Consider the following 57,671-nt stretch of genomic DNA (forward strand, 5'->3'; position numbering starts at 1 on the left):
CTTGTTCGCGGTGCTCGCCTACGGCGAGATCTCGGCGTTCTATCGTCTGGCCGAGGATGCCCGGATGGCACCGTCCATGGAGGGACGTGTGGCGCTGGCCAGCATGGCGGCGGCAGAGATGAGCCATTTCGAGACACTGGAGCGCGCTCTGTCCGATCGCGGCCTCGACGTCTACGCCTCGATGGCCCCGTTCGTGCGTGCCCTGGACGAGTACCACGCGTCGACAACCCCGTCGACGTGGTTGGAATCCCTGGTCAAAGCCTATGTGGGCGACGGTATCGCAGCCGACTTCTACCGGCAGATCGCGCACAGCCTCGATCCCGACGTCGCGGACATCGTGCGCGACGTGCTCGCCGAGACCGGCCATTCGGAGTTCGTCGTGCACGAAGTGTCCGAGCGCGTTCGGGCGAGCTCGCAGGACAAGGCGCGGCTGATGCTGTGGGGTCGCCGCCTACTCGGCGAGGCGATCACCCAGGCGCAATTCGTCCTCGCTCAACGGGAGTCGTTGACCGATCTCGTCATCACCGCCTCGGGTGATCTCAACGGAGTGGTCGCTCTGTTCGATCGCATGCAGGAACAGCACTCGGAACGGATGTCGTCGCTCGGGCTGGATTGACGCTCCCGATTCCGGTGTTCCCTGATAGCGCAGGGCGGTGTTCGCTGACAGCACAGGGCGTCGGGCGGCTGGGGCGACCCGGCTGCACTAGCCTGGCGTGAGCAGAGTTGTCGAGAGTTCGGAGGTTGACCGTGGAGGTCAAGATCGGTGTTTCGGAGAGTTCCCGTGAGCTCGTCGTGAACAGCACGCAGTCCCCGGCCGAGGTCGAAGCGCTCGTATCGACCGCCTTCGCCGGTAAGGACGGAGTGCTGTCGTTGGAGGACGAGAAGGGACGCAAGTTCTTGATCCAGGCCGCCAAGGTGTCGTACGTCGAAATCGGTCCGTCCGATGCTCGGAAGGTTGGATTCGCGACCGCCTGAGACGGCCGGGAAACGCGCCACACGCCCCTGACTCGAATCGAGTCAGGGGCGTGTGGCGTTCGCGGAGAAGGTGCTACGGGGACTGCAGGGGAACGTGCGACAGACCGCCCCACGCCAGCGAGACGGTGGTGTCGACTGCGTCTTCCTTGGAAATGGGTCGATCGGCTTCGAGCCAGTATCGCGCCGTGAACTGACTTGCACCGACCAGACCGACGGCCAGGACGCGGGCCCGATACGGATCGAGGCCCGAGTCGTGCGCGACCAGATCGAACACGGCGTCGACGCACGCTTCGGTCGCCTGCTCGACGCGGGCGTTGACCTGGGGATCGCCCATCAGGTCCGACTCGAAGACCAAGCGGAAGCCCTGGGTGTCGGTGTCGACGAAGTCGTAGAACGCGAGCACTGCGGCGCGCACACGTTGGCGGTTGTCGGTGGTGGAACGCAGGGCCTGACGCACTCCCGCGATGAGGGTGTCGACGTAACTCTGCAGTACCGCCAGATACAGCTCCAGCTTGCCGGGAAAGTGCTGGTACAGGACCGGCTTGCTGACGCCTGCGCACTCGGCGATCTCGTCCATTCCGGACGCGTGATATCCGCGGGTGACGAATATTTCGCTCGCGGCGGCGAGCAGTTGCGCCCGACGGGCATCGCGCGGCAGCCGTGCGCTGCGCCGATTGCCGGTGGTGGCCGGCCGGTCCGAGGACCTCCGGTCGTCGAGATCTGTCATGAATTCTTGTCCCATCCGCGTCGACAACTGCGCTCGTCTTGGTTCGACAACGAGCGATCCGGCATGAACTCCCGGCGTGTGGCCGTCGGTTCGGACCGCTCGTAGCGCAGATCACGCGCAACGATACTCGTGGCCACCGGCACCATCGGGATCCCGGGGGATCGTCGGCGGAAAGTCGCAATGCGGATCAGATCGAGGGGTTTGTTTGTACGATGTTTCCGTACCGAAAACCCGATAGTTCCGCTGTAGGTGTCGGCGTGCCGAGCGGCGCGCGGTGAGGATTGTGAGATCGTGATCGAGTGACTGACCGAGGCGGGCCGCGTATCCGCGGTGGTGTGCAGTCGGACGGCGTCGACGATGGGTACGACGGTCGGTCGGATGATTTTCCACGCACTGTGGGCAGTCGTGGATCGCATCAACCGCTCCGTGCGCAGTGGGATCCCACGCAACGCGAGGTCAAGCAACGCAGTCGTCGACCGGAGCGGGACATCCGCAAGCAGAGCAAATTGGGAAAGTTCGCCTCGGCCTACGGCTGGCGGGCCTACGCGGTTCCGATCCTGATCGTGGTGACCGCGCTCGTCGTCTTCGACGCGGTGCGTACCGGTGAGCCGATCGCCGGCACTGCGGCGCAGAGCACCGATGCCGATCCCGGGTTCGGTGCCTTGAGTTCCGACACGTCGGGTACTGGAATCATCGGCGTCCCGCCGCAGGCCGATGGCAACTTCGCGTCGTCCATCTCGTCCGGTGAGCTTCCGGACGGCGGTCCGTTCGCGGTCCAGGGTGCGGGAACATGGCACACCGTTGCCGGCACCACCGAACAGGTGGGTCAAGGTACCGAGCGGGTGTTCACTTACACGATCGAGGTCGAGGACGGTGTCGACACGGTCGGATTCGGTGGCGACGAGTCGTTCGGCCGGCTGGTGGATCAGACCCTCGCCAATCCGAAGAGCTGGACCAACGACCCGCGGTTCGCGTTCCGACGAATCGATCAGGGCGACCCTGACTTCAGGATCTCTTTGACGTCGCAGATGTCGATTCGGCAGGCCTGCGGTTACGACATCCAACTCGAGGTCTCCTGCTACAACCCCGGCATCGAGCGAGTGGTGCTGAACGAACCGAGATGGGTGCGCGGGGCGATCTCGTTCCAGGGCGACATCGGCTCGTACCGGCAGTATCAGATCAACCACGAGGTCGGCCACGCGATCGGCTACCAGCAGCACCAGCCGTGCGAGACCGACGGTGGCCTCGCTCCGGTGATGATGCAGCAGACCTTCGGGACGTCCAACGACGACATCGCGCGCTTGGACCCGGCGGGCGTCGTACCGATGGACGGCAAGACGTGCCGCTTCAATCCGTGGCCCTACCCGCGAGGCTGATCGGCTGGGTCCAGGACGGGCCGGGGGATTAGATTCGAACGTGGCGCGCCGGGTCACCGGTCGCCGTGTCGAGTCGAGGAGCGTCGCTGCGTCGTGGTCCATCTACCCCCACTGGTCGAACCCGCAGGCGAGCTCACTCCCGAGGATGTCGCACGCTACAGCCGTCACCTGATCATCCCCAGCGTGGGAACCGATGGTCAGAAGCGGCTCCGCAATGCTCGGGTGCTCGTCGTCGGTGCCGGGGGACTCGGGTCGCCTGCCCTGCTCTATCTCGCTGCTGCGGGTGTGGGGACGCTGGGCATCGTCGAGTTCGACGACGTCGAGCTGTCCAATCTGCAGAGACAGATAATCCACGGCCGGTCGGATGTGGGTCGCTCGAAGGCAGACAGTGCCAAGGACTCGATTCTCGAACTCAACGACGGCGTCGAGGTGGCGCTGCATCGCGTTCGACTCGACGCGTCCAATGCTCTCGAGCTCTTTCGGCAGTATGACCTCGTTCTCGACGGAACGGACAATTTCGCCACTCGATACCTCGTCAACGACGCGGCGGCCTTGGTGGGCATCCCGTACGTGTGGGGTTCCATCTATCGATTCGAGGGCCAGGTCTCGGTGTTCTGGGACGGTGCCCCCGGTGGCGCGGGCATCAACTACCGCGATCTGTACCCCGAGGCGCCGCCGCCGGGCATGGTGCCCTCGTGCGCCGAAGGTGGGGTGCTGGGGGTTCTGTGCGCGTCCATCGGGTCGATCATGGTGACCGAGACCATCAAGCTGATCACCGGAATCGGCGAGACGCTTCTGGGGCGACTGATGATCTACGACGCGTTGGCGATGAGCTATCGAACAGTGGGTCTGACGCGCGATCCACATCGGACGCCCATCACAGAGCTGATCGACTACGAGGCTTTCTGCGGAGTCGTCCCGGCCGTCGAATCGACAGGGGAGGAGGTCTCTCCCGTGCAACTGCAGGCGATGTTGCAGTCCGGGAACGAGGTTGCCCTCATCGACGTACGTGAGCCGGTGGAGTGGGACATCGTCCACATCGACGGCGCCCGACTGATTCCCAAGGACCGAATACTCTCCGGGGCGGCGATGGCCGATCTGCCGCAACATGTCCCGATCGTGCTGTACTGCAAAACCGGCATCAGGTCCGCGGAGGTCCTCTCTGCTGTCGTCGGTGCCGGTTTCTCGGACGCCACCCATCTGCGGGGCGGAATAGTGGAGTGGGCCAAGCAAATAGACCCCGGTTTGCCCATCTACTGAGCCGGTGCGTGTGTGCGCGTCGTCCGCGGTGGCGGCTCGATCGGCGGTACCGTGGCGTTCGTGAGCTCTGTCGAACCTCCTCAGCACGTGATCTCTACGTTCGGGCTGCGCGATGTCGAGCCGGCACCGCTCGGTGCGGATTGGGACGGCGGTTGGCGTCTGGGTGACGTGGTGCTGTCGCCGGTGGCAGATCATGCCCGCGCCGCCTGGTCGGCGAAGGTGCGTGAGACGTTGACGGTGGACGGTGTCCGTCTCGCTCGCCCGGTACGTTCCACCGACGGCCGGTACGTCGTGTCGGGTTGGCGCGCAGACACGTTCGTCGCCGGTGAGCCCGAGCCCCGCCACGACGAGGTGATCTCGTTGTCGATGCGGTTGCATGCGGCGACGGCTCAGCTCGAGCGACCTCGGTTTCTCGTTCAGCCTCCTGTGGCACCGTGGGCCGACGTGGACGTGTTCGTCGCGGCGGACAGAGCGGCGTGGGAAGCGGTCCCGCTGCGATCGGCGCGCGGTGCAGGCGCACCAGAGCCCTCCTCCAGTGACGGCAAGAGCAGTCTCGAATTGGTCAAACAGCTTGCGACGCTTCGTAAACCCGTCGAGTCACCGGATCAGCTGGTGCACGGGGATCTGTTCGGGACGGTGTTGTTCTCGGGCAGCGATGCGCCCGGCATCAGCGACATCACCCCGTACTGGCGTCCTGCCCCGTGGGCCGCCGGGGTGGCAGTGGTGGACGCGCTGTCCTGGGGCGACGCCGACGACGGTCTGGTCGGACGCTGGGACGACCTACCGGAGTGGCCGCAGATGTTGTTGCGCGCGTTGATGTTTCGACTCGCCGTGCATGCGCTTCATCCGAGGTCGACGTCCGAGGCCTTCCCCGGTCTGGCTCGAACCGCAGACCTGGTGCGTCTCATTCTGTAGACAGCGCTGTGCGAGCTGTGGATTTCGCTGCGCGAGCTGGGAGCTCGGTAGCGCGAGCGAGTGGTTCGGACAGTTCGTGGAACAGTGATCGAGCTGCTTGCGACGCACGATCGGCGTCTCCGTCGATGACCGCGTGGACGAGTGCGGTGTGCTCGGCGACGTAGTCGTCGTCGTGTTCGACGGCATGGTGGCGCATGGCGTCGTGGATCACCGGCAGCAGTGAGTCGTAGAACTCCAGATAGATCGCGTTGTGGCTGGCTGCGACGATGGCGCGGTGCAGCCGTGCATCGATCAGGACGGCGTCCGCCAGTGGCGTCGCGTTCGACCACGCCACGTTGCGATCCTCCAGTGCGCTCAGCATGACGCGAACGTCGTCGTCGTTGCGTCGCTCGGCGGCCAGTGCAGCCGCCGTGACCTCGAGGGTTTCGCGTAGTTCGGTGACGTCGCGGTGTCGGGCGTCCGAGAAGTATTTGCCCAGGGTGCCGCCGAGGTCGGAGCAGGTCAGGACGAAGGTGCCCGAACCCTGTCTGCGTTCGACCATCCCGGCGTGCACGAGCGCCTGCACGGCTTCGCGAACGGTGTTGCGCCCGGTGCCGGTCATCTCGCACAGTTCGGGCTCGGTGGGTATGCGGGCACCCACCGGCCATCGCTGCGACGTGATCTCGTCGCGCAGCTGAGCAGTGACCTGGGATATCAGGCTCGATCGCTGGACCTGCCGCACGTGGGCTCCTCGGACAATGGACGTTGCGCCGTCGATAGTACTGCTTTGCACCCGATGATCCGGTCATCCTATGATTGCGCGGTGAGTGCGCCCACCGTTCCCGATGCCCGTCTCGTCGGCACTTCGCTCGTGCGCGGTCGAGTTCTCGTGTTCTCCGCGATCATTCTGTCCGCACTGACTCTGCGCGCTGCCGTGACCTCGATCAGCCCGCTGTTCGGCAGAATCGGCAGCGACCTCGAGTTCGGCACCACGGTAATCGGCATCGTGGGCATGTTGCCTCCGGCGATGTTCGCAATATTCGGTTTGGCAACGCCGTTTCTCGCCAAGCGCACAGGGCTCGAGCGGGCCGCTCTGCTGGCCATGGCACTGACCACCATCGGTATGGCCACCCGCGCGTTCGCGCCGAACACCGCGTCGTTGTTGGCGCTGTCCGCGATCGCCCTCGCAGGCATGGGCATCGGCAATGTCGTCATCCCACCGCTGGTCAAACGATACTTCTCCGACCGACTCGCCGTGGTGAGCACCATCTACATCTGCGCCCTGCAGGTCAGCACCATGGTGCCGCCCCTGCTGGCCGTCCCCGTCGCCGACGCTCACGGGTGGCGGCTGTCCATCGGAATCTGGGCCGTCGTCGGCCTGGCCGCAGCACTGCCGTGGCTCGGTGTCGTGGTGGCCCGGCGCGGCCACGACGAGAAGGACGTCTCGGGTGAGGCCGGATCGGACGCGGTGCACGTGGAGCCGAGCGGCCGAATTCACCGGTCCTCGCTGGCGTGGGGGATGGTCATGATGTTCGCGATGACGTCCACCATTACCTATGCGATGCTGACGTGGCTGCCGACGCTGTTGATCGATGCGGGTATCGGCGAAGCCCTGGCGGGTGCCTCGGTGGCCGCTTTCGGGGCGATGGGATTGATCACTTCGCTGGCCGCGCCCACTCTCTGCGCGCGGGTGCGCAACCCGTACGGCATCGTCGTGGTTGCAGCGGCGTGCTATCTCGGCGGCTTCGCGGGTCTGCACTGGTCGCCGACGGCCGGGACCGTGGCGTGGGTGTGTCTGGTGGGGCTCGGCACCATGACCTTCCCGATGTCGCTCACATTGATCAATCTCAGGACTCGTACTGCGGTGGGATCGTCTTCGCTGTCCGGCTTCACCCAGGGGCTGGGCTACGTGGTGTCCTCGACTGGCCCAATTCTGTTCGGGGTGCTGCACTCGGAGTCCGGCGGATGGGGACTGCCGCTGGTGCTGTTGACCGGATGTGTGGCGGTGCTGCTGGTCGGAGGGTTCCTGTGCTGTCGTCCGAGGATGCTCGAAGACACCTGGTGACGCAGGACGACCGTCGACGCTTCATCTCACGTCGGTGCCCCCGATCGCGTGAGACCAAGTTAATGAGCGGGTCACCGCACGCAGCGCCGCGGCAACATGGCTTTCCTATGTTCGGTTCACACACCGATCAGGAGGCCACACGTGACCAGCCTTTCTCGCAGCGCTTCGGCAGATGCCGGCTCAGCCACCACCGCGGCGGTTCCGCCCGGAACAGTTCCCGTGTCCGTGAACCATCACATCGCGCACTGGAACTCCGAGGACGTCGAGGCATGGGAGGCCGGCGGTAAGCAGATCGCCAAGCGCAATCTCATCTGGTCGGTCATCGCCGAGCACGTCGGGTTCTCGATCTGGTCGATCTGGTCGGTCATGGTGCTGTTCATGCCCTTGTCGGTCTACGGCATCGACGCGGCGGGCAAATTCTTCCTCGTGGCCGTCCCCACCCTCGTCGGTGCCATCCTGCGAATTCCGTACACCTTCGCCACGGCCAAGTTCGGTGGGCGAAACTGGACCATCTTCAGCGCACTGGTCCTGCTGATACCCACCGTGCTGACGATGTATTTCATGCTGAATCCGGCGTCGTACACCACGTACATCATCGTGGCGGCGTTCGCCGGCCTCGGCGGCGGTAACTTCGCATCCTCGATGACGAACATCAACGCGTTCTATCCCCAGCGCGAAAAGGGTTGGGCGCTGGGCCTGAACGCAGGCGGCGGCAACATCGGTGTCCCTGTCATCCAACTCATCGGTTTGCTCGTCATCGCCACCATCGGCAATACCGCTCCCGAGATCGTCTGCGCCGTCTATCTCGTCTTCATCGCAGTGGCCGCCGTGGGTGCCGCACTGTACATGGACAACCTCGACAACCAGAAGACCAACGGCCGCTCCATGATCGACGTGCTGAAATTCTCCGATGCGTGGTGGATCGCCTTCCTCTACATCGGCACCTTCGGCTCGTTCATCGGCTTCAGTTTCGCGTTCGGCCAGGTGTTGCAGATCAACTTCCTCGCCGGCCTCACCGACGGGGCCCCCGCAACCCCCGCGCTTCAGGCGCAGGCGTCGCTGCAGGCTGCTCAGATCGCCTTCCTCGGTCCATTGCTCGGATCGCTGTCGCGACCGTTCGGCGGCAAGCTCGCCGACAAGATCGGCGGCGGCAAGATCACCCTGTACACGTTCGTGGCCATGACCTTCTCCACCGGAATCCTGGTCGCCGCCAGTACCTGGGACGACTCGACTCCCGGGGCGGCCAGCGGCACGGTGATGGTGCTCTTCGTCATCGGATTCATCGCGCTCTTCCTGCTCTCGGGTCTCGGAAACGGATCGGTCTACAAGATGATCCCCGCGATCTTCGCCGCGAAATCGGTTCAGCTCCAAGGCATGACGGTCGACGAGCAGCAGCACTGGTCGCGCAAGATGTCCGGTGCCCTCATCGGTATCGCAGGTGCGATCGGCGCACTCGGCGGCGTGGGAATCAACTTGGTTCTGCGGGCGTCGTACTCGGGCACCGCGAAGTCCGCCACCACGGCGTTCTGGGTGTTCCTCGCCTTCTACATCGTGTGCGCCATCGTCACGTGGGCGATCTACCTGCGTAGGACGAACTCCACCGACGCCCCGGTCACCGTCTGAGGGTTCGGCACAGGCAAGGACGAGACACAGTGCACGGCAACGCAGATCGGAAGGACCCGCAGTGAAGAACGCGGTAGTGATAGGTCACGGAATGGTCGGACACCGGTTCGTCGAAGCGTTGCGTGCGCGCGACGAAGCGGCCGAGTGGAAAGTCACGGTTCTCTGCGAGGAGGCCCTGCCTGCGTACGACAGGGTGGGACTGTCGTCCTACGTCGGTGCCTGGGACCACAAGGAACTGGCGCTGGCGGGCAACGACTATCCCGGTGACGCGCTCGTCGAGATGCGCACCGGAGTGCGGGCCGATCGAATCGATCGTGACCACCGCGCCGTCGTCACCTCCGCGGGCGACTCCGTCGAGTACGACGCGCTCGTGCTCGCCACCGGTTCCTATCCGTTCGTGCCGCCGATCCCCGGGCACGACCTGCCTGCCTGCTTCGTCTACCGCACCCTCGACGACCTGGACAAGATCCGTGCTCGCGCCGACGCCGCGGGACCGGGAGCCGTGGGTGTGGTGGTCGGCGGCGGCCTCCTCGGTCTCGAAGCCGCGAATGCACTGAAGAAGATGGGCATGACCCCGCACGTCATAGAGTTCGCTCCGCGATTGATGCCGTTGCAGGTGGACGAGGGCGGAGGCGCGCTGTTGGCTCGCCTCGTCACCGAACTCGGGTTGAACGTCCATGTGGGAGTGGGCACGTCGTCGATCTCCGAGAACGACAGCGCGGGTCTGACGGTCGAACTGAGCGACGGCGCCGCCATCGACGCAGCTCTGCTGGTGTTCTCCGCCGGTGTACGACCCCAGGATCGGCTGGCCCGCGAGAGCGGCCTCGAGGTCGGCGAACGCGGCGGCGTCATGGTCGACATCGGCTGCAGCACCTCCGACCCTGCCGTCTACGCCATCGGTGAATGTGCCGCAGTGGAGGGCCGATGCTACGGCCTGGTCGCCCCCGGATATTCGACGGCCGAGGTCGTGGCCGACCGATTGCTCGGCGGCGCAGCGCAATTCCCGGGTGCCGACATGTCCACGAAACTCAAGCTCATGGGCGTCGACGTCGCGAGTTTCGGCGACGCGATGGCGGCCACACCGGGCGCACTCGAGGTGGTGTTCAGTGATGCCCCCAAGGGCACCTACGCCAAGCTCGTCGTGACCGACGACGCCAAGACCCTCCTCGGCGGCATCCTGGTCGGCGACGCCTCCGCGTATTCTCTGCTCCGGCCACTGGTCGGCCGCGAGTTGCCCGGCGATCCGGGTGCCCTGATCTCACCGGCGGCCGAACAGGTCGGCATCGGTTCGCTTCCCGACGACGCCGAGATCTGCTCGTGCAACGGCGTGAGCAAGGGAGCCATCTGCTCGGCGATCGCCGACGGGGCCTGCGATCTGGCGTCGGTGAAGAGCTGCACCACCGCGGGCACCACCTGTGGAGGATGTCTGCCATCGATCAAGTCGCTGCTGTCCGCGTCCGGGGTGGTGCTCTCGAAGTCGTTGTGCGAGCACTTCTCCCAGTCCAGGGCCGAGCTGTACGAGATCGTTCGGGCCACGAACACACGTACCTTCTCGTCGCTGATCGCCAAGTACGGCACGGGAACCGGGTGCGACATCTGCAAGCCCGTCGTGGCGTCGATCCTGGCGTCGACCTCCTCCGATCACATCCTCGACGGCGAGCAGGCGTCGCTGCAGGACACCAACGACCACTTCCTGGCGAACATCCAGAAGAACGGCACGTACTCGGTGGTGCCGCGGATGCCGGGCGGCGAGTGCACCCCCGAGCAGCTCATCGTCATCGGTGAGGTGGCCCGCGACTTCGGGCTGTACACCAAGGTCACCGGCGGGCAGCGGATCGACATGTTCGGGGCCCGCGTGGAACAGCTACCGGCGATCTGGAAGCGTCTGGTCGACGCAGGCATGGAATCGGGTCAGGCGTACGGGAAGTCGCTGCGAACGGTCAAGAGCTGCGTCGGCTCCAGCTGGTGCCGTTACGGTGTTCAGGATTCGGTGGGAATGGCCGTCGATCTCGAGAACCGCTACCGAGGTCTGCGGTCGCCGCACAAGATCAAGTTCGGCGTCTCGGGCTGCGCGCGCGAATGCGCCGAAGCCCGGGGCAAGGACGTCGGGATCATCGCGACCGAGGGAGGGTGGAACCTCTACGTGGGTGGTAACGGTGGCCAGTCGCCCAAGCATGCGCAGTTGCTCGCCTCGAACCTCGACGATGCCACCCTGGTCAGCTACATCGACCGCTATCTCATGTTCTATGTGCGTACAGCAGATCGGTTGCAGCGCACAGCGCCGTGGCTCGAATCGCTCGACGGAGGACTCGACCACCTCAAAGCCGTCGTGTGCGACGACAGCCTCGGCATCGGTGCGGAACTCGAGGAAGACATGGCGCGTCACGTCGCCGGCTACAAGGACGAGTGGGCCGGTGTGCTCGAGGACGACGAGAAGCTCGGTCGTTTCGTGTCGTTCGTCAACGCTCCGAGCGAGGCCGACCCCACCATCGCCTTCGACGATTCCGGGGCTCGCAAGATTCCCGTGTTGATGGGAATGCCGCGTATCGGTGCTTGACGTGCTCCTGACAACCGGCAGGTCACAAAACTGAGTGCATGTGCACAGGTGGGTAATCGCCGCTTAACGGCCCAGAAACACGAGCAGCGTCAAATAGCTGACCAGGAGGTACGCCATGACTGTCATCGATTCCCTTACTTCGGTACCGAACGATCTTTCGCGAGAGTGGACCCCGGCCTGCACACTCGACACCCTGATTCCAGGACGAGGAGTAGCGGTGCTTCTGCGCGGCGGAACTCAGGTGGCGTTGTTCCTGCTCGACGACGGTCGGCTGTTCGCTGTGGGCAACATCGATCCGTTCGGACGCGCAGCCGTGATGTCTCGGGGACTGGTGGGAGACAGAGGTGGCGAACCGACCGTCGCTTCGCCGTTGCTCAAGCAGGTTTTCTCTCTGGTCGACGGGCGCTGCCTGGACGACCAGGAGATCGGTCTCGGATCTTTCGAGGTCTCCTGTGTCGAGGGCGTCGTGCTCGTCCGTGGCGGTTCTACGTGAGTGAAATCGCCGGGGCGGGAACGCCTCTGGCCGGCTTCACCGTCGGGATCACGGCGTCGCGTCGAGCCGAGGAGTTCGCGACTCTGCTCGAGCGGCGAGGAGCAACCGTGATGCATGCCCCCGCGATCCGCATCATTCCGCTTGCCGACGACGCAGAGTTGGAGCGCGTCACCTCGGCGATCATCGCGCATCCGCCCGAAATCACCGTTGCCACAACCGGAATCGGTTTCCGCGGCTGGATCGAGGCAGCGGACGGGTGGGGGCAGGCAGAAGAACTCGGCCGGGCCCTCGGTGCGTCTCGGCTGCTGGCCCGCGGACCCAAGGCCAAGGGGGCCATCCGCGCAGCGGATCTCCGTGAGGAGTGGTCGCCCGCCTCCGAATCCTCCGCGGAGGTACTCGAACACCTACTCGCCGAAGGAGTCGAGGGCAAGCGCATCGCCGTGCAACTGCACGGTGCGACCACCGAATGGGAGCCGGTCCCGGACTTCTGCGAGGTGTTGCGCTGCGCCGGAGCCGAGGTGGTCCCGGTGCCGGTGTACCGCTGGACCGCCCCCGACGACCAGAGTCCGATGGACCGCATGATCGAAGCCGTCGTCGTCGGTGATCTCGACGCACTCAGCTTCACCTCCGCCCCGGCGGTGGCGTCGATGCTGATGCGCGCCGATGAGAACGGCGTTCTCGAACCGTTGTTGCAGTCGATGCGCTCGCGGGTACTGCCGGTGTGCGTCGGGCCGGTCACGGCCGCGCCACTCGAACAGCTGAACGTGGCCACCACGCAGCCCGTGCGGGCGCGTCTCGGCGCTCTGGCGCGGCACATTGCGGAGGAATTGCCGAGACGAACCGGCCGGCTGCATGCGGGCGGACACGTGGTCAGTGTGCGCGGTAAGTGTGTGGTGGTCGACGGCGAGGTGAAACCGGTGTCTCCGGCCGGCATGGCGTTGATGAAGACACTGGCCCGCAATCCCGGTCGCGTCGTCTCCCGCGAGGACCTGCTGGCGTCGTTGCCAGGAGGCGGAGGCGACACTCATGCCGTGGAAACCGCGATGACCAGACTCCGGTCGTCGCTGGGCGCTCCGAAGGCAATCCAGACCGTGGTCAAGCGCGGCTACCGCATCGCACTCGATCACATCGAGACCGAATCGGACTGCGATTCCGAGGAAGCGGCTGCTCGAGTGGCCGTCGTCGAAGGGGGAAAGTACTGATGGCACCGACACTGGTGTTGGTGGCCCACGGCACCCGAAACCCGCGGGGTGTCGAGATGGTCGCTGCACTCGCCGATGCTGTGTCGAGGCAGATCGGCACTACCCGTGTGGCGTTCGTCGACGTGCTCGGGCCGTCTCCCGCCGAGGTGCTGCGCGATACCCCCGAGTCTGCGGTCGTCGTACCGGCATTCCTGGCGTCGGGATATCACGTCCACACCGACGTGCCGCGAGAGATCGCCGACAGCGGTCACAGTTCGGTCGTGGTCACGCGTGCTCTGGGGCCCGACCCGGTTCTGGCCGAAGTCATGGTCGATCGACTCGGCGATTCGGGTTGGCAAGCGGGGGATTCCATCGTGCTCGCTGCGGCGGGGTCGTCCGATCCGCGCGCGCTGGAACAGCACCGTCGCGCGGCGGCGATGTTGGCCGACGTCGCTCGGGTTCCGGTGCGCATCGGCTATGTGGCCACCGCTACCCCTACCGTGTCCGACGCGGTGGCAGCTCTGCGGGGAGAGGGCCACAGTCGGATCTTCGTGGCGTCGTATCTGTTGGCGCGCGGCCTGTTTCACAACCGCCTGGCCGACGCGGGAGCCGACGGCGTCGGTGAGCCGCTCGGCGTTCATCCCGCGATCGTCGACCTGGTGGTCGCGCGCTACCGGGAGGGTGTTCGATCTCTCGGTGGGTCTATCGATGCGGAAGCGGAAGAATTGTCACCGGCTCGTCGTCGTTGATCTCGGCCGGTACCAGAGCAAGTGCGTCACGTCCCACGAGTTGAGCGAGATGTGCGGTGCGGACCTCGGTATCGGCTCGCCATCGCGTCCCGTCTGCAGTGACGGGGACGATGCGCGGGACCGCAGATCGGACGTCGGCGGCGTTGGACAACAGGGCAAGCCGTGGTGGCCGCACAGTTCTGCCGGTCAGCGCATCGACGATCGCAGGCGTTGTCAGCAGAGTCGTACTGACGGCCGCCAGCGGGTTGCCGGGTAGCCCGAGCACCACCGTGCCGTCGGGCAGCACTGCGGTGATCTGGGACCCGCCGGGACGGACACGCATTCGACCGACGACGGAGACGGCGTCGAGCGCTGCGAGTGTCGAGCGCAGCTGATCTGCGGCACCGCCGCCGGTGGCTCCGACCACGAGGACGACGTCCACGTCCTGCGTGCGAGTCAGTACGTCTCGAAACTCCGTGGCCGAGTCGTCGAGCAGTGTCACATCGACGACGGTGATGCCGCACTGCGCCAGATACTCCGGCAGCACCGACCCGAGTACGTCTCGGGTTTCGCCCGGGGCAAGCGGACCGGTCGATCGAATCTCGTTGCCACTGATCACTATTCGGCCGCGAACCGGACCGCGCACCGCGATGTCGAAGACTTCGGCGCTGGCGGCGAGCGATCTCACCGCCGCATCGACCGGGGTTCCGGCGGCCACGAGTTCGGTTCCCGGCAACCAGTCCTCGCCCCGTCGTCGCGTGTCGTCGGAATGTGGTGCCGTCGGCGTGCGACGCACCGAACCGTCCGTGGCGCGCGTCGTGTGTTCGTCGCGCACCACCGACGTCGCACCGGGCGGAAGCGCAGCACCTGTCGCGATGCGTACCGCAGTTCCTTGGGTGAGCCCGGCGATGCCGGACGTTCCCGCGTACGCGATATCGGGACGGAGTGTCCACGGTTCGCTGCCGTTGACGGCGTAACCGTCCATCGCGGAGATGTCGACGGCAGGTAGCGCCGTGGCGGCCAGGACAGGTTCTGCGAGGACGGTTCCCACGCTGTCTCGCACCGCAACTCGATGAACCGGCAGGGGAGGGAGTCGACTCCGAATACGTTCGAGGGCGTCGGCGATGTCGAGTGTCTCCGACGGCTGGGCGGCGAGCCGGGCCGCGAGGAGGTCGGCGGGAGTGTCGCAATCGTCGATACCGGACAGTGCGATCACCTGATGATCGACCGGAACGACTCGGCGCATCGGTGCGCCTTCTACTGAATCCAGCTGTGCCACAGCGGAACGCAGTGTGGACAGTCGCCAGATCCCGAGCAGGAATTGGGTGCGCTCCTCGTCGTCGCGGGCAAAGACGGCATCGGTCTGCGACTGCGCCATGGAGGCGATCAGCGACTCGACCGCGGCGGTCTCGAGGCCCGGAATGTCCGACGCAACGACGACCACCAGATCTGCTGTGTCCTCCGAATCTGCCCCGTCGTCGAGTGATCGCAGCCCCGCGGCGAGGGCGGCGACGGGCCCACCGCCCGCGGGGGACTCACGGGTCTGAACAACGTTCTCGGGCACGCCGTTTCGCGTCGGGCCCACCAGAACCGTCCGGCGGCAGTTCGATACTGCGTCCAGCGCGATGTCGACCAGTCTGCGCCCGCCGACGGTCAGGGCCGGTTTGTCGACCTCCTGCGGGGAATCCGACGGCTCGATATCCACCATTCTCGATCCACGACCGCCGGCAAGGACGATCGCATCGCAGACCGGCTGCGTCATGTCGAGAGCTCGGTCATGACGGCAGCGGCACGTTCTGCAGCCGAACCTGTCCGCGCGCAATGGTTTTGCCGCTGTCGGAGGCGGTGATCGTGACCAACCACAATTGCTGAACACGGCCCTGCTGCAACGGTTCTGCAACAACGTCGACGCGTCCGCCCTTGCTGGCGCGCAGAAAGTCGGTTCCGTTGTGCACGCCGACCGCGAACTCACCGCGATCCTTCACCGCCTCGCTGGCACCGATGCTGGCGGCGCTCTCGACCGCGGTCGTGTAGACGCCACCGTGCACCACGCCCCACGGAGTGAAGTGCTCGTCCGTCAGGTCGATGTGCCCCGCCACTCGGGTGCCCGACACCTCGTCGACGACCAGCCCGGCCGCGGCGACGAAGGTACTCGCCTTGGACAGCGCGAACTTGGCCGTGGGACGTGGATCGAACTGCCCGAGCCCGTCTCTGATGTTCATTCTCCGAGATTAGTGGTCGACGCAGGCGGCGATGGGAGCGCCCCGAAGTCGAATCGAATCGACCTCAGCGGCACGCGGCCGTCGGACACCGCCACCCCTTCGGCGCGGAGCGTCTCGAGCTGCCGGTCGGCCAGGTGCGGAGCGGGCCTGCCACTGGCACCGAGGACGCGATGCCACGGGAGGTCGGCCGAGTCGGTGCGCATGATCCACCCCACGATGCGTGGACTCGACAGATCGGCAGCGGCGGCGATGTCTCCGTACGTGGCCACCGATCCAGGGGGAATCGACGCGACCAGCGCGCGGACACGTTCGACCTGAGCCTCGGTGATCGGGGCCATCTAGAGCACGGATCGCACCAGTTCGGCGACCTCGACCGGTTTGGCCTGGCCGACCATGTGATCGCAGTCGAGTTCGACGGTGCGCAGGTTCTCGCCCAGTCGGTCTCGCAGCGCCGACAGGAATTCCTCTGTGACATAGGGGGGGTCGACGCGCATGGCCCGCACCACGATGGTCGGGATGCTCTCGGCCGGTACGACCGACGGGCGGGCCAGCTCGCCCCACGTCGCGACGACGGCAGGAATGGACATCCGCCACGCGACCTTCCCACCGTCGGCCGCAACAAGATGTTCGGCGACCTCGCGGTCGAGGAGTTCGGTGGGCACGTCGGCCCACGCTCCGTGGATCTTCTCCGAGCGCGCTTCGTCGGCATCGGTGTAATCGGGGAACTTCGCGGTCGCCTCGGCCACTTCCAGCAACTCCTCCGGCGGTAACGCGATCGCGGGATCGAGCAGCACCAGGGCTCGCACCGCATCCGGGAACCTCTGCGCGAGGTGCACGGCCAACGCGCCGCCGTAGGAGTGACCGAGGACCACCACCGGTCCACGCGCATGGGCGTCGAGCACGGATTTCAGGGAAGTGACCTGCGCGTCGATATCCCAGGGCGGTGTGGACGGGGAATGCCCGTGACCGATGAGGTCGGGTGCCAGGATCCTGGCCTCGGGTAGGTGGTTCTCGGCGAGATCCCACCACCGGGCACCGTGTCCGGTGACACCGTGGACAGCGAGGATTTCGGGACCGTCTGCGGGTCCGAACGTATGCAGATTCAACTCGGGCACCTCGCCCACTATGCCGCATCGCAGCACGGATCTCGGTGTCGACCGACTGTGTCCAGGGCTCCGTCCGGGCGGCGGCCGATCTGTCGGTGGCCCGTGATTGCATCTGTGTCATGAGCTCGGACGGCAGACACGGCGCGACGGTCACTCTCGTCCGTGCACCCAAGGTGGCTCGCGCGGCACGTGAGTGGACCGGACCGGCTGCTCGGCTGCTGTCGTCACGGCCGGATTCGGCGGCCGAGGCGGCGCAGGGTGCGCCCCGATGGAATCCATGGCAGATACTCGGTGGTCCCGGCACGGGCAAGACCTCGCTCGTCGCCGACTACGCGGTCTCGCGCATCGTCACCGGTGATCCGGAGTCGGTTCTGGTGCTCACGCAGTCCAAACGTGCGGCAACCGCGGTGCGCGAGGTCATCACCTCGGGGCTCTTCAGCGGTGATCACGCACTGCGGGCGACGCGTGAACCGCTGGTACGCACCGTGCACTCCTACGCCTTCGCGGTGTTGCGGCTGCAGGCCTCGCTCTACGGCAACCCGCCACCGCGCTTGCTGACCGGTGCCGAGCAGGACGCCGTGGTGCGCGAGATGCTGCGCGGCGATCTCGAGGACGGGGCAGGTGATTGGCCGGAGCGGCTGCGTCCGGCACTGGGTACCGCGGGATTCGTCACTGCGGTGCGAGACATGATGCTCAGGTCCGCCGAACGCGGGATCGGACCTGAAGACCTCGTCAAACTCGGCCGTAAGCACGGCAAGCCCGAGTGGGTCGCCGTCGGGAGGTTCGCGGCCGGATACGAGCAGGCCATGTTGCTGCGCGGCGCTGTCGGAGTGGAGGCCGCTGGAGCCACCGCGCCGGGTCTGGATGCCGCCGAGCTGATCGGTGCCGCGCTCATGGCGTTCGCCACCGATCCCGAACTGTTGCGCAGTGAACGCGCACGTATCCGTCACCTCGTCGTCGACGACGCGCAGCACCTCGATCCGCAAGCGGCGCAGCTGGTTCGGTTGATCGGTACCGATACCGAATCGACCGTCGTCGCCGGGGATCCCGATCAATCCGTGTTCACTTTCCGTGGTGCCGATCCCGCCTTCGTCGCCGACCTGGTCGAGGTGGACTCGCCGCGCCGCGTGGTGCTCACACGCAACTACCGCTCCGTCCCCGAGGTCGCCGAGCTGACCGACATCGTGGCGAGAAGATTGCCGGGCCTCGGTCGGCACCGCTGCCCCGAACCGGTGGGCACCGCTCGATTCGGCGCTGCGGCAGCGCGAGTGCACGTCGTCTCCTCGCCCGCCAAGGAAGCGGCGATCATCGCCGACGCCATGCGTCGTGCCCACCTGATCGACGGCATGCCCTGGTCCGAGATGGCGATCGTGGTGCGGTCGGTGCCGCGCACCCTCGCACCGTTGCGTCGGGCTCTGCACGGCGCAGGGGTTCCGATGATCACCCCGACATCGGAGCTGCCGCTGCACCGCCAGCACGGGGCCGTGGGTCTGCTGTTGGTACTGCGGGCGATCTCGGACCCGACCTTCGACGGTGAAGATGCGCTCGCACTACTCTCCGGACCTATCGGCGGAGCCGACCCGGTGGGTCTGCGGCGATTGCGCCGGGGCGTGCGCAGGCTCGAGCTCGCAACGGGTGGCGAGCGCGACTCGTCCGAGCTGCTCAGAATCGTTCTCACCGACGACGCTCGGGGGAGCGCGGGGTGGACGAGCGGACTCTCGGATGTGGAGTCCGCCCCGTTGCGCAGAGCACTCGGCGTGATCCGCAAGGCCCGAGCGGTCGCCCGCACGGGCCGCGGTGTCGAGGACGTGTTGTGGGCAGCGTGGCAGGCGTCGGGACTCGAGCGGCGGTGGGCCGGCGCGTCGGCGTGGGGTGGCTCGGCCGGTGCCCAGGCCGACCGCGACCTGGATGCGGTGGTGGCGCTGTTCGACGCGGCGGCAGCATATGTCGACCGGTTGCCGCGGGCTCAGATCGGTGGATTCCTCGATTACATTGCGCAGCAGGAGATTCCCACTCTGAATTCACACCGCCCCAGGGTTGGGGCCGATGCGGTGACGCTGCTGAGCGCGCATTCTGCTGCGGGTAGGGAATGGGAGCTCGTCGCGGTGGCCGGGGTGCAGGAAGGGCTGTGGCCGGGTCTGCGATCACGCGGCAGCCTCCTGGGCACCGACACGCTGGTCGACCTCGTGTCGGGAAAGGTCGACGCCGGCGCAGCCCTCGACGGGCGTCTGTCGAAGTCTGCACCGTTGTTGGCCGAGGAGCGCACCCTGTTTCTGGTGGCGTGCAGTCGGGCTCGATCGACCTTGCTGGTCACCGCCGTCGATTCCAGTTCCGGTGATGCCGATCTGGTCCGATCTCGCTTCGTCGACGAGCTTCGCGGTGTGGACGTCGACGGCGAGTCCGTCCCCCCGCTCGAATTGCCCGAGCCTGCCCATCGGGTGCTGGCGCTACCCATGCTGGTCGCCGAACTCCGCAGCGTGGTGTGCGATCCGGTGGTCGCCGAACGGGAGCCGGAGAAGCGGGCCCGAGCTGCTCGGCATCTGGCGACACTCGCCGACGCCGGCGTGCGGGGTGCGCATCCCGACGAATGGTTCGGAGTCGCCGGGCTCAGCACCGACGCGCCGCTGTGGCAGCTCGGAGACGGTCCGGTGCCACTGTCGCCGTCGACCGTGGAACAGCTCACCACCTGTCCTCTGCGGTGGATGCTCGAACGGCACGGCGGCAACGACGGCACCAACACCCACGCCGTCACCGGGACGCTGGTGCACACTCTCGTCCAAGCCGTAGCCGGTCGGATACCGCCCCAGCAGCTCCGTGTTGCCCTCGAAACTGCATGGGATGCAGTGGATCTCGGATCGCAGTGGTATTCGCGGCACGAGCTCGACCGAACCGGGGCGATGCTCGAGACGTTCGAGAGCTGGTTGCAGGGCAGCCGAGGCGAGCTCACCGAGGCCGGCGTCGAGGTGCGGGTCGACGGCATACTCGACGCCCGGTCCGAGGACGAGCCTGCGGTCGCGTTGCGTGGCCGCATCGACCGCCTCGAGCACGATCCGGACGGGCGGCCGGTGATCATCGACGTCAAGACGGCCAAGACCGTGATGTCCAAGGAGGACGCCCGCAATCATCATCAGCTGGCCACCTACCAGGTCGCCGCGGCAGCCGGTGCCATCGAGGGCGAGCCTGCGGGCGAGCCCGGCGGAGCGCGGCTGGTGTTCGTGGCCAAGCCCCACAACAAGGACGGGGCGACGCAGCGAGTCCAGGAAGTGCCGACACCGGAAAAGCTCGAGGAATGGCGAGACACCGTGCACCAGGCCGCATCGGCGACGCAGGGACCTACGTTCGAGGCGCGGATCAACGACGGCTGCAGGCATTGCCCGGTCAAGTCCAGTTGTCCGGCACACGAGACGGGTAGGCAGGTGACCGAGCAGTGACGACATCGACGAAAACGCGGACCGCTTCGGTGCGGGTATCGCCCGTCGAGCTCGCCCGGGCGCTCGGGCAGAAGCACCCACCGACCGACGAACAAGCTGCGGTGATCGCAGCGCCACCCGGGCCGACGCTCGTCGTTGCTGGGGCAGGGGCAGGAAAGACCGAGACGATGGCCGCCCGCGTGGTGTGGATGGTGGCCAATGGTTTCGTCGATCCGGACCAGGTCCTCGGTCTCACGTTCACCCGAAAAGCCGCACAGCAGTTGACCTCTCGGATCAGAGCTCGGCTGGCCAGGCTGGCCGGATCCGATCTCGTGCGCGCACTCGATCCCAGTCTGGCACTGCGCGAGCGAATCCTCGGTGCCGAGCCGGAAGTGAGCACCTACCACTCGTATGCAGGCCGACTGCTCACCGAGCACGGCTTGCTGCTGCCGATCGAGCCGTCCGCGACACTGCTCTCGGAAACCGAACTGTGGCAGCTGGCCCACCGTGTCGTCAGTACCTGGGACGGCGACCTGGACACCGACCGCAACCCCACGTCGGTGACCGAGGCGGTACTTGCGCTCTCCGGTCAGTTGGCCGAGCATCTGGTCGATCCCGAGGATCTGCGCCACGCGCACACGGAGCTCGAGACATTGGTGCACACGCTCGGGCCGGGGCCGCGACAACGCGGTGGCCCCACCAAGGAGCTGCTGAACATCCTCGACGCACAGCATCAACGAATCGGGTTGTTGCCGTTGGTGGAGCGGCTGGCACAGACTCTGCGGCGTGAGGGCGCGCTGGATTTCGGCTCGCAGATGTCGATGGCAGCGCGGGTCGCTGCCGAGCATGCCGAGGTGGGAATCGCCGAGCGGCAACGCTTTCGGCTCGTGTTGCTCGACGAGTACCAGGACACCGGGCATGCCCAACGCGTCCTGCTGTCGTCTCTGTTCGGTTCCGGCAGCGACCCGCAGTTGGCCCTGACCGCCGTCGGCGACCCGATGCAGTCGATCTACGGGTGGCGCGGCGCATCGGCAGCAAATCTGCCTCGGTTCGCCACCGACTTTCCGAAGGCCGACGGAAGTCCCGCGCCTCGGCTCGAGCTGCTGACCAGCTGGCGAAATCCGCCCGAGGCATTGACCCTGGCCAACCTGATCAGCGACCCATTGCGCCGCGTCGGTGTTCCGGTGCCGACTCTGCGGGCCCGCCCTGGTGCGGTTCCCGGCGATGTTCGACTTGCCGTCACCGATACCGTTCTGAGTGAACGCGAGTGGATCGCCGACCGAATCGCGGGGGAGTACCGCTCCGCTCTCGAGCAGGATCGGCCACCACCCACCGCCGCGGTTCTGGTGCGCCGCAACGCCGACGCCGAGCCGATCGCGGAGGTGCTGCGCAGCCGTGGGCTACCGGTGGAGGTCGTCGGGCTCGGTGGATTGCTGCACGTTCCCGAGGTGGCCGACATCATCGCGATGCTGCGGCTGGTCGCCGACCCCACTGCCGGTAGCTCGGCGATGCGCATTCTCACCGGCTCCCGGTGGCAAATCGGGCCGACCGATCTGCGGGCACTCTCTCAGCGCGCCCGAGAACTCGAGATCCGCGGCGGGTACGGCACCGCCGGGCGCGTCGACGATCCGCAGGCACTCGATGCCGCGCTCGTCGGCGCCCTGCCCGGCGAGCAGTCGGAGCAGGCCGGTCTGGCCGACGCCATAGCCGATCCCGGTCCGGCCGAACGTTACTCGGAGGTGGGGCATCGCCGGATCGTCGCCCTGGCGGGCGAGCTGCACCTGCTGCGCGACCGAATCGGTCAGCCACTGACGGAATTGGTCGGCGACATCGAACGGATCATGGGCATCGGTGTCGAAGCTCAGGCTCGTACGCCGATCAGCACCGATGGCGCGGTCGGACGTGAACATCTCGACGAATTCGCCCATGTGGTGGCTGATTACGCCGACAACCCGACCGCCACGGTCACCGGATTCCTGTCGTTCCTCGCCGCCGCCGAGACGGTCGAGGACGGCCTCGCCCCGGGCGAGGTCGACGTTGCCCCCCATCGCGTTCAGGTGCTCACCGTCCATTCCGCGAAAGGCCTCGAATGGGAGGTGGTGGCGGTGCCGCACGTGGCGAAGGGTGTGTTCCCGTCCTCGAACGCATCCTCGACCTGGCTCGGGGCGATGGCCGAGCTGCCGCCGTCGTTGCGCGGTGACCGCGCGCTCGACGGCGAAGGCTCGGAAGGGGTTCCGGTCCTCGAACTCGACCGGCTCCATAATCGCAAGGACCTGGAGGACGCCGTCAAGAGTCACAAGGATGCGCTGGCGAGACGTCGACTTGCCGAGGATCGCCGACTGTTCTACGTGGCACTCACCCGAAGCGAACGGGTACTGCTGGTGTCCGCACATCACTGGGACCAGACCGCCACGAAGCCGCGTGGGCCCTCGGAATTTCTCGCCGAGTTGCACACGCAGATAGAGGAATTCGCCGACATAGCGGTCGTCGAGGAGTGGGCACCGGCCCCGGAGGACGGCACGCAGAACCCCCTCGGTGCCGTACCGCACACGGCGTCCTGGCCTCGCGATCCGCTCGGTCCACGACGAGGAGCGATCGAGAGCGGCGCACAGGAAGTGCTGCGCGCGCTGGCCGACATCTCGGCCACGCCGAGCGAAGAATGTGACGGCGGCCAGGACGGAGCCAGGGAGGACCCCGAGAACTGGGCCGCGGACGTCGATACTTTGTTGGCCGAGCGGGCCGCGAGATCGGTCGCGGGAGTCGACGTGGCTCTGCCCGGCAATCTGTCGGTGACACAGTTGGTGGACCTCGCGGCGGACCCGGATGCGCTGGCGTCGCGATTGCGCAGACCGCTGCCGTTCCCACCGAACCCGTTGGCGCGCAGAGGAACTGCATTCCACGCATGGATCGAGCGGCGCTTCGGTGCGACCAGACTTCTCGACCTCGACGAACTGCCGGGGTCGGCCGATACCGGTGCCTCGGCCGACGTGGATCTCGAAACCCTGCAGCAGGCGTTTCTCGACTCGGAGTGGTCGCTCCGCAGCCCCGTCGAAGTGGAGGTGCCGTTCGAGACATCCGTGGCGGGAACGGTGCTGCGAGGACGCATCGACGCCGTGTTCGCCGACCCCGACGGCGGCTGGACCGTCGTCGACTGGAAGACCGGTGCCGAGCCGACGGCGTCGGAACAGCGGGCGGTAGCGATGCAGCTCGCGGCCTACCGGCTGGCGTGGGCCGAGCTGATGTCGATCGGACGCACCGAACCGGTACCGCTCGACCGAGTGCGCGCAGCGTTCCACTACGTTCGTAGCGGTCACACCATTTCGCCCGAGAACCTGCCGGACGCAACAGAATTGGCCCAACTTCTGCAGGGCCCGGTCGCGCCTTAGCCCGCGGGGGCTACGGTGCGTTCCGACGAGCCTTCAGAGCCTCGGTGACCAGTGGAATCTGCAGAGGAAGGCGGGCGATCATCGCTGCTTTGAGGGCAGGCGAGGTCTTCGGGCTCTGCACGTACTTCCACGCAAGGTTGAGATTGGCGGGAAAGACCGCAACGAAGAGAGCTGCCGCGAGTGCGCCGCCGAGTCGGCGGGTGCGGGGGGTGGCAAGTGTTGCGGCCACCGCGAGTTCGGCGACGCCCGAGACCTGTGTGTAGGTCCGCGCCGAGCCGGGCAACGCCGTCGGTACCTGGGCGTCGAAGAACTTCGGCGTGGCGAAGTGGAGAATTCCGGCTCCCGCGAGCAGGCCCGCGAGGCGCAGTGCCGCCGCCTGACTCGATCTCTGTGTCATGAACACACCGTGCCACATCCCGCGTCGTCGGCACAGATTCGTGGCATGGGGTTACGCTCCGTGCCGTGAATGATCTCGACTTCGGTGAGTACCCCGGTGGGCGACGTGGCAGGTAGGTTGCGAGCGCGCCTGAGTGACAGTGGCGCGCTGACCGACAAGCCCGACTTCGCACTGGTCGGAGTGCTCCGGGTACCGGAACTGGAATCGAGTCCGTGGCGCGCCATCTACAAGCGGGTGCTGATGGCGCTGGGGATCCTGTTCCTGGCCGCGTTCGTCGTCTATCTCGATCGCGACGGTTACAGCGACAACCAGAACGGCGAACTGTCCTTCCTGGACGCCTTCTATTACGCAACGGTGTCGCTGTCGACGACGGGATACGGCGACATCGCCCCGATGAGCCCGTCGGCGCGACTGGTCAACATTTTGGTCATCACACCCCTTCGGGTCCTTTTCCTCATTCTGTTGGTCGGTACCACGTTGTCGGTTCTCACCGAGCGGTCCCGGCAGGCATTCAAAATTCAGCGATGGAGACGCAGCGTGCGCAATCACACCGTGGTCATCGGTTTCGGCACCAAGGGCCGTACCGCAGTCGACGCGATGCTCGGAGACGGCGTGTCGGCGTCCGACATCGTCGTCGTCGACACCGATCAGACGGTTCTCGACGCCGCATCGGCCCTGGGATTGGTCACCGTGCACGGTTCGGCGACCAAGTCCGACGTGCTCAGACTGACCGGAGCCCAGCATGCGTCGGCCATCATCGTGGCGACCAACCGAGACGACACCGCAGTGCTGGTGACTCTCACGGCCCGCGAGATCGCCCCGAAGGCCAAGATCGTCGCGGCCATCAGAGAAGCGGAGAACACGCACCTGCTGCGTCAGTCCGGTGCCGACTCGGTGGTGGTGTCCTCGGAGACCGCGGGCCGGCTGCTCGGGATCGCCACGTCCACTCCGTCCGTGGTGGAGATGATCGAAGATCTGTTGACCCCGGAGGCAGGCTTCGCCATCGCCGAGCGCGAAGTGGAACGCGACGAGGTGGGCGGCTCTCCGCGGCACCTCACCGACATCGTTCTCGGAGTGGTGCGGGGCGGCAAACTGTTCCGAGTCGGCACTCCGGAGGTCGATGCGGTCGAGGCATCCGATCGCTTGCTCTACATCCGTCGCGTGGGCGACTAGTCGAGGCCAAGTAGGGTCGTGCGCGTGCCGAACTTCCAACTCGCCCACCCACCTCGACTGTCCCGATCGCCGCTGAACAGGGCAGAGGAACTGCGCCGAGACACCGCGGCTCTGCGAGCAGGTTGGTCCACGAGCCGCATCCTCAGCGTGGACGGCAGGGGCAGGTTCCAGGTCGACGAGAAGGGTCTCGTGCTCGGCCCCGCCGTGGACGTGGCAGCGGAGCCGACGGACGATGCAGTCTTCCTCGGAATCCACGGCGACCGGCACCTGTGGGCCAGGCGCGTGGAGGTGGTCGAGGGCACCCTCGGCGACCTGCGCACCGACGGTGATCGTCTGGACAGCGACGCGTTGTCGATGGTGACCGGGGCGTTGGCGATCCTCAATTGGCATGCGAGCGCGCAATTCAGTTCGCTCGACGGTGCGCCCTCGGTTCCGTCGAACGCGGGGTGGTCGCGTACCAGCACGTCCACCGGTCACGAAGAATTCCCGCGAACCGATCCGGCAGTGATCTGCCTGGTTCACGACGGCGGCGACCGAGTGCTGCTGGCACGGGCGCCCGCGTGGCCGGAGCGTCGGTTCTCGGTGCTGGCGGGCTTCGTCGAGGCCGGCGAATCCCTGGAAACCTGTGTGGCACGGGAGATCAGGGAAGAGGTCGGCCTGGATGTCTCGGAGATCGAGTACCTCGGCAGCCAGCCGTGGCCGTTCCCGCGCTCGGTGATGATCGGCTTCTCGGCCGTCGCCGACCCGGAGCAGCGGTTGAACTTCCAGGACGGCGAGATCGCCGAGGCCCACTGGTTCGATCGAGCAGAGGTGGTCGCAGCGCTGGAACTCGGCGACTGGGGATCGGATTCGACGTCCCGGTTGCTGCTACCCGGCTCCATCTCCATCGCGCGCGGAATGCTCGAGGCGTGGGCGGCCCAGCACTGACGCTCGATCAGAGAGACAGTGCGCGCTTCACATCGGCGAGACCGGGATTGGTTGCCGTCGAGCCGTCGGCGAAGAGAACGGTCGGCACCACGTGGTTGCCGTTGTTGACGCTTCCGACGAAGTCGGCGGCCTCCGGGTTCTGCTCGATGTCGATCTCGGCGTACTCGATTCCCGCCTCGTCGAGCTGGGTCTTGAGCCGGCGGCAGTAACCGCACCAGGTGGTGGAGTAGACGGTCAGTGCGGCTGGGGTCTGCGGAGTGTTCTCGGTAGTGGTCACGACAAGAGTCAACAGGAGCGCCTACGCCATTGTTCCGGCAGGTTCGGGCCCAGGTGGAACTGTCGGTGCGCACTGACACAATGGTCCTCATGGCTGACGACGCGATGACCGCCGGACTCGATCCCGAGCAATCCGCGGCGGTACTGGCTCCTCGTGGCCCGGTGTGCGTGCTCGCCGGTGCGGGCACGGGCAAGACCCGCACGATCACCCGACGCATCGCACACCTCGTCTCGGCCGGGCACGTGTCCTCGAGTCAGGTGCTGGCTGTGACGTTCACCGCACGCGCGGCAGGCGAGATGCGCGGTCGCCTTCGTGAACTCGGGGTCGGGGGAGACGGGCCTCCCGTGCAGGCCCGTACGTTCCACGCCGCGGCGATGCGCCAGCTCAAGTACTTCTGGCCGCAGGTCGTGGGAGACACCGGATGGCAGTTGCTCGATCGGAAGTTCACCGTCGTTTCGCAAGCTGCGAACAGGGCCGGAGTGTCGACGTCGACGGACGCCATCCGAGATCTCGCAGGTGAGATCGAGTGGGCCAAGGGTTCGTTGATCGCACCCGAGGACTATCCACGCATCGCGGCGAGCAATCGCCGCGACGTGCCGATGGACGCCGCCAAGGTCGCCGCCGTGTACGCCGGCTACGAGGAGCTCAAGTCCAGGGGCGGTGACGGAATGCTGCTCGACTTCGACGATCTGCTCCTGCACACGGCCGCGGCGCTCGAGGAGCACTCATCCGTGGCCGACGAGTTTCGCGAGCGCTACCGCTGCTTCGTCGTCGACGAGTATCAGGACGTGACGCCGCTGCAGCAACGGGTGCTCGACGCCTGGGTGGGTGAGCGGGACGATCTGACCGTCGTCGGCGACGCGAATCAGACCATCTACTCGTTCACCGGGGCGTCCCCGCGGTTCCTGCTCGACTTCTCCCGCAAGTACCCCGAGGCCACCGTGGTTCGGCTCGAACGCGACTATCGATCGACACCGGAGGTGGTGTCGCTGGCGAACCGCGTCATCGGAGCCGCCCGCGGCCGCATCGCAGGGACTCGACTGCAATTGATCGGTCAGCGCGAGCCAGGACCCGAGCCGGAGTTCTTCGAGTACGACGACGAGCCCGCGGAGGCCGACGGAGTGGCGCGGGCGGTCAAGCGGTTGATCTCGAAAGGCGTGGAGCCGGCCGAGATCGCCATCCTGTACCGCATCAACGCGCAGTCCGAGGCGCACGAGCAAGCGCTGACCGAGCTGAAGATTCCGTACCAGGTGCGTGGCGGTGAAGGATTCTTCACCAGACCCGAGGTGCGGCAGGGAGTCAATGCGCTGCGACAGGCGGCGGGCCGCGACGATCTACCCGACGGCGCGCAGGCGGGGGACGGGCTGACGGCTCTGGTGCGAGCCGTACTCGCCCCATTGGGTCTGACGGCCACCGAGCCGACCGGTGCGCAGGCACGCGAGAAGTGGGCATCGCTGGGTGGTCTGGTGCAACTCACCGAAGAACTGCTGGTGCACGAGCCGGATCTGACGCTGGAGAAGCTGCTGGGAGAGCTCGCAGCACGCGCTGAGGCTCGGCATCCACCGACCGTTCAAGGCGTCACTCTCGCTTCGCTGCACGCAGCCAAGGGGCTCGAGTGGGACGCGGTGTTCATCGTCGGTCTCGCCGACGGGACTCTGCCGATCTCGCACGCGATCGGCAACGACCCGAGCGCCAACAACGAGGCCGCCATCGAGGAGGAGCGAAGACTGCTCTACGTCGGCGTCACGCGTGCCCGAGTCCACTTGCACCTGTCCTGGGCTCTTGCCCGCAACGAGGGCGGACGCAAGTCGCGTCGCCGGTCGAGGTTCCTCATCGGACTCGTTCCCGAGGATTCACCTGCCTCGCGTATTGCCGCGCCGGCCGCCAAGAAGTCCGGACCCAAGTGCCGCCTGTGTGGCAAGCCGTTGATCGGTACGTCTGCGACCATGCTCGGTCGGTGCGAGAGCTGTCCGTCGAACGTCGACATCGCCCTGCTCGACGCTTTGAAGTCGTGGCGTCTGGACAAATCCCGCGAACTGAAGGTTCCGGCATACGTGGTGTTCAGCGACAACACGCTGACTGCGATTGCCGAGCAGCAACCACAGGACGAGCGCGGACTCGTGGCGATTCCAGGAATCGGTGCCAAGAAGCTGGAGCGGTTCGGCGATGACGTGCTCACGGTGGTTCGGAAGTCGGACGGGTAACCGCTCGGCACGAGAATCGCCGGGAAAACTGCAGGTCAAAAATAACTTGTGCAGATATTGCCGGGGGGCTTAGTCTGTTTCACGTGTCGCGGGAGACCGCACACTGCCCAGTCCGCCTTCGAGACCAGAACAGGAGCTGAAAAAATGATCAACACATTCCACGCCGCCGTTGCCGATGCAACCGTCGCGTTCAGCCCTGTCCTCGGTACGGCACCTCTCGGAGTTGCCCCCCTCGGCATGCCTGCCGCTGGCTCGGTTGCGCAGACGTGGATTCGTTCCTCCGCTTTCGGTCCCATGCACAAGTCCGCCTATGCGGCCTTGGGCTCGAATTCCGCCCAGGTTGCCCTGGCACCAGGAGCGAAAGCCGCCGATCAGGCAGCCCGCCGTCACCGCGCACCACGTGCGTCCGTGCTCGACAGCAGACACCGACTTCACTGTCGGTAGACGCTTCGACAAGCCCCACCAGGCCACGGACCCGCACTCGCGGACCGTGGCCTTTCTCGTTCAGGTAGTTCCTCTACCCGAGCGTGAGGCCGACAGGTTCGCATCACCCCTCGAACCGATAACGACGCCGCACGACAAGTAGAGGAGACCGACGTGTCAACCGCCACGATCCGGACGACATGCCGACCAGAGTCCGAAAGTGCCTACACTGCACGGTATTCGGCCGAAACAGGTTCGACCGAACTGGCCGAGCTGCAGCTGTCGGTGCCCTGCCGAGCGGCGAACCCCGACATGTGGTTCGCCGACACCCCTGCCGAACTGGAGCAGGCCAAGGCGCTGTGCGCAGAATGCCCCATCCGGCGTACGTGCCTGAGTGCGGCATTGGACCGCGCCGAGCCGTGGGGCGTGTGGGGCGGCGAGATACTCGAGCAGGGTGTCGTCATCGCCCGCAAGCGTCCCCGCGGACGGCCACGCAAGAACGCAGCATGACGTCCGAGACCGGTGCCCGGCTTCATCGACCAATCAGTCGTCGAAGCCGGGCATCCACTCGGTCAGGATGCCCATGTACGGCGCGTACGCATCGAGTTGGGCGCAGATTCCGACCAGCCCACCCAGTACTCGGAAGATCATCACGTATTCGGCAGGCATGTTCAGCGCCCGAACGGTGCGGAACTGCGCGCTGTTGAAATCGGCAGCCGTGCCCGCCGCTTTCTGTAGCCAGGCCCGGGTGAAGTGGAACGATTCCGTGTGAATCGGGTCGGTGAAGGGGCGCAGGTAGTCTGCGATCTCCTTTTCCGTGACCGCGCGCCCCGGAACCACGAAGCCACTCGCGGTGAACAATTCGACCAGTTCGTCGTATTTCTCGTCCCGTGCGAGCGAGACCATCCGACCGAGAACAGGTGGCAGACCGTCGGGCATCGGAGCGCAGGCACCGAAATCGATGACACCCATCCGGCCGTCGTCGAGCATCATGAAATTGCCCGGATGTGGATCGGCGTGCAGTAGCTTCGCCCGCGCGGGGGAAACGAACGCGAACAGGGCCAGGAGTTCGCCGGCCCGGTTGCGCTCCTCGGGCGTCCCATTTGCTATGACGTCGGCCAGCGGTCGACCCGTCATCCATTCGCTGACAACGACTTTGGGCGCACTCGCGACGATCTTGGGTATCGCGAACTGCGGATCGCCCGCGAATTCCTTGCTGAACGCCCGCTGGTTCTTCGCCTCGATGCGGTAGTCGAGTTCGTCCTCGGTGCGGGCAGTGAGTTCCTCGAGCACCGGTTTGACGTCGGTCCCCGCAAGCACAGTGCTGAACAGGTTCGCGAACCGTGACAGCGTCTTGAGATCGGAGCGCAACGCGTCGTCCGCGCCGGGGTACTGGATCTTGACCGCGACGTCGCGCCCGTCCGACCACGTGGCCCGGTGTACCTGTCCGATGCTGGCGGAGGCGATAGCGGTGTCGTCGAAGTCGAGAAAGCGCGACCGCCATGCCGTTCCGAGTTGCTGATCCAGCACACGATGCACCGTCTTGGCCGGCATGGGCGGACCCTGCGCCTGCAGCTTGGTCAGTGCTTCGCGGTACGGCTCCGAATACTCCTCGGGAACGGCCGCTTCCATCACCGAGAGCATCTGCCCCAGCTTCATGGCCCCGCCCTTGAGTTCCCCGAGAACGGAGAAGAGCTGTTCTGCCGCTTTGGCGGCCATATCCGCATCGATCTCGTCGCGATTGCCTCCGGCGAGCTTCTTACCGAAGCCCACGGCGGCACGGCCCGCCATCCCGAGAGGAATGCTGGCCAATTTGGCGGTACGAGTCGATCCACGGCGCGGTATGTCAGACACAGCTCCATCATGGCCGAACCTCACGACAATTGCTCGGACCGTCCCGTCTCGACCTCTATCGGACGTGGTGAACTCGCCGAAACGCGTTTCGTCAGTGCCAGCAGTCGCAGTGTGGATGCTTGGACCAGAGTCGCTTGTGCACGGTGGTTCCAGTAGCGGCGAAATCCAATTCCATGGTGCAGTCGGCGGTTTCCGGAAGCGCGGCGTCGGAACGGCCGATGAGGTTCTCCAGCTGAGCGAATGCGAACGCCGCCGTGGCCAGCACGGTCGCGCTGCTGCCATGACCGACCGTGCCGAGCAGTTGTGCGGACAGATGCGGCCACTCAGGCTCGAGATCACACCGCGTCAGATCGGCGCACCGAAGGCAACTGGTTCGACCGGGCACCACGAACGGGCCGACGATGCCCTTTCCGTCCCGTAGCCGCACCTGCAGATGCGGAATGCGCAGCCGCACCAGATCCGTCACCAGTCGGGGTTCCGCGACCAGGTCGTCGGCAAGTACGACGACGTCGTAGTTCCACGAGCTCACCGTCGAATTCGGGTAACGCATGGGCGTCAGACTCGACCGGCTCACCGTGGCACCGGTCCGACCGAGACCCGATGCCAATGCGTCCGAGATCGGACCACGCCCCACGACGTGCACCGTCTTCACCGACCCGGGTCCGTCCCTCCGGGCCTGTGGCGACGCATCGGATCCCACCGGTGCGCTCGTGCTGTGGAGGAGCAGCCCCGAATCCTCCAGCTCGCCGAGCATCGCCGAGGTTCTGTTTGCGGAGAGCCCCAATGTCATTGCGTGACATACGATATGAGGCCTCGAATGGCCTACGGCGAGGAGGCGGAGTATCTCGAGTATCGAACCCGGCTCGGCACCGGGAGGCGGCGTGACGACGACGCTGGTCTCGGGGCTCCAGCCCAGCTGCACGGTTCCGTCCCGTCGAGGCAGGATCGCCACCGAAGGATCCAGGCGAACGGTCGGTGTGGTCATGAATCACACTCTGACACCGACAGCAATGCCGAACGCCCGCTCGAGGCAAGTTATCCACAGGGTGGAAGTGCCCCTGAGCAGGCGTTCGACGGATCGAACCGAACCGGTGCGAAACCGGTCGGGTCAGCTTGTGGAAGAACCCTTCTCGGGGTCACCGTCGGTGCCCTTGTCGTCGCTTTCGGCTGCGCGCTCGGCAGCCTCGGCGCGCTCCTTCGCCTCCATCGCTTCGAGTTGGGCGATCGGGTCGTCGAAGCTCGACGTTCCACCGCCGACGACGCGGTCGACGAACGCGGCGGGATTGTCCAGGTCCGACGAGTCGGGCAGCAGGTCCGGGTGGGCCCACACTCCGTCTCGCCCCTCGACATCGGCCGCAGCGAGCAGTTGGCGCCACAGATCGGCCGCCTCGCGAACCTTGCGCGGGCGCAGTTCGAGGCCGACCAATGTCGCGAAGGTCTGCTCGGCCGGGCCACCGGACGCCCGACGTCGGCGGATGGTCTCGCCGAGTGCGACGGCCCCGGGCAAACGATCGCCGAGAGCTGCTGCAACGACGGTCTCCACCCATCCTTCGACCAGGGCCAGCAACGTCTCGAGACGCTCGAGTGCGTGCTTCTGCTCGGGTGTCGTCTGTGGCTCGAAGGCACCCTGTTGCAGGATCTCCTCGATCTTCGACGGGTCGGTCAGCGCGGACGGGTCGAGACCCGCGGCGGCCTCCTCGATCGCCGAGAAATCCATCCTGATGCCACGTGCATACTCCTCGACCGTGGCGAGAACTCGCTGCCGCAACCACGGGATGTGGCTGTACAACCGCTGGTGCGCGGCTTCCCGCGCGGCGAGGAACACCAGTACCTCGCGCTCGGGCTGCTCGAGGCCCTCACTGAACGACGCGATGGCCGACGGTAGCAACGCTGCCGTCCCCGAGGGGCCGAGCGGAAGGCCGATGTCGGTCGAGGTCAGTACTTCCTTGGACAGCTGACCGAGTGCTTGGCCGAGCTGCGAACCGAAGGCCATTCCGCCCATCTGCGTGAGCATGCCCATCATCGGCCCGGCCATCTGCTGAGCCTCGGCGGGAAGGCCGGAGGTCCACATCCCCGAAATCTGCTCGGCAACGGGGTCGCACAGGCGCTTCCAGGTGTCGATCGTGTTGTCGAGCCAGTCGACCGGCGTCCACGCGACGGTCTTCGCGGCACCTGCAGGCAACGTCGTCGCACCGTCCAGCCACAGCTCGGCCAGGTGCGCGGCGTCGGTGATGGCTTCTCGCTCGCCGGCCGACACCGGGCTGAAATCGCCCATCTGCTGGCGGGCCAGCTGCTTGGCCAGGTCGTAGTTCACCGGGCCCGATGCGGTCCCGCCTGCACCGGCTGCGCCCATACCGCTGAGCATCTGACCGAACTGGGTGAGCATCTGGCCCAGCTGTGCGGGGTCGAAGCCCTCGGCACCGAACCCGAAGCCCGCAGGGTTGCCCGAACCGTCCGGGTCCTTCTTCTTGTCCGGGTCGTCGTCGGAGGCACCGAAACCAAAATTGCTCATGTCTCAACGGTACAAGCCCGATTGAGGCAGAGCGTGGCGGATCGTCACGCTGACGGCGAACATCTCGGCCGTGGACGACGGTGCGGCCGCGTTGCGGTAGGGGCGGTCTGCACGGTGCACGGTATCCGGATCTAGTGTCTACGGAGTGAACCGAAGGATCGCCACTCTTGTCGCTGCGCTGGTACCGGTGGTGGTGCTGGGCGTCACCGGCTCGGTCGTCACTGTTCCGTTCGCCGCCCTCGGCCCCGGCCCGACGTACAACACCCTCGGGGACGTCGACGGTGTGCCGGTGGTGCAGATCGACGGAACCGAAGTCGATCCGACCGCAGGCCACTTGAACATGACGACCGTGGCGGTGCGTGATCAGCTCAATCTGTTCGAGGCTCTCGGCTTCTGGGCGAGTGGTCGACAGGGCCTCGTCCCGCGCGAAGAGGTCTATCCGCCGGACAAGTCGAAGGAAGAAGTGCAGGAGGGCAACCAGGCGGATTTCGAGGCGTCCGAGTCCAGCGCAGAACTGGCCGCACTGCACCACCTCGATCTGCCGGTGTCACTGGCGGTGGCGAGTGTGGCCGAGGACGGGCCCGCTGCCGGAGTGCTGAACGTGGGGGACAGGCTCGTCTCGGTCGGTGGCACCCCTGTGGCCACTGCGTCGGCAGTGCGCGAGGCAGTCAGCTCCCGGGCGCCGGGCGATTCGCTCGACATCGAATACGTCCGAGACGGTTCGACGCAGACGAGTGCTGTGGTCCTCGGGGCCAGGCCCGACGACGCATCCCTGGGTTACCTCGGCGTGACACCCGAGGAGCAGCCCGACGTCCCGTTCGACGTGACGTTCAACCTCGCCGACGTGGGTGGACCGTCGGCGGGACTGATGTTCAGCCTCGCCGTGGTGGACAAGCTCAGTCCTGGTGAATTGAGCAACGGAGAGTTCGTCGCGGGCACCGGAACCATCGACGCCGACGGCACGGTCGGGCCGATCGGCGGCATTCCGTACAAGCTGATCGCCGCTCGCGAGGCCGGAGCCACCACGTTCCTGGTGCCGGACGCGAACTGCGGTGAGGCGCAACAGAACGTCCCCGATGGACTCCGACTGGTGCGTGTCGAATCGTTGGACAGCGCCGTCGACTCGCTACAGGCGATCGGCTCAGGAGGCGACGCGCCGTCCTGCAGCTGACCCGGCCCTGTTGCTAGTCGTCGTCGACGACGTCGAACGTGGCGTAGAGGCCGTGGACGACGTTGGGGGCCAGATCCTCGGCGATACGAAGGTCGATGGGCGCGAAGGGATCGGCGTCCTCGTCCGGGTGCAACTGGAGCAGAGTCAAGGACGGACCGTCCTTGAGAACCGCAACGATCAACCGAGCATCTCGTTTCTCGGGGTGGTTCTCGGCCGCCGAGCGTGCAGCCTGGTCGGCAGCGTCGGGATCGGCGAGCAGCGGCATCAGAGCGTCGTCGAGTGTCGATTCGGCAGCCGGGGGGAGCACGACGATCTCTTGTACGAGAGCACATCCGACCACACCCTCGGGCCACGTCGAGGTGGCGAGGAACTCGTCCAGGGCAGGCGAGCCGCCGGTGATGTCCTCGGGAAGCGAATGCTGCTGGATCGGAGTGAGGGCAGCACCGTCGGCCAGATCGTCGAGCAGTCCCGGCTCGGCCGCGGCGAGCGCTGCCGTGGGCACCAATGCGAACATCTGCGGTGCCTGGTGCCAACCGCCGGCATCGACGAAGTCCGCCACCTCTCGCGCACACCGCGCCAGGGCGTCGATGACATCCTGTCCACCGGTCTCGGGATCGAACTCGACCTCGAAATCGTCTCGGCCGGGCAGTCCGTCGCTGTCGTTGCTCACGGCACTATCCTCGCATTCGGATGGTCCTCAGGATGCCGAGGCTCCTGACCTGCGGTCGGCAGTGGCCGCAGTACGGGCGTCGCAGCCGTAGGATCAACGTACGTACAGTAGGGCGAAACGGACATGCGGTGCACGGCGAGTGTGCCGCCGAAGTCATCTGCGGCGCCGCTCGGCGTCGCCCGAAGTTGGAGTGTGGCACGTGGGCATGAGGCCCCCCACCGGTATGCCGTCCTTGTCGCGGCGCAGCCGGATCTTGCTCGTATTGGCCTTGGTGGCAGCAGGTTTGCTACTCATCGGTCCCCGACTTATCGACATGTACACGAATTGGCTGTGGTTCGGCGAAGTCGACTTCCGCGGCGTGTACACCACTACTCTGCTGACGCGGTTGGTGATCTTCCTCGTCGTCGCTCTGGTCGTCGGACTGATCGTGTTCGCGGCTCTTGCGGTGGCGTACCGGAACCGTCCGGTGTTCGTTCCCGTGGCCGGGCCCAACGATCCGATAGCGCGGTACCGCACCACGGTGATGAGCCGGTTGCGCCTGTTCGGCATCGGAATTCCCGTCGTGTTCGGGTTCCTGTCCGGCATGATCGCCCAGACCAACTGGGTCACCGTTCAGCTGTTCCTGAACGGCGGTGACTTCGGGATGACCGATCCGCAGTTCAACCTCGATGTCGGGTTCTACTCGTTCGATCTGCCGTTCTACCGGTTCGTCATCAACTGGCTGTTCGTCGCCATCCTGGTGGGCTTCTTCGCGAACCTGGTGACGCAGTACGTCTTCGGTGGAATCCGTCTCGCCGGCCGGGAGGGTGCACTCACTCGTGCAGCGCGAATTCAGCTCGCAGTGCTGGCCGGCAGCTTCATCCTGCTCAAGGCCGTGGCGTACTGGTTCGATCGGTACACGCTGCTCTCGAGCAGCCGTAAGGAACCCACGTTCACCGGTGCCGGCTTCACCGACATCAACGCCGTGCTGCCTGCCAAGCTGATCCTGCTCGCGATCGCGGTGATCTGCGCGATCGCCTTCTTCGCGGCGATCTTCCTGCGCGATCTCCGAATTCCTGCCCTGGCCACAGCATTGCTGGTGCTCTCGTCCATCCTGATCGGTGCCGTATGGCCCCTGGTGATGGAACAGTTCTCGGTGCGCCCGAACGCGGCCGACAAGGAGAGCACGTACATCGAACGGAACATCGCGGCGACCAGAGCCGCGTACGGGCTGACCGATGACGTGGTCACCTACCGAAACTATTCGGGCGAGGCAGCCTTGAGCCCAGGCGAGGTGGCGTCGGAGTCCGCCACGATGTCCAACATCCGCCTGCTCGACCCGAACATCCTCGGGCCAACCTTCACTCAGCAGCGTCAGATCCGTAACTTCTACGGGTTCCCCGACACTCTGGCCGTCGACCGGTACCCGGATGCAGACGGCAACTTGCGCGACTACGTCGTTGCAGCCCGCGAGATCTCACCGCAGACGCTCGACGCGAATCAGCGCGACTGGATCAACCGCCACACCGTCTTCACTCACGGAAACGGATTCGTCGCAGCGCCGGCCAACTCCGTCGACGAGGCGGTCGCCGACGAATCCAGTGGAGGACGTGGTGGTTACCCCAACTACCAGGTCAACTGGATCGAGAACGATTCCGAAGGCACGATCCGCAAGGACGGCCCCGGCGACCTCGATCAGCCGCGTATCTACTTCGGACCGGTCATCGCCAATTCCGACGCGGACTACTCGATCGTCGGTTCGACCGGTGAGCCTCGTGAGTACGACACCGACAGCAAGAGCTACACCTACGACGGTGCAGCCGGGGTGAACATCGGCAACTTCTTCAACCGTCTGGTGTTCGCGAGCAAGTACGCCGAGCGCAACATCCTCTTCTCGAGTGTCATCGGAGACGAGTCGAAGATCCTGTTCAATCGTGACCCTCGAGATCGAGTCCAGAAGGTCGCACCCTGGCTGACCACCGACGGCTCGACCTACCCGGCGATCGTCGAAGGCAAGTTGGTCTGGATCATCGACGGCTACACCACGTTGGACAATTTCCCCTACGCCCAGCGGATGTCGCTCGAGGACGCCACTGCCGACAGCATCGAGTCGACCACGACGCGTGCGCTGCCGAGTAGGGAAGTGTCCTACATCCGGAACTCGGTCAAGGCCACCGTCGATGCCTACGACGGAACCGTCAAGCTCTACGAGCAGGACGAGAACGACCCCGTGCTCAAGGCGTGGGAAGGCGTGTTCCCAGGCACCGTCATCCCGAAGGATGAGGTGTCTCCGGAGTTGCGGGACCACTTCCGCTACCCGGAGGATCTGTTCAAGGTCCAGCGTGAACTGTTGACCAAGTACCACGTCAACGATCCGCGAGAGTTCTTCACCAACAACGCGTTCTGGGAAGTTCCGACCGACCCCACCGCGGAGAACACCTCGGCCAAGCAGCCGCCGTACTACGTCGTCGCATCCGACATTTCCAACGAGGAGAACAGGGCGTCGTTCCAGCTGACCAGCGCGTTGGTCGGTTATCGCCGAGAGGTGTTGGGCGCGTACGTCAGTGCGGATTCCGATCCGGAGAACTACGGCAAGATCACGGTGCTGAGACTGCCGACCGATACCTCCACCCAGGGTCCGAATCAGGTGCAGAACCAGATGACCACCACGACGGACGTGTCCGAAAGCTTGGGCATCGTGCGCCGAGAGAACACGGTGGAGTTCGGAAACCTGCTCACACTGCCGGTCGGTAACGGCGGGTTGATCTACGTGGAGCCGGTGTATGCCTCGCGCACCAACGAGGCGTCGGCCTACCCCCAGTTGATTCGGGTGCTGGTCTCGTACGAGGGCCGCGTCGGGTACGCCGCGACGTTGCCCGAAGCCATCGAGCAGGTCTTCGGAGCAGGTGCCGGACGGACCGTCACCGCACCCGGTGAGACCGACGGAACCACCCAACCAGGTGCTGTCCCGGAAACTGCACCGTCGGACGGTGGTTCGCCTTCGCCGACTCCGGCACCGGCTACCGGTTCTTCGACGTCTCGAGATGCGGCCGTCTCCGGTTTGAACTCTGCTCTCTCCGCGGTGCGTACCGCGCAGCAGAGTGGAAATCTGGCGGATCTCGGCACCGCACTCGAGAATCTGCAGACCGCCGTCGACGCCTACAACCGGGCAGGTAGCTGATCCGTTCGGTCCGATCCCGCCGACATGAGCGAAAGAGCCGCCTCACCGAAACGGTGAGGCGGCTCTTTCGTTGTGAAGCTGCAGCTCGTGTGAACTGTTCGGGATCAGCGTCCGATGGGCGCGAGCACGGGGGAGTTGGCAGCAACGAGGTGCTGGAACTGAGTGCTCAGGCCGTACTGATCGGCCAGCTTGGAGGCTGCGTCGAATGCGCCCTGGGCAGCCTGTGTGGCGGCTGCGGCCTCGGGTGCGACGGCCGGTGCCGGTGCCGGTGCGGGTGCTGCCTTCGGTGCCGGTGCTGCCTCGGGCTCGGGAGTCGAGGTGCCGGTGGTCAGCTGCTGTCCGCACACGGGCCATGCGCCCGGTCCCTGGCTCTGCAGGGTGTTCTCTGCGACGCGGATCTGCTCGGCCTTCGATGCGTTGGCCGGGGAGCCGGAGCCGCCGTTGGCCGTCCAGGTGCTCTGCGAGAACTGCAGGCCACCGTAGTAGCCGTTTCCGGTGTTGATGCTCCAGTTGCCACCGCTCTCGCACTGTGCGACGCCGTCCCAGTTGTGGGTGGCTGCGCTGGCGGTTCCGGCAGAGAGGCCGAGGGGGATTGCTACGGCGGCACCTGCGATGGCGGCCAATCCGAGTGCACGCTTGCCGAAATTGTTCTGTGTGGTCATGCGGGGTGAATCCTCTCCGCGCTCTACTGGCGCGACTGGCCTGCAATCGTTTCGCCGGTGTGATGGCGAGAATGACCAGGCACTTCGTATCGTCGCGGCTCTGCCCCCGTACGTCTTGGGGACCACACCCGCGGGGCAGAGCAAAGGGAGCGGCGGGGTGGTGCAGGCCCAGCTGTTGAGGGCCGTCCGTGAAGGTAGTCGAGGATTCACTCACCGTCACTGAGCGGAAATGAGACCGCACTTATTCACATAGTGGGATAAGAGGGGGTATTTTGCCAGCTCAAACGGGCTCGTGCCGCTAATGTTTCTCCTTCGTAACCCGACCGTTATGTGATGCGAAACACGCATGAAAAGAGACGCGGAGCACTATTTTCGATGCCCTTCTACGTGATAAGCGTTGCGAAGGACTGCCTCGGGTGCACGCGTTCCGGCGGGCGCGGAAGCACGCGAATGTCACGTGATTTGCATTGGCCGTATGCGCGGGAGTAACTTCGTAGATGCAACGCGGGGTGGAGCAGCTCGGTAGCTCGCTGGGCTCATAACCCAGAGGTCGCAGGTTCAAATCCTGTCCCCGCTACCACTACGAAACAGGCCCAGGACATCAGTCCTGGGCCTGTTTCGTGTTTTCATCGATGCATTGTTCCTCTGGCTGCGCGTGGTTCGGTGCTGGAAGACCAGAAGAGAAACAGTGTCTGCTGGTCCGTCTTCGAATCGAACGGCCGACTATCTCACCGACACGGTGAGGAAGTCGTTCGGGGCGATCGCCGCGCGTAGATCGTCCGGGGTCAGCGGCGACGGGGGAATCAGTGACGTGTCGGGTCGAAACCGGATGGTGGTGCCGGTGTGTTCGGTCGGCGCGGTCGACAGCAGCTCGGTGACTGGAACTCCGTGCTCGTATCCTCCGGTCCACGAACCATCGATCCGCCGGTTGGTGTGTTCGAGCATCTCGGACAGTGCCGAGACGGTCGACATTCCGCGGCGGGGGTGTCCGTCTGACAGCAGGACCGGGTGTGGACGATCGAAGAACCGAACGTCTTTCGTGCTCACGACGGGCTTGCGCACCGCCATCCCGTGGTCGGACCGCGTGTCGGTACCTCGACCGAGGTCCGTCACGTCGATCGTCCCATCCGAGCCGAACGTCACGGTTGCGTGACCGCCTCCCTGATCTTCGGCTTCGTCCACCGCGTAGGCGAGGACCTCGAGAATCATGTGCAGGACTCCGCCCGGCGCATATCTTCCGGGGTGCGAACGGATCTGCGAGAGGTGGTTTCTGTCGACGTCCACCGACCAATCGTGGGTTGTCGTGAACCAGGCGTCTCGACCGGACATCGAGGGTTCAGTCCGAGACCTGCTCGCGCGCATCGTCACTGGTGACCGTCTCGGAATCGTCGGCGTCCTCGGAGGCATCGGCGGTGAGGTCGACCGTGTCCACGCCCTCGAGTGCCGTCAATTCCTGTTCGGCCTCCGCGATGAGACCCTTCGCGTTCTCTTCGATCTTCTTGACCCACTCGGCCATGACGGTCACACCCTTCGCTCGATCGTGTACCACCGGTCTACCAGATTTCTTCCCCCTAGGATCCACGGTGTGCGAACACGAACCTCGCGTCTCGATCTGGACGAGCCGGTCGACACGGATCTCGATGCGCTGTACGCGATCTGCAGCGACCCGCTGTCGTGGACTCACTTTCCGAGTCTGCGGCACACCGATCCCATCGCGACCGAACGGATGTTGCGAGACTGGGCGGAGCAATGGCGTCGAGATGGCTTGGGTACGTGGATCGTTCGCGAGCGCGGCAGCGACGCGGTCAGCGGCTACGGCGGGTGTTCCCTGCGCCGGAACACATTCTGGAATCTCGGCTACCGTCTACATCCCGATGCGCAGGGCAAGGGGTACGCCGCTGAGTTGTCCGAGACCGCCATCGAGAGCGCGTATCGGACGCGGGGCGACGTGCCGGTCGTGGCGTACCTGCTCGAACACAACGTCGCGTCGGCGAAGGTGGCCGAGCGCGCCGGATTGCAACTCGTCGCCCGTGGACCCGAAATCGACAACCCGAATCCGAACGCGATCCGCCTTGTCTATTCCGACCGGCCGTTGAGCGACGATCAGCTGGACTCGGTTCTGTCGGCGTGAGCGCCCCCGCTCACCTCTGCCAACCGGCGGCGCAGCAGTCGTTTCTCCGGTGCGGTTCGGGCGACATCGAGTGCCTGTCGGTAGTGAAGCGCGGCCTCGTCCAACCGGCCGAGTCGTTGCAGAAGATCGGCTTTCGCCATGGGATACGGGTGGTAGCGACGCAACGACGCCTCGTCGGCAAGCGTGTCCAGCTCACACAGGCCGGCGGTGGGGCCGTCGCGCATCGCCACGGCGACCGCCCGATTCAGCGCAACGACCGCGCTCGGTGTCAACGTCATGAGTACGTCGTAGAGGGCAACGATCTGCGGCCAGTCCGTGCCGTCCGAGTCGGGTGATTCGTCGTGCAGCGCAGCAATGGCCGCCTGCACGCCGTAGGGGCCGGTCCGGCCGTCGCCGAGGGCCGCCGTCACGAGTTCCGTCCCTTCGGCGATGAACTCGGCGTTCCAGAGTCCACGGTCTTGATCTGCCAACAGCACGATCCCGCCGTCCGGTCCGGTCCTGGCGTCGCGTCTGGCCTCGATGAGCAGCATCAACGCCAGCAGGCCGGTCACTTCGGATTCGGTCGGTAGTGCGGTGTGGAGAAGTCGTCCCATGCCGATGGCTTCGGTGGTGAGATCGATTCGCCCGACGCTCTCACCTGACGTCGCCGAGTAGCCCTCGGTGAAAATCGAATAGACGACCTCGAGCACCATCGGCACTCTGCCCGCCAACTCGTCCGGGCCCGGAACGCGGAACGGAACTCGCGCGACCCGAATCTTGTTCTTGGCCCGCACTATTCGCTGCGCTGCCGTGGCAGGAGGGATGAGCAACGCGCGGGCGACCTCGGCGGTGGTGAGACCGGCCAGGCATCGAAGCGTCAACGCGAGACGGTCGACTGCGGCAAGCGCCGGGTGCGCGCACGTGAAGAACAGCTGCAGTCGATCGTCTGGCAGATTGTCGTCGAGTGTGTTCGGTGGGTGGGGTTCGCTCCGATCCGAATCGGCCTGCAGCACTCCGACCTTCGCTGCGAGTGTCTGATCGCGTCGCAGACGATCGACGGCCTTTCGGCGTGCAGTGGTGAGCAACCAGGCTCCGGGCCTCGCCGGGATGCCATCGACCGGCCAGTGTTCCAGGGCCGACTCGATGGCATCCGAGGTCACTTCCTCGGCGAGGTCGAGGTCGCGGTACCGCTGGACCAGCGACGCGAGCAGCACCGAGCGCTCGGCCCGGAAGACCGATTCGATCGATCGATGCACTGCGGATTCGGTCACCGAAGAATTCCGACTGTCGGTTGTCGGCCGGTCAGAATTCTGCGAGCGGCCGCACGACGACGGTGCCGCCGTCCTTGGAGCCTGGGCATCGGGCGGCCCATTCCAGGGCCACGTCCAGGTCGGGGACATCGATCACGTCGTAGCCGCCCAATACTTCGTGTGACTCGGCGTACGGCCCGTCGGTGACGGTGCGTACTCCGGTGGTGGCGTCGACACGCACAGCCGTGGCGGTGGTGAGGTCGGCCATCGCGTGACCGGAGACGAGGACTCCCGCCTCCTTCATCTCCTTCTCGAAGGTCATCCAGTCCTCGACACTGCTGCAGCCCGGCGCTGCTCCTGGTGCGGTGTTTGCGTTGATCAAGAGGATGTACTTCATGGTGGACTCCTGGGTTCGGTACCTCGTTGTCGCGGCGCGAGTCGCCGTACACGATGACGACGGTCGAGAAACCACGATATCGACACCGGCGTCCGGAATTTCTTGCGCGCACACGAAAAACGGCACCGGACCCAGGGTCCGATGCCGTTTCACGGTTACTTCTCGGCTCGTCGACGAGCCAGGCATCACTTCAGTTCTGCCGAGGACTTTCCGAGTACGCGACGAGCGACGATCAGCTGCTGGATCTGCTGTGTTCCCTCGAAGATGTCGAGAATCTTGGAGTCGCGGCTCCACTTCTCGAGTAGCGGGCGCTCGGAGTAGCCGTACGTGCCGGCCAATTCCACTGCCTTGAGGGTGATGTCGACCGCCGACCGACCGGCCTTGGCCTTGGACATCGAGGCCTGCAGGGAGTTGGGCTCCTTGTTGTCGGCCATCCATGCTGCGCGCAGTGCGAGCAGATGTGCTGCTTCCCAGTCCGCTTCGAGGCGCAGGAACTCTGCGGCCGCCGCGTGCTGGTTGTAGGCAGGCGTTTCGTAGGAGATGTCGACTCCGGCGTCCACCAGGATGGATCGCAGTTCTTCGAGTGCCGCCCGAGCCACGCCGATGGCCATTCCAGCCACCAGGGGACGAGTGTTGTCGAAGGTCTGCATGACGCCGGCGAAGCCCTTTTCGACGTTCACCTCGGCAGTGCCGAGCAGGTTGTCCTTCGGGATACGGCAGTCCTCGAGCAGCAGGGCTGCGGTGTCGGACGCCTTGATGCCCAGCTTGTGTTCGAGGCGAGCAACCGACAGGCCCGGTGCGTCACGAGGGACGACGAACGACTTGATGGCCGCGCGGCCGAGAGACTTGTCGACCGTTGCCCATACGACGATGTGCGTGGAACGCTCACCGGCGGTGACGTAGATCTTCTCGCCGTTGAGTACCCACTCGTCGCCGTCGAGTACCGCGGTGGTGGTGACGGCAGCGGAGTCCGAGCCGAAGCTGGGCTCGGTGATGGCCATCGAGGCCCACACTTTGCCGAAGCGCTCGAGCTGCTCGTCGGTGGACACCGCTGCGATAGCCGAGTTGCCCAGGCCCTGGTAGGGGATCGACAGCGTCAGGCCGACGTCGCCCCAGCAGGTCTCGATCACGTTCACCAGAGCGGACATGTTGCCGCCGTTGGCGTTTGCAGTCTTGCTGGGCTTGGCCGACTCGCTGTCCTTCTCGCGACCGCCGGCGGCTCCGCCGATTTCGCCACCGGCGTCGGACATGCCTTCGACCATCGACGCCATGGTGTCGAGTTCCACCGGGTATTCGTGCTCGGCGAGGTCGTACTTGCGGGAAATGGGGCGGAAGATCTCGGCAGCGACCTGGTGAGCCTGATTCGCCTGCGCCCGAAGCTTCTTGGGAAGTTCAAGATTGATCATCGTGTATGTCCTTGGGTGAGTGCCATGGAATTCGGGGCGGCGAGCTAGATGAGAACGATGCCCTCGGCGACGCCGACGGACCGCAGATCGCGGTACCAACGCTCGACCGGGTGCTCCTTGGTGAAGCCGTGACCGCCGAGCAGCTGCACGCCGTCGGAACCGATCTGCATGCCCTTCTCGGAGGCGAGCCGACGTGCGAGTGCCGATTCGCGAGTGAACGACAATCCCTGCTCGGCCCGCGATGCGCCGCGCAGCGTGACCAACCGCATGCCGTCGAGTTCGATGGCGATGTTGGCGACCATGAACGCCACTGCCTGCCGGTTGCTGATCGGCTCACCGAAGGCGACGCGATCGTTGACGTACGGAACGACGTAGTCGAGCACGGCCTGCCCGGTACCGACGGCAAGCGATGCCCAGCCGAGTCGCGCGAGGCCGATGGCGGCGCTGTACTCGGCGGCCCGCTGGTCCGCGTCGCCGTCACCGAGCAGCGCCGACTCGGGAACTGCGACGTCGGTCAGGATCAGGCGACCCAGGCCGGCAGCGCGCAGGCCCATGCTCGGATCGGCTTCGACGACGAGGCCCTTGGAGTCGGACTCGACGATGAAGAAGGCCGGACGGCCCTCGAGTTCTGCGGCGATGACGAACAGCTCGGAACTGCCTGCAGCAGGTACCAGGCTCTTGACGCCGTTGAGTTTGTAGCCGCTGGGGGAGCGGACGGCCTTGGTCTGCAACGCATACGGATCGAACAGTGCGCGGGGCTCGTTGACGACGACGGCAGCGTTCGGAACCTTCTCGCCGACGAAGGCCGGAAGGTAGGTCTTCTGCTGCGCGTCCGTACCCCACTGGGTGAGGGCGACGGCTACGCCCGAAGGGGCGAGGATGGGCAACGCCAGGCCCATGTCGCCATGGGCGAGCGCCTCGGCGACGAGGGAGTTGGTGACCGCGCCGCGCTCGGTGGCTGCGCCGTCCAGCTCTTCGGGAACGTTGATGAGAGTGATACCGAGCTCAGCGGAACGGCGGACCAGATCCTCCGGCGAGGAAGCGCTGTGGTCTGCATCGAACGCGGCCGGGCGGAGAATCTCCTCGGCGAACTCCTTGACCGTCTCGACGATCATGCGCTGCTCGTCGTCGGGCGTCAGGTCGAAGTAGCTCAGGTTCTTGGCGGCACCGTCGTCGAGACGCTTGGGCTTGCCGCCACCGGTGACCTTGGCGAACGTGCGATTGGCCGCACCGAGTGTCTTGAACCCGGTCTTGGTGCTCTCGTACGTCACCCGGTCGATGGTTTGGCGGAGGTTGTACTTCTCCGCCAGCTCGGATCCGGTGATGGCAGTCAGAACGCGCATGGCGGTTCCGATCGCATCCCTCTTGAACGGGTTGAGGCCAACCGCTGAAGTATCGCGAGGCACCTTGGGGGCCTTCGCGTCGACCACACTGTCTTGCTTGCTCATGATCACCAGTTCCTCGGCGTCGGGCACGGACTCCATAGATCTTACTCCCGAGTAAGTTAGCTGTCTACTGTCGAGTAAGTTCACTCACGAAGTCGGGCGACGGCAGCGTGCATCACGCCAGGCGGGCCGCGATATGGCACGCTGATCCGGTGCATCCGATCGCCCAGGTTTTCGCCGCCCTCGCCGCGGCCCTTCACGCCGTCATCTTCGTCATGGAAAGCGTCGTGTGGTCCAAGCCCGCCGTGTGGTCGCGCTTCGGCGTCGCCAGTCAGCACGACGCCGACGTCGTCAAGCCGATGGCCTTCAATCAGGGCTTCTACAACCTGTTCCTGGGTATCGGCATCGTGGTCGGCCTCATCGTGGGCGGCTCAGCGGGCGACGCCATCGTGTACTTCGCCTGTGCGAGCATCGTCGGCGCGGCACTCGTGCTCGCGACCGGCGGCGCGAAATATTTCCGAGCTGCATTCGTCCAGGGCGTCACTCCGCTGATCGCGCTGGTCGTGGCTGCAGTTGTGTAGGCGGGGTTCAGGCGCCGGGGGACAGCTGCGCCAGGACCTCGTGGTGCAGTAGGCCGTTGGTGGCCACGGCGCTGCCACCGTGTGGGCCTGCGCTGCCGTCGAGCGCGGTGAACTCGCCCCCGGCCTCGCGCACGAGGACGTCCAGTGCAGCCAGGTCCCACAGCGAGACCTCCGGTTCGGCGGCAATGTCGACTGCCCCCTCCGCGACCAGACAGTACGAGAAGAAATCGCCGTAGCCGCGTACCCGCCACACGGTGTCGGTCAGATCGAGGAACCGATCTCGGGTGCCGAGGTCGGCCCAGCCGGACAGACTGGAGAAGCTCAGGCTGGCCGACGACAGTGCGTCGACCTTCGATACGGCGATCGGACGCGCAGTGCCGCCGTCCGACGCCATCCACGCTCCGAGATCGGTTGCGGCCCACCAACGTCGGTTCAAGGCAGGCGCGCTGACAACTCCGACCTGCGGGATGCCGTCGTCGAGCAACGCGATCAGGGTTGCCCACACCGGGACGCCACGCACGAAGTTCTTGGTCCCGTCGATGGGATCCACCACCCACTGACGGCCGCTGAAGGTTGCGGTGCCGCCGAACTCCTCGCCCAGCAAGGCATCGCCGGAACGCTCCGAACCGAGCTCAGCTCGAATTTTCGTCTCCACGGCCAGATCGGCGTCACTCACCGGTGTGAGATCCGGCTTCGAGTCGACCGAGAGATCCAAGGCCAGAAATCGTCGACGGGTGATGGCGTCGGCCTCGTCGGCGAGCCTGAGGGCGAGGGCAAGATCGGCGGAGTAGTCGGTCACCGGAGAAGACTATCGCCGCGCACGGGCCTGCTCGTACGCGGCGATGTTCGTGGCCGGGCTTACCCGGTGACTTCGTTCAGCTTTCCGGTTGCGACGTCGAAGACGAAGCCTCGAATGGATTCGTGCTCGGTGACGAACGGGCTCTGCTCGATGCGTGCCAGCGATTGACGAACATCGCGGTCCAGGTCGGAAAATGCTTCTGCTGCCCAGTTCGGCTTGACTCCGGTCTCGTCCTGGAGGTCGTTCTTGAACTCGTCGTCGGTGAAGGTGAGCATGCCGCAGTCGGTGTGGTGAATGAGGATGATCTCCTTCGTGCCGAGCAGACGCTGGCTGATCGCCAGCGACCTGATCTCGTCGTCGGTGATCACACCGCCCGCATTCCGGATGACGTGGGCTTCACCGTCGGCCAAACCGAGGATTCGATATACATCCAGCCGAGCGTCCATGCATGCCACAACTGCGACGTGCTTCGACGGCGGAAGGGGAAGGGGACCGTCGAACGTCGCGGCGTACGCCTTGTTGTTCTCGAGGTACTGGTCGGTGACGGTCATGCGACGCTCCTGTGTACTGCGGTATGGCCGGCACCGGGCGGTGACAGGCATGTCGACATGCGAATATGTCGATGAGCCGAAAACTAACAGTCGACCGGTGGCCAGACGAGAGTTGAAATCAGCACGGTTCGAACTCTCGACGCGAGTCCCCGTTCGCATCGTGTGGGACGGTGGGAATCGGGGGCGGTCGGGCATGGGTTCGCGTGCCGGTAACCTTGACTCTCGTGCATCCCGACGTTTCAGCAGACCTCGCCGAGCTCGACACCACTCTCTCCACCGTCGAGTCGGTTCTCGACGTCGAGGAATTGCGGCGACGCATCGACGAACTCGAACATCAGGCGGCCTCGCCGGACCTGTGGAACGACCAGGAGCATGCGCAGCAGGTCACCAGTCAGCTCTCTCACGCGCAGGCCGAACTGCGCCGCGTCGAAGAGCTTCGTCAGCGTCTGGAGGACATGCCTGTTCTGTACGAGCTCGCCGAGGGTGAAGAAGGGGAGGCGGCCGCGTCCGCCACCGCCGATGCCGACTCCGAGCGCGCATCTCTGCGTGAGGACATCGCAGCCATGGAAGTACGGACTCTGCTGTCGGGTGAGTACGACGCCCGCGACGCGCTGGTCAACATCCGGTCCGGCGCAGGCGGAATCGACGCTGCCGACTGGGCCGAGATGCTGATGCGCATGTACATTCGCTGGGCCGAGAAGCACGGCTACGGCGTCGAGGTCTACGACACGTCCTACGCCGAAGAAGCGGGCATCAAAAGCGCCACGTTCGCGGTCAAGGCGCCGTACACGTACGGCACGTTGTCAGTGGAACAGGGGACGCACCGGCTCGTGCGGATCAGCCCGTTCGACAACCAGGGTCGTCGCCAGACCTCCTTCGCCGAGGTGGAGGTGCTTCCGGTCGTCGAGACCACCGACCACATCGAGATCCCCGAGAACGATATTCGCGTGGACGTGTACCGCTCGTCCGGGCCGGGTGGACAGTCGGTCAACACCACCGACTCCGCCGTCCGACTGACGCACATTCCGACCGGCATCGTCGTGACCTGTCAGAACGAGAAGTCGCAGTTGCAGAACAAGGTCTCGGCCATGCGAGTGCTGCAGGCCAAGTTGCTCGAGGTCAAGCGTAAGGAAGAGCGCGCCGAGATGGACGCGCTCAAGGGCGACGGCGGCAGCTCCTGGGGCAACCAGATGCGCTCCTACGTGTTGCACCCGTACCAGATGGTCAAGGATCTGCGTACCGAGTACGAGGTCAACAATCCGTCTACTGTTCTCGACGGAGACATCGACGGGTTTCTGGAATCGGGAATTCGATGGCGAATGCGGGGGGAGCAGTAGACACGATGAGGAGCTGGTTCGACCCGACGCTCGACCTGAAGCTGAACGCTCTCGGGATCGTTCTGTACATCCTCGGCGGAATGCTGGCGGCGCGATTCGTCACCTGGACCGGGTCCAGGATCACCGCTCGAATCGACCAGAACTACCAGCACAGTGACGCTCTGGTGCGGTCCGAGGCCGCCAAGCACCGGCATGCGCTGGCCCAGGTCATCACCTGGGTCGTGGTCACGCTCATCTACATCCTCGTCACCATCGAGGTGCTGCGCCGCTTCGGATTCGGCGTCGGCGGGCTCGTGGCACCCGCGACGGTCATCGGCGCAGCACTCGGCTTCGGGGCGCAGCGTGTGGTGCAGGACATTCTCGCCGGCTTCTTCATCATCACCGAACGGCAGTACGGCTTCGGTGACGTCGTGCAGATCGCCGTCAACGGCTCCGCCGAGGACGCCGAGGGCACCGTCGAGGACGTCACGCTCAGGGTGACCCGGGTGCGGAGCGTCGACGGCGAGGTCATCACCGTCCCGAACGGCCAGATCGTCAAGGCGATCAATCTGTCGAAGGACTGGGCTCGTGCCGTCGTCGACGTTCCCGTTCCCAGCACCGCCGATCTCACCCAGGTCAACACGCTGCTCCGTGCTGTCGGCCGCGACGCGTTCGCCGACACTCGGTTGCGTCCGCTGTTGCTCGACGAGCCGACAGTGATGGGCGTGGAAAGCATCGAGGTGGGACAGGTCAACGTTCGCCTCGTTGCGCGAACGCTGCCCGGTAAGCAATTTCAGGTGGGACGAGAACTTCGAGTCCGAGTGGCCGCCGCGCTGCGACCCGAGGGCATCAGCGTTGCTCCCGACGTCAGTACCGCCGGTGTCGCACCGGAGCCGTCGGGTCGAGATCGGACGGAGGACCAGTGAGCACACCGGAGACCGGGACCGATCTCCCGCGTCGAAACTGGCGGCAGTGGCGGATCCCGAACAAGATCTACGGCCGCGTCCGCACGTCCACCGTCGCGTTCGGTATCTGCTTCGTGCTCACCGGTCTGTGGTACGGCCAGGTCAGTGCGGAGATCGCCGAGAGGGACAGCGAACAGATTCAGGGTCCGGTTGCTGTGGACCCAGGTCAGCTCACCCCCTACACCCAGCCGCAGACCTTCGAGCCGACCTATTCGAGTACAACCGCAACGCCCACTCCGACGGCCACCACCGATCCGGATGGATCGGGAAGTGTCGAACAGTCCGGGCAGCAGGCGTCGACCACGACCGCATCGCCGACGACCACCGCACCGTTCGGTGTCCCGTTGCCGCCGGTGATCCAATCGCTGATACCCACCCAACCTGCGCCGACATCCTCGCGCTGAGACAGCCTTTACCGTCCGTCGGGACTCGCCGCGATGCTCTCTCGGTTCCGGCGGTTACCGACGAGTAAGGACTACACTGGCGACCCGTGATCAGCACCTCGAATGTCTCCAAGTCCTACAAGACCTCCACCAGGCCCGCTCTGGACAAGGTGACGGTCTCCATCGACAAAGGCGAGTTCGTGTTTCTGATCGGTCCGTCCGGTTCGGGAAAGTCGACGTTCATGCGGTTGCTTCTCAAGGAGGAGACGCCCACCTCCGGTGACATCCATGTCGCCGACTTCCACGTCAACAGGCTGGCGGCCCGACGCGTCCCACGGCTGCGGCAGAGCATGGGCTGCGTCTTCCAGGACTTCCGCCTGCTGCAACAGAAGACTGTCGTGGAGAACGTGGCGTTCGCCCTCGAGGTGATCGGCAAGCCGCGCTCGATGATCAAGCGCACCGTCCCCGAGGTTCTCGATCTCGTGGGGCTGGGCGGAAAGTCGGACCGTCTGCCCAACGAGCTGTCGGGTGGCGAACAGCAGCGAGTGGCCATCGCACGTGCCTTCGTCAATCGCCCGCTCGTCCTGCTCGCGGACGAGCCGACCGGAAACCTCGATCCGGACACCAGCCAGGACATCATGCTGCTGCTCGAGCGCATCAACCGCACCGGGACCACGGTGCTGATGGCCACCCACGACAACCACATCGTCGACTCGATGCGCCGACGCGTCGTCGAACTGGACAACGGGCGAGTCGTTCGTGACGAGGCCCGTGGGGTCTACGGCGTCGGTCGCTGACGCCGCCACCGACTCAGGACTTCACAGACTTCACGACCGAACGAATCGAAGGGCTCGGATTCCGCGATGCGCGCAAGTTTCATCTTCAGCGAGGTCCTCACCGGACTTCGTCGCAACATCACCATGACGATCGCCATGATCTTGACGACCGCTATCTCCCTCGGCCTGTTCGGCGGCGGGCTGCTCGTGGTGCAGATGGCGGGAAAGACCCAACAGATCTTCCTCGATCGGGTCGAAGTGCAGATCTTCCTCACCGACGACATCTCTGCAACCGACCCGGACTGCGCCCAGGAGACGTGCGCCGCGTTGCGGTCGGATCTCGACAACACCCCGTCGGTGGTGTCTGTGCAGTACCTCAACCGTGAGGACGCGGTGAAGGACGCCACCGAGCGCGTGTTCAAGGATCAGCCCGAATTGGCAGAACTGGTCAGCGCCGACAGCTTTCCTGCCTCGTTCAAGGTGCGGCTGAGCGATCCCGAACGGTTCGGGGTGATCAACGACAACTTCGAGAATCGGCCGGGCGTGCAGAGCGTGCTCAATCAACGTGACCTGGTGGAGCGCCTGTTCAGCGTGCTCAACGGTGTGCGCAATGCTGCATTCGCTATCGCAACGGTGCAGGCAATCGCCGCAATCCTGTTGATAGCCAACATGGTTCAGATCGCCGCCTTCACCAGGCGAACCGAGGTGGGCATCATGCGGTTGGTGGGTGCCACCCGTTGGTACACCCAGTTGCCGTTCTTGCTCGAGGCGGTGGTGGCCGCCTTGATCGGCTCGGCGCTGGCAATTGCCGGCCTGTTCACGGCGAAGAACATGTTCATCGACGATGTTCTGTCGGACGTGTACCAAGCCAACATCCTGGCCAGAATATCGAACAGTGACGTTCTGCTCGTCTCGCCGTTCCTCGCACTGGTGGGAGTAGGTATGGCGGCGGTGACGGCGTACATCACGCTGCGGTTGTACGTGCGCGAATAAATTCGGTTGCCGTTCGGTTCTATGCTGGAGCGGTTGCCCGTGGAACCGATCCGCGCGGCGCATGCTCGAGAAAGGGCCCTGCAGTGAGAGAGAAGGGCCGCAAGGCCATCGCGACCAATCGCAAGGCGCGGCACAACTACTCCATACTCGACGTCGTCGAGGCCGGAGTCGCCCTCGTCGGAACCGAGGTCAAGAGCCTGCGCGACGGCAAGGCTTCGCTGGTCGACGCCTTCGCGACCGTCGACGACGGTGAGATCTGGCTGCGTGGACTCCACATCGCCGAATACACGCTCGGTAGCTGGACCAACCATGCGCCGCGGCGAAACCGGAAGCTGCTCCTTCATCGTCGCGAGATCGACCGCCTCGCAGGCAAGGTGAAAGAGGGAAACCTGACGTTGGTGCCGTTGTCGATGTACTTCTCCGACGGCAAGGTCAAAGTGGAGCTCGCACTGGCCAAGGGTAAGCAGGACTACGACAAGAGACAATCACTGGCCAAACGCACAGCCGAACGCGAAGTGACGCGGGAGCTGGGTCGTCGCGTGAAGGGCATGCGCTGACCGCTGTTCTGCTCGCTCTGGTAGCCGCTGTCGGCTACGGGGTGAGCGATTTCGTCGGCGGTGTCGCATCCCGCCGCGTTGCCGCCCTTCGGGTGGTCATCGTGTCCTACCCGCTGTCGCTGGTGATCGTTCTGCTCGTCGCACCGTTCGTCGGCGGCACCATCGAGCTCCCGGCGATGCTGTGGGGACTGGCCTCGGGTGTCGCAGGTGGCGTTGCGGTGTGGTGGTTCTATCTCGCCCTCGCCGCCGGACCGATGGCCGTGGTCTCACCGGTCACAGCCGTGCTGGTGGCCGGTATTCCGGTGCTGGTCGGGCTGTCGATGGGCGAGCGTCCCGGCGTCATCGCGTTCCTGGGCATCGCCGTAGCTCTGGTGGCCGTGGTGCTGGTCAGTAGGGAATCCCCGGACGAGGTGACCGGCGAGGTGGCCGGTGGGCGAGAGATGAAGTTCACCCGAACGGTCGCCTGGTTGACGGTCGGCTCTGGGGTGACGTTCGCGTTCGCCTTCATTTTTCTGCACCAGATCGGCGACGGCAGCGGGCTGTGGCCGTTGGCCGCGTCACGAGCCTCGGCGACCGCAGTGGTCTGGATCGTGGCCCTCGCATCCGGACACTTCGCTCCTCCGCACGGCAGTGTGCTGAAACTTGCGGCCTTCGTCAGTGTTCTCGACGTCGTCGCCAATGCCGCGATGATCTACGCGTATCAGGGCGGTTTGCTGTCGTTGGTGAGCGTCATCGCCTCGCTGTATCCCGCAGCCACGGTGTTGCTGGCGATGGTGATGCTCGGCGAACGGGTCGGAAGGCTGCAGAAAGTGGGAATGGCGTTGGCGCTCGGTGCCATCGCCATGATTGCGCTCGCGGGTTGAACATCCATGCACACGGGTAATGAACCCGTTTATGACAGCTTCCGATTCTGCCCCCGTGTCCGAGGGTGCTTCACCGCGGCCGCGCGTACTCGTCACCGGTGCCACGGGCTATCTGGGCGGGCGGCTGGCTCCGCGACTGCTCGATGAGGGGTATGCGGTTCGGGTGTTGGCGCGGACGCCCGCCAAGCTCGACAACGTGCCCTGGGCGGCGAACGTCGAGATCGTCAAGGGCGATCTGAGCGACCGGGAGTCGTTGAAAGAGGCGCTCAGCGGAGTCGATGTCATGTACTACCTGGTGCACTCGATGGGCACCGCGGGCCATTCCGATTTCGCCGACACCGAACGCGACAGCGCCGAGAACGTTGCGACCGTCGCTGCCGAGTGCGGCGTCGGGCGCATCGTGTATCTCGGCGGGCTGCACCCGCCGACAGGGGAGCTGTCGCCCCATCTGAAGTCGCGCGCCGAGGTGGGACGCATCCTGATCGAGTCGGGGGTTCCGACCGTCGTGCTGCAGGCGGGCGTCGTGATCGGATCGGGTTCGGCGTCGTTCGAGATGATCCGTCACTTGACCAACCGACTTCCGGTGATGACCACACCGAGGTGGGTTCACAACCGGATCCAGCCGATCGCCGTACGCGACGTGCTGCACTATCTGATCGGGGCCGCGAGTGCGCCGATCACCGAATCCAGGACGTTCGACATCGGCGGACCGGACGTGATGCAGTACGGCGAGATGATGAACATCTACGCCGACGTCGCCGGACTGCGGCAGCGTCGGATCATCGTCCTTCCGGTGCTGACTCCGCGGCTGGCCGGCCATTGGATCGGGCTGGTGACTCCCATTCCGCGCGGGCTGGCGATGCCACTCATCGAATCGCTGCAGTACGACGCCATCGGGCACGAGATGGACATCGACGCCGTCGTGCCGCGGCCGGAGGACGGTTTGACGGGCTACCGCGATTCCGTGAGATTGGCACTGCGCAAGATCGACGACGGTGAGGTCGAGACCAGATGGACCGATGCCACCGGCACCGCGGCGCCGTCGGATCCGCTGCCGTCGGACCCGGACTGGGCAGGCGAGGTCGTCTACACCGACACCCGGGTCGCTCGAAGCGGGGCGGAGTCGAGCGCTATCAGGCCGGCTCTGGAGCGATTGGCCGACGCCGACGTTCTCACCGGTTGGCATCGTGACGCCACCGGACCCGACGCCTCGGCGTCGGGCACCGAACACACCACCCGGCTCAAGTCCTCGACTCGACTACCCGGAGAGGCGTGGCTGGACCTGACGGTCGGCGGAACGGCGAAGCAGCCCACGATCGAGCAGCGGTTGGTGTTCTTCCCACGCGGTCTGGCCGGTCGCGCCGTCTGGTACGCGTCGCTGCCTGCACGCCTGGTGATAGCACGTCGGATGTTGCGCACGGTGGTGCAGCGAGTCGACGCCGATGCGGCCTCGAATTCTGCGGATCGCCGAGTCGGCCGTTAATGGAATGAATGTGTCCGGGCGAGGCGTTACACTGAACAGCCCGGGCACGGTGTTCGGGAACATACGGGGCTGAACGGTTTCGACTTTGTATGTTGAGTCAGGGGAAGCGTGTCGGTGCAGGCGAGAGACCACCGTAAGCGTCATCGCAACCTTATAAGCGCCGATTCCAATCAGCGCGACTACGCACTCGCTGCCTAAGTAGCGACTGCGTGTCTGTCAGTCCGGGCTTGCCCTCGGCCCGGGTACTGGCATCAGCTAGAGGGCTCACCGATTCATCCGGCCGCGGGATGATGAGGAACATCAAACAGTGGCTGGGATCGTCATCCTGACTTGTTCGCGAGATCGGGAGATCCAAGTAGAGGCATAGCGGACTGCACACGGAGAAGCCCTGGCAATGCAGCAGAGGACCCGGGTTCGATTCCCGGCAGCTCCACCGCTCGAGACCGGGCCGAGAGACACACTCTCGGCCCGGTCTTCTTTTCTGTGTCGGACAGGTCACAATCGCCCCTTCCGAACCGATCCCACCCGAAGCGGCCTCGGTGCCGAATAACCGGCATGAGCAACGAGCCGTCTCCAGTACTGCGCACCGGCAGGCGGGTGTCCGACCCTGCACTGGTCGTGTTGGTCCTCGGCGGAGGTAAAGATGTGAGCCGGGCGCTTAGTCGACCGTGGCATCTGGCCGGTCTGCGCATGTGGCCGTTCACCTGGATGCTTCGGCGTGTGGGACGTGCACGCGGCATTTCCGTGCAGCAGTTGCAGTACCGTTTCCGGGGCTGGAACGCCCCCGAACGATCCCCGGTCGAGGACGCCAGATGGGCGCTGAACCGAATCCGCGCGGAGCATCCTGACGTTCATGTCGTGGTCGTCGGCCATTCGATGGGTGGCCGCACCGCCGCTGCCCTGATCGACGACCCTTCTATCGCGGGAGTGGAGCCTGCAGAAACGAGCCAGAAAATCATGGGTGTCGTCGCCTTGGCCCCGTGGTGGCCGGAGGGGGCGGAGGCCGATGCGTTCGGACCGGGTAAGGAACTTCTCGTGATACACGGAACTGCCGACAGGTGGACCGATCCGAGAACCTCGCGCCGTGCGACCGAGAGAGCAGCATCCCGAGGGGCCGCCGCGCGTTACCTCTCCGTTCCGGGTGGGCACTTCATGCTGCGCAATCCGCGGCTCTGGTCGAGGGCGACGCGTGACTTCGTCCTCGGCATCGCCGCCGATACCAAGGCCGACTGCATGGGCAAACCGTCGTGACGCGCCGTCGTATCGCGGTGGTCGGGAGCGGCGTCGCCGGCCTGACGGCGGCATATGCACTGTCGAAGAACTCGTCGGTGACGTTGTACGAGGCGGATTGTCGGCTCGGCGGTCACGCGGACACGCACTATGTCGACGGCCCCGGCGGTCCGGTAGGCGTCGACACGGGGTTCATCGTGCACAACGACCGCACGTATCCGACACTGCTCCGTCTGTTCGACGAGCTCGATGTGCCTACTCAGGATTCGGACATGAGCATGTCCGTGCGCTGTGACGGGTGCGGCCTCGAGTACTCGGGCGGCCAGGGCATGCGCGGAATCCTCGCGCAACGTACGGCGGTGTTCAAACCACGATTCGTGTCGATGTTGCTCGATGTCAAGCGTTTTCATCGGCTGGCGACCGAACTTCTGGACAGCCCGGACTCGGCGGATTCCGAGACCACACTCGGTACATTTCTCGAAGACCATTCGTTCTCGGCATATTTCGAATCCCACTTCATGACGCCGTTGGTATCTGCAGTGTGGTCGTGTGATCCGGACACTGCGCTCGCTTACCCGGCTCGCTACCTGTTCTCCTTTCTTCAGCACCACGGAATGCTCACCGTCACAGGATCTCCCACCTGGCGCACCGTCACGGGCGGGTCCATCGAATACGTTCGCCGGGTTGCGTCGCACATCGACGAGGTGTTGCTCGATACCCCCGTGCGCGCGGTCTACAGGTCCGAGAACGCCGTGCAGATTCGGGATGGTCACGACAACCTCCGCACGTTCGATGCAGCCGTGATCGCGGTCCACCCCGGTGCCGCGCTGAAGATGCTCGCAGAACCGACGGCGCTCGAGCACAGCATCCTCGGTTCGATGCCGTACTCCGTCAATCACACTGCACTGCACACCGACTCGTCCGTGTTGCCGAAGAACACCAGGGCGCGAGCGTCGTGGAACTACCATCTCCCGTCCTGTACCGCCAGGCCCGACCGGGTGCTGGTCAGCTACGACCTGACCAGGCTGCAGCGCTTGGACGACACCGATCGCAGAATGCTGGTCACCCTCGGGGGAGCGGATCGCATCGACCCGAATACGGTGCTCGACGAAATGACCTACGAGCACCCGCAATACACCCCCGAATCCGTGGCAGCGCAGCGTCGGCTGCCCGAATTGGACACCGATACGGTG

General features: G+C 65.5%; 53 protein-coding genes, 1 tRNA gene and 1 other RNA gene (2 of these 55 cut by a window edge). 34 read left to right on the plus strand and 21 right to left on the minus strand.

Translation table 11 applies throughout. The features are described from left to right. Both CH275_RS02085 and CH275_RS02090 read left to right on the plus strand, forming a co-directional pair. Positions 1-616: the 3' portion of a ferritin-like fold-containing protein gene (locus tag CH275_RS02085; protein ID WP_094674748.1), read on the plus strand. The gene continues 116 nt to the left of window position 1, outside the view; 616 of the gene's 732 nt are visible here — the last part of the coding sequence; the start codon falls outside the window, past its left edge; the stop codon is at positions 614-616. 131 nt (positions 617-747) lie between these two features. Then, positions 748-975, plus strand: a complete 228-nt coding sequence (locus tag CH275_RS02090; protein ID WP_179275923.1) for a DUF3107 domain-containing protein — start codon at positions 748-750, stop codon at positions 973-975. A 73-nt stretch (positions 976-1,048) separates the two neighbouring features. Here the strand turns inward: CH275_RS02090 and CH275_RS02095 are convergent, their stop codons facing one another. Then, positions 1,049-1,702, minus strand: a complete 654-nt coding sequence (locus CH275_RS02095; RefSeq protein WP_094674752.1) for a TetR/AcrR family transcriptional regulator — start codon at positions 1,700-1,702, stop codon at positions 1,049-1,051. Positions 1,703-2,097: 395 nt separating this feature from the next. Between CH275_RS02095 and CH275_RS02105 the strand changes: the two genes are divergently transcribed. The 3 genes from CH275_RS02105 (at position 2,098) to CH275_RS02115 (ending at position 5,253) form a co-directional block, all read left to right on the plus strand. Then, on the plus strand, positions 2,098-3,078 hold the full coding sequence (locus CH275_RS02105; RefSeq protein ID WP_094674756.1) for a DUF3152 domain-containing protein: 981 nt from the start codon (positions 2,098-2,100) through the stop codon (positions 3,076-3,078). A gap of 93 nt (positions 3,079-3,171) precedes the next feature. Continuing rightward, a complete protein-coding gene (gene moeZ / locus CH275_RS02110; RefSeq protein ID WP_094674758.1) occupies positions 3,172-4,338 on the plus strand; it encodes an adenylyltransferase/sulfurtransferase MoeZ in 1,167 nt (388 codons plus the stop codon). Between the two features lie 60 nt (positions 4,339-4,398). Continuing rightward, positions 4,399-5,253, plus strand: coding sequence for a TIGR02569 family protein (locus CH275_RS02115; RefSeq protein WP_094675282.1), 855 nt, complete (start codon positions 4,399-4,401; stop codon positions 5,251-5,253). Here the strand turns inward: CH275_RS02115 and CH275_RS02120 are convergent. After that, positions 5,243-5,974, minus strand: coding sequence for a FadR/GntR family transcriptional regulator (locus CH275_RS02120; protein WP_094674760.1), 732 nt, complete (start codon positions 5,972-5,974; stop codon positions 5,243-5,245). The two genes, CH275_RS02115 and CH275_RS02120, sit on opposite strands and share 11 nt — an antisense overlap. 81 nt (positions 5,975-6,055) lie before the next feature. Between CH275_RS02120 and CH275_RS02125 the strand changes: the two genes are divergently transcribed. The 6 genes from CH275_RS02125 to CH275_RS02150 all read left to right on the plus strand — a co-directional run bounded on the left by CH275_RS02125 (position 6,056) and on the right by CH275_RS02150 (position 13,900). Next, on the plus strand, positions 6,056-7,297 hold the full coding sequence (locus CH275_RS02125; RefSeq protein ID WP_094675284.1) for an MFS transporter: 1,242 nt from the start codon (positions 6,056-6,058) through the stop codon (positions 7,295-7,297). A gap of 225 nt (positions 7,298-7,522) precedes the next feature. Further along, positions 7,523-8,920, plus strand: coding sequence for a nitrate/nitrite transporter (locus CH275_RS02130; protein WP_094675286.1), 1,398 nt, complete (start codon positions 7,523-7,525; stop codon positions 8,918-8,920). Positions 8,921-8,981: 61 nt separating this feature from the next. Next, entirely contained in the window at positions 8,982-11,477 is a 2,496-nt protein-coding gene (nirB, locus tag CH275_RS02135; protein ID WP_094674762.1) for a nitrite reductase large subunit NirB, read from the plus strand. Between the two features lie 115 nt (positions 11,478-11,592). Beyond that, positions 11,593-11,970, plus strand: coding sequence for a nitrite reductase small subunit NirD (gene nirD, locus CH275_RS02140; protein ID WP_094674764.1), 378 nt, complete (start codon positions 11,593-11,595; stop codon positions 11,968-11,970). Continuing rightward, the gene (locus CH275_RS02145) at positions 11,967-13,172 is read left to right on the plus strand and encodes a uroporphyrinogen-III synthase (RefSeq protein WP_094674766.1); all 1,206 of its coding nucleotides are present in this window, start codon (positions 11,967-11,969) and stop codon (positions 13,170-13,172) included. Before nirD ends, CH275_RS02145 begins: the two co-directional genes overlap by 4 nt. Then, entirely contained in the window at positions 13,172-13,900 is a 729-nt protein-coding gene (locus CH275_RS02150) for a sirohydrochlorin chelatase (protein WP_094674768.1), read from the plus strand. Before CH275_RS02145 ends, CH275_RS02150 begins: the two co-directional genes overlap by 1 nt. On the opposite strand, the gene CH275_RS02155 is transcribed toward CH275_RS02150, so the two are convergent. From CH275_RS02155 to CH275_RS02170, 4 genes are read right to left on the minus strand one after another with little or no spacing between them, the layout of a single operon-like run. After that, positions 13,854-15,641, minus strand: coding sequence for an NTP transferase domain-containing protein (locus tag CH275_RS02155; protein ID WP_094674770.1), 1,788 nt, complete (start codon positions 15,639-15,641; stop codon positions 13,854-13,856). The genes CH275_RS02150 and CH275_RS02155 overlap by 47 nt on opposite strands. Before the next feature lie 13 nt (positions 15,642-15,654). After that, positions 15,655-16,101, minus strand: coding sequence for a PaaI family thioesterase (locus CH275_RS02160; RefSeq protein WP_256990818.1), 447 nt, complete (start codon positions 16,099-16,101; stop codon positions 15,655-15,657). Beyond that, the gene (locus tag CH275_RS02165; RefSeq protein ID WP_094674772.1) at positions 16,098-16,439 is read right to left on the minus strand and encodes an MGMT family protein; all 342 of its coding nucleotides are present in this window, start codon (positions 16,437-16,439) and stop codon (positions 16,098-16,100) included. The genes CH275_RS02160 and CH275_RS02165 overlap by 4 nt, the downstream gene beginning before the upstream one ends. Next, the gene (locus CH275_RS02170; RefSeq protein ID WP_094675290.1) at positions 16,440-17,216 is read right to left on the minus strand and encodes an alpha/beta fold hydrolase; all 777 of its coding nucleotides are present in this window, start codon (positions 17,214-17,216) and stop codon (positions 16,440-16,442) included. Positions 17,217-17,326: 110 nt separating this feature from the next. On the opposite strand from CH275_RS02170, the gene CH275_RS02175 reads away from it, so the two are divergent. Then, on the plus strand, positions 17,327-20,638 hold the full coding sequence (locus CH275_RS02175) for an ATP-dependent helicase (RefSeq protein WP_094675292.1): 3,312 nt from the start codon (positions 17,327-17,329) through the stop codon (positions 20,636-20,638). Continuing rightward, the gene (locus CH275_RS02180; RefSeq protein ID WP_094674774.1) at positions 20,635-24,003 is read left to right on the plus strand and encodes an ATP-dependent helicase; all 3,369 of its coding nucleotides are present in this window, start codon (positions 20,635-20,637) and stop codon (positions 24,001-24,003) included. The genes CH275_RS02175 and CH275_RS02180 overlap by 4 nt, the downstream gene beginning before the upstream one ends. A gap of 10 nt (positions 24,004-24,013) precedes the next feature. On the opposite strand, the gene CH275_RS02185 is transcribed toward CH275_RS02180, so the two are convergent. Further along, positions 24,014-24,400, minus strand: a complete 387-nt coding sequence (locus CH275_RS02185) for a DoxX family protein (RefSeq protein WP_094675294.1) — start codon at positions 24,398-24,400, stop codon at positions 24,014-24,016. Between the two features lie 105 nt (positions 24,401-24,505). Here CH275_RS02185 and CH275_RS02190 point away from each other — a divergent pair, with 105 nt between their 5' ends. Next, entirely contained in the window at positions 24,506-25,573 is a 1,068-nt protein-coding gene (locus tag CH275_RS02190; RefSeq protein WP_094614489.1) for a potassium channel family protein, read from the plus strand. A gap of 24 nt (positions 25,574-25,597) precedes the next feature. Further along, complete coding sequence (gene nudC / locus CH275_RS02195; RefSeq protein ID WP_094675296.1) at positions 25,598-26,500, plus strand: NAD(+) diphosphatase; 903 nt, start codon at positions 25,598-25,600, stop codon at positions 26,498-26,500. Positions 26,501-26,507: 7 nt separating this feature from the next. On the opposite strand, the gene CH275_RS02200 is transcribed toward nudC, so the two are convergent. Next, the gene (locus tag CH275_RS02200; RefSeq protein WP_094674776.1) at positions 26,508-26,777 is read right to left on the minus strand and encodes a mycoredoxin; all 270 of its coding nucleotides are present in this window, start codon (positions 26,775-26,777) and stop codon (positions 26,508-26,510) included. Between the two features lie 89 nt (positions 26,778-26,866). On the opposite strand from CH275_RS02200, the gene CH275_RS02205 reads away from it, so the two are divergent. From CH275_RS02205 to CH275_RS02215, 3 genes are all read left to right on the plus strand, one after another. Then, on the plus strand, positions 26,867-28,981 hold the full coding sequence (locus tag CH275_RS02205; RefSeq protein WP_373453664.1) for an ATP-dependent DNA helicase UvrD2: 2,115 nt from the start codon (positions 26,867-26,869) through the stop codon (positions 28,979-28,981). 144 nt (positions 28,982-29,125) lie between these two features. After that, positions 29,126-29,425, plus strand: coding sequence for a hypothetical protein (locus CH275_RS02210; protein ID WP_094674778.1), 300 nt, complete (start codon positions 29,126-29,128; stop codon positions 29,423-29,425). 153 nt (positions 29,426-29,578) lie between these two features. Continuing rightward, positions 29,579-29,914 (plus strand): WhiB family transcriptional regulator, encoded by a 336-nt coding sequence (locus tag CH275_RS02215; RefSeq protein WP_094674780.1) that lies wholly within the window; start codon positions 29,579-29,581, stop codon positions 29,912-29,914. A 33-nt stretch (positions 29,915-29,947) separates the two neighbouring features. On the opposite strand, the gene CH275_RS02220 is transcribed toward CH275_RS02215, so the two are convergent. From CH275_RS02220 to CH275_RS02230, 3 genes are all read right to left on the minus strand, one after another. After that, on the minus strand, positions 29,948-31,258 hold the full coding sequence (locus tag CH275_RS02220; protein ID WP_094674782.1) for an ABC1 kinase family protein: 1,311 nt from the start codon (positions 31,256-31,258) through the stop codon (positions 29,948-29,950). Positions 31,259-31,349: 91 nt separating this feature from the next. After that, positions 31,350-32,243: a hypothetical protein gene (locus CH275_RS02225; RefSeq protein WP_094674784.1), complete on the minus strand. Its 894-nt coding sequence runs from the start codon at positions 32,241-32,243 to the stop codon at positions 31,350-31,352. A gap of 123 nt (positions 32,244-32,366) precedes the next feature. After that, positions 32,367-33,770 carry a zinc-dependent metalloprotease gene (locus tag CH275_RS02230; RefSeq protein WP_094674786.1) on the minus strand — a complete coding sequence of 468 codons (1,404 nt, stop codon included), beginning with the start codon at positions 33,768-33,770 and terminating at the stop codon, positions 32,367-32,369. Positions 33,771-33,915: 145 nt separating this feature from the next. On the opposite strand from CH275_RS02230, the gene CH275_RS02235 reads away from it, so the two are divergent. Then, positions 33,916-34,941 carry a YlbL family protein gene (locus CH275_RS02235; RefSeq protein WP_094674788.1) on the plus strand — a complete coding sequence of 342 codons (1,026 nt, stop codon included), beginning with the start codon at positions 33,916-33,918 and terminating at the stop codon, positions 34,939-34,941. 13 nt (positions 34,942-34,954) lie between these two features. Here CH275_RS02235 and CH275_RS02240 read toward each other — a convergent pair whose 3' ends face one another. Then, entirely contained in the window at positions 34,955-35,530 is a 576-nt protein-coding gene (locus tag CH275_RS02240; RefSeq protein ID WP_094675300.1) for a PPA1309 family protein, read from the minus strand. A gap of 280 nt (positions 35,531-35,810) precedes the next feature. Here CH275_RS02240 and CH275_RS02245 point away from each other — a divergent pair, with 280 nt between their 5' ends. Next, positions 35,811-38,771 (plus strand): UPF0182 family protein, encoded by a 2,961-nt coding sequence (locus tag CH275_RS02245; protein WP_179275926.1) that lies wholly within the window; start codon positions 35,811-35,813, stop codon positions 38,769-38,771. 104 nt (positions 38,772-38,875) lie between these two features. Here CH275_RS02245 and CH275_RS02250 read toward each other — a convergent pair whose 3' ends face one another. After that, a complete protein-coding gene (locus tag CH275_RS02250) occupies positions 38,876-39,433 on the minus strand; it encodes a transglycosylase family protein (protein ID WP_094674792.1) in 558 nt (185 codons plus the stop codon). Between the two features lie 503 nt (positions 39,434-39,936). On the opposite strand from CH275_RS02250, the gene CH275_RS02255 reads away from it, so the two are divergent. After that, a tRNA-Met gene (locus CH275_RS02255) sits at positions 39,937-40,013 on the plus strand. 143 nt (positions 40,014-40,156) lie between these two features. Here the strand turns inward: CH275_RS02255 and CH275_RS02260 are convergent. Together CH275_RS02260 and CH275_RS02265 are read right to left on the minus strand one after the other, a co-directional pair. Further along, positions 40,157-40,717: an ATP-binding protein gene (locus tag CH275_RS02260; protein WP_143546669.1), complete on the minus strand. Its 561-nt coding sequence runs from the start codon at positions 40,715-40,717 to the stop codon at positions 40,157-40,159. Between the two features lie 52 nt (positions 40,718-40,769). Continuing rightward, the gene (locus CH275_RS02265; protein ID WP_143546670.1) at positions 40,770-40,949 is read right to left on the minus strand and encodes a hypothetical protein; all 180 of its coding nucleotides are present in this window, start codon (positions 40,947-40,949) and stop codon (positions 40,770-40,772) included. Positions 40,950-41,018: 69 nt separating this feature from the next. Between CH275_RS02265 and CH275_RS02270 the strand changes: the two genes are divergently transcribed. Continuing rightward, positions 41,019-41,564, plus strand: a complete 546-nt coding sequence (locus tag CH275_RS02270; protein WP_094674798.1) for a GNAT family N-acetyltransferase — start codon at positions 41,019-41,021, stop codon at positions 41,562-41,564. Here CH275_RS02270 and CH275_RS02275 read toward each other — a convergent pair. The 4 genes from CH275_RS02275 to CH275_RS02290 form a co-directional block, all read right to left on the minus strand. After that, positions 41,537-42,814, minus strand: coding sequence for an RNA polymerase sigma factor (locus CH275_RS02275; RefSeq protein WP_094674800.1), 1,278 nt, complete (start codon positions 42,812-42,814; stop codon positions 41,537-41,539). The genes CH275_RS02270 and CH275_RS02275 overlap by 28 nt on opposite strands. Positions 42,815-42,845: 31 nt before the next feature. Continuing rightward, entirely contained in the window at positions 42,846-43,190 is a 345-nt protein-coding gene (locus CH275_RS02280; RefSeq protein ID WP_094674802.1) for a YciI family protein, read from the minus strand. Between the two features lie 185 nt (positions 43,191-43,375). Continuing rightward, complete coding sequence (locus CH275_RS02285) at positions 43,376-44,596, minus strand: acyl-CoA dehydrogenase family protein (RefSeq protein ID WP_032397698.1); 1,221 nt, start codon at positions 44,594-44,596, stop codon at positions 43,376-43,378. A 44-nt stretch (positions 44,597-44,640) separates the two neighbouring features. Beyond that, positions 44,641-46,050 (minus strand): acyl-CoA dehydrogenase family protein, encoded by a 1,410-nt coding sequence (locus CH275_RS02290; RefSeq protein WP_094675302.1) that lies wholly within the window; start codon positions 46,048-46,050, stop codon positions 44,641-44,643. A gap of 143 nt (positions 46,051-46,193) precedes the next feature. Here CH275_RS02290 and CH275_RS02295 point away from each other — a divergent pair, with 143 nt between their 5' ends. Continuing rightward, on the plus strand, positions 46,194-46,562 hold the full coding sequence (locus tag CH275_RS02295) for a DUF1304 domain-containing protein (RefSeq protein ID WP_094675304.1): 369 nt from the start codon (positions 46,194-46,196) through the stop codon (positions 46,560-46,562). Between the two features lie 7 nt (positions 46,563-46,569). On the opposite strand, the gene hisN is transcribed toward CH275_RS02295, so the two are convergent. Next, complete coding sequence (hisN, locus tag CH275_RS02300) at positions 46,570-47,361, minus strand: histidinol-phosphatase (RefSeq protein WP_094674804.1); 792 nt, start codon at positions 47,359-47,361, stop codon at positions 46,570-46,572. Positions 47,362-47,420: 59 nt separating this feature from the next. After that, positions 47,421-47,912: a beta-class carbonic anhydrase gene (locus CH275_RS02305; protein ID WP_094674806.1), complete on the minus strand. Its 492-nt coding sequence runs from the start codon at positions 47,910-47,912 to the stop codon at positions 47,421-47,423. 224 nt (positions 47,913-48,136) lie between these two features. Between CH275_RS02305 and prfB the strand changes: the two genes are divergently transcribed. The 11 genes from prfB to CH275_RS02360 form a co-directional block, all read left to right on the plus strand. Beyond that, positions 48,137-49,249 carry a peptide chain release factor 2 gene (prfB, locus tag CH275_RS02310; protein WP_094675306.1) on the plus strand — a complete coding sequence of 371 codons (1,113 nt, stop codon included), beginning with the start codon at positions 48,137-48,139 and terminating at the stop codon, positions 49,247-49,249. A gap of 5 nt (positions 49,250-49,254) precedes the next feature. Beyond that, complete coding sequence (locus tag CH275_RS02315; protein WP_179275927.1) at positions 49,255-50,154, plus strand: mechanosensitive ion channel family protein; 900 nt, start codon at positions 49,255-49,257, stop codon at positions 50,152-50,154. Further along, complete coding sequence (locus tag CH275_RS02320) at positions 50,151-50,597, plus strand: hypothetical protein (protein ID WP_094674810.1); 447 nt, start codon at positions 50,151-50,153, stop codon at positions 50,595-50,597. The genes CH275_RS02315 and CH275_RS02320 overlap by 4 nt, the downstream gene beginning before the upstream one ends. An 86-nt stretch (positions 50,598-50,683) precedes the next feature. Beyond that, entirely contained in the window at positions 50,684-51,373 is a 690-nt protein-coding gene (ftsE, locus tag CH275_RS02325) for a cell division ATP-binding protein FtsE (protein WP_027496574.1), read from the plus strand. Positions 51,374-51,439: 66 nt separating this feature from the next. Next, positions 51,440-52,345, plus strand: coding sequence for a permease-like cell division protein FtsX (gene ftsX / locus CH275_RS02330; RefSeq protein WP_094674812.1), 906 nt, complete (start codon positions 51,440-51,442; stop codon positions 52,343-52,345). 83 nt (positions 52,346-52,428) lie between these two features. Continuing rightward, the gene (smpB, locus tag CH275_RS02335; RefSeq protein ID WP_027496576.1) at positions 52,429-52,902 is read left to right on the plus strand and encodes an SsrA-binding protein SmpB; all 474 of its coding nucleotides are present in this window, start codon (positions 52,429-52,431) and stop codon (positions 52,900-52,902) included. A gap of 8 nt (positions 52,903-52,910) precedes the next feature. After that, complete coding sequence (locus tag CH275_RS02340) at positions 52,911-53,765, plus strand: DMT family transporter (protein WP_094674814.1); 855 nt, start codon at positions 52,911-52,913, stop codon at positions 53,763-53,765. A gap of 31 nt (positions 53,766-53,796) precedes the next feature. After that, entirely contained in the window at positions 53,797-55,248 is a 1,452-nt protein-coding gene (locus CH275_RS02345; protein WP_256990819.1) for an SDR family oxidoreductase, read from the plus strand. A gap of 65 nt (positions 55,249-55,313) precedes the next feature. Further along, positions 55,314-55,684, plus strand: a transfer-messenger RNA (tmRNA) gene (ssrA, locus tag CH275_RS02350). Positions 55,685-55,803: 119 nt separating this feature from the next. Then, positions 55,804-56,499: an alpha/beta hydrolase family protein gene (locus tag CH275_RS02355; protein WP_094674818.1), complete on the plus strand. Its 696-nt coding sequence runs from the start codon at positions 55,804-55,806 to the stop codon at positions 56,497-56,499. Then, positions 56,478-57,671, plus strand: the 5' portion of a protein-coding gene (locus tag CH275_RS02360) for an NAD(P)/FAD-dependent oxidoreductase (protein WP_373453669.1). The gene runs 96 nt beyond the window's last position; only the first 1,194 of its 1,290 coding nucleotides appear in the window; the start codon lies at positions 56,478-56,480; its stop codon lies off the right edge, out of view. Before CH275_RS02355 ends, CH275_RS02360 begins: the two co-directional genes overlap by 22 nt.

The sequence above is a fragment of the Rhodococcus sp. 06-235-1A genome (assembly GCF_002258785.1).
Classification (GTDB): Bacteria; Actinomycetota; Actinomycetes; order Mycobacteriales; family Mycobacteriaceae; genus Rhodococcoides.

Bases quoted from the DNA above. Each gene is read 5' to 3' on its own strand.
- CH275_RS02095 (WP_094674752.1), bottom strand. From the start codon at position 1,702: ATGACAGATCTCGACGACCGGAGGTCCTCGGACCGGCCGGCCACCACC.
- nirD (WP_094674764.1), top strand. From the start codon at position 11,593: ATGACTGTCATCGATTCCCTTACTTCGGTACCGAACGATCTTTCGCGA.
- CH275_RS02150 (WP_094674768.1), top strand. From the start codon at position 13,172: ATGGCACCGACACTGGTGTTGGTGGCCCACGGCACCCGAAACCCGCGG.
- CH275_RS02155 (WP_094674770.1), bottom strand. From the start codon at position 15,641: ATGACGCAGCCGGTCTGCGATGCGATCGTCCTTGCCGGCGGTCGTGGA.
- CH275_RS02160 (WP_256990818.1), bottom strand. From the start codon at position 16,101: ATGAACATCAGAGACGGGCTCGGGCAGTTCGATCCACGTCCCACGGCC.
- CH275_RS02165 (WP_094674772.1), bottom strand. From the start codon at position 16,439: ATGGCCCCGATCACCGAGGCTCAGGTCGAACGTGTCCGCGCGCTGGTC.
- CH275_RS02175 (WP_094675292.1), top strand. From the start codon at position 17,327: ATGAGCTCGGACGGCAGACACGGCGCGACGGTCACTCTCGTCCGTGCA.
- CH275_RS02185 (WP_094675294.1), bottom strand. From the start codon at position 24,400: ATGACACAGAGATCGAGTCAGGCGGCGGCACTGCGCCTCGCGGGCCTG.
- CH275_RS02205 (WP_373453664.1), top strand. From the start codon at position 26,867: ATGGCTGACGACGCGATGACCGCCGGACTCGATCCCGAGCAATCCGCG.
- CH275_RS02210 (WP_094674778.1), top strand. From the start codon at position 29,126: ATGATCAACACATTCCACGCCGCCGTTGCCGATGCAACCGTCGCGTTC.
- CH275_RS02225 (WP_094674784.1), bottom strand. From the start codon at position 32,243: ATGACCACACCGACCGTTCGCCTGGATCCTTCGGTGGCGATCCTGCCT.
- CH275_RS02230 (WP_094674786.1), bottom strand. From the start codon at position 33,770: ATGAGCAATTTTGGTTTCGGTGCCTCCGACGACGACCCGGACAAGAAG.
- CH275_RS02250 (WP_094674792.1), bottom strand. From the start codon at position 39,433: ATGACCACACAGAACAATTTCGGCAAGCGTGCACTCGGATTGGCCGCC.
- CH275_RS02265 (WP_143546670.1), bottom strand. From the start codon at position 40,949: ATGGCCGAGTGGGTCAAGAAGATCGAAGAGAACGCGAAGGGTCTCATC.
- CH275_RS02280 (WP_094674802.1), bottom strand. From the start codon at position 43,190: ATGAAGTACATCCTCTTGATCAACGCAAACACCGCACCAGGAGCAGCG.
- CH275_RS02285 (WP_032397698.1), bottom strand. From the start codon at position 44,596: ATGATCAATCTTGAACTTCCCAAGAAGCTTCGGGCGCAGGCGAATCAG.
- CH275_RS02305 (WP_094674806.1), bottom strand. From the start codon at position 47,912: ATGACCGTCACCGACCAGTACCTCGAGAACAACAAGGCGTACGCCGCG.
- CH275_RS02315 (WP_179275927.1), top strand. From the start codon at position 49,255: ATGAGGAGCTGGTTCGACCCGACGCTCGACCTGAAGCTGAACGCTCTC.
- ftsX (WP_094674812.1), top strand. From the start codon at position 51,440: ATGCGCGCAAGTTTCATCTTCAGCGAGGTCCTCACCGGACTTCGTCGC.
- CH275_RS02345 (WP_256990819.1), top strand. From the start codon at position 53,797: ATGACAGCTTCCGATTCTGCCCCCGTGTCCGAGGGTGCTTCACCGCGG.
- CH275_RS02355 (WP_094674818.1), top strand. From the start codon at position 55,804: ATGAGCAACGAGCCGTCTCCAGTACTGCGCACCGGCAGGCGGGTGTCC.